Origin of the sequence: Caballeronia sp. GAFFF2 (assembly GCF_023631485.1) — a bacterium.
Taxonomy (GTDB): Bacteria; Pseudomonadota; Gammaproteobacteria; order Burkholderiales; family Burkholderiaceae; genus Caballeronia.
In genome coordinates, this window is record NZ_JALQDA010000008.1 from 1 (window position 1) to 55691 (window position 55691).

Annotated in this window: 60 protein-coding genes, 1 tRNA gene and 1 pseudogene (1 of these 62 running past the window's edge); 39 read left to right on the plus strand and 23 right to left on the minus strand. The window is 57.6% G+C overall.

The window, feature by feature from the left end:
* Positions 1 to 225 precede the first annotated feature (225 nt).
* From NCT04_RS04785 to NCT04_RS04795, 3 genes are all read right to left on the minus strand, one after another.
* Positions 226 to 405, minus strand: a complete 180-nt coding sequence (locus NCT04_RS04785) for a hypothetical protein (RefSeq protein WP_250464033.1) — start codon at positions 403 to 405, stop codon at positions 226 to 228.
* 238 nt (positions 406 to 643) lie between these two features.
* A complete protein-coding gene (locus NCT04_RS04790) occupies positions 644 to 859 on the minus strand; it encodes a hypothetical protein (RefSeq protein ID WP_250464035.1) in 216 nt (71 codons plus the stop codon).
* 351 nt (positions 860 to 1210) lie between these two features.
* Positions 1211 to 1438: a hypothetical protein gene (locus NCT04_RS04795; protein WP_250464037.1), complete on the minus strand. Its 228-nt coding sequence runs from the start codon at positions 1436 to 1438 to the stop codon at positions 1211 to 1213.
* A 222-nt stretch (positions 1439 to 1660) separates the two neighbouring features.
* Here NCT04_RS04795 and NCT04_RS04800 point away from each other — a divergent pair, with 222 nt between their 5' ends.
* On the plus strand, positions 1661 to 2008 hold the full coding sequence (locus NCT04_RS04800; RefSeq protein ID WP_250464039.1) for a hypothetical protein: 348 nt from the start codon (positions 1661 to 1663) through the stop codon (positions 2006 to 2008).
* A 293-nt stretch (positions 2009 to 2301) separates the two neighbouring features.
* Entirely contained in the window at positions 2302 to 3165 is an 864-nt protein-coding gene (locus NCT04_RS34665) for a DUF535 family protein (RefSeq protein ID WP_350030000.1), read from the plus strand.
* Positions 3166 to 3964: 799 nt separating this feature from the next.
* Here the strand turns inward: NCT04_RS34665 and NCT04_RS04805 are convergent.
* The 3 genes from NCT04_RS04805 to NCT04_RS04815 all read right to left on the minus strand — a co-directional run bounded on the left by NCT04_RS04805 (position 3965) and on the right by NCT04_RS04815 (position 6119).
* The gene (locus tag NCT04_RS04805; RefSeq protein WP_250464040.1) at positions 3965 to 4198 is read right to left on the minus strand and encodes a hypothetical protein; all 234 of its coding nucleotides are present in this window, start codon (positions 4196 to 4198) and stop codon (positions 3965 to 3967) included.
* 26 nt (positions 4199 to 4224) lie between these two features.
* Positions 4225 to 5064 carry a hypothetical protein gene (locus NCT04_RS04810; protein WP_250464042.1) on the minus strand — a complete coding sequence of 280 codons (840 nt, stop codon included), beginning with the start codon at positions 5062 to 5064 and terminating at the stop codon, positions 4225 to 4227.
* 344 nt (positions 5065 to 5408) lie between these two features.
* Entirely contained in the window at positions 5409 to 6119 is a 711-nt protein-coding gene (locus tag NCT04_RS04815; RefSeq protein ID WP_250464044.1) for a LexA family transcriptional regulator, read from the minus strand.
* A gap of 94 nt (positions 6120 to 6213) precedes the next feature.
* Here NCT04_RS04815 and NCT04_RS34850 point away from each other — a divergent pair, with 94 nt between their 5' ends.
* Together NCT04_RS34850 and NCT04_RS04820 are read left to right on the plus strand one after the other, a co-directional pair.
* Positions 6214 to 6627: a carph-isopro domain-containing protein gene (locus NCT04_RS34850; protein WP_502800348.1), complete on the plus strand. Its 414-nt coding sequence runs from the start codon at positions 6214 to 6216 to the stop codon at positions 6625 to 6627.
* Positions 6628 to 7184: 557 nt separating this feature from the next.
* A complete protein-coding gene (locus NCT04_RS04820; RefSeq protein ID WP_250464046.1) occupies positions 7185 to 7988 on the plus strand; it encodes a ParB/RepB/Spo0J family partition protein in 804 nt (267 codons plus the stop codon).
* A gap of 293 nt (positions 7989 to 8281) precedes the next feature.
* Here NCT04_RS04820 and NCT04_RS04825 read toward each other — a convergent pair whose 3' ends face one another.
* The 8 genes and pseudogenes from NCT04_RS04825 to NCT04_RS04860 form a co-directional block, all read right to left on the minus strand.
* Positions 8282 to 8572 (minus strand): addiction module antidote protein, encoded by a 291-nt coding sequence (locus NCT04_RS04825; protein WP_250464048.1) that lies wholly within the window; start codon positions 8570 to 8572, stop codon positions 8282 to 8284.
* Between the two features lie 135 nt (positions 8573 to 8707).
* Positions 8708 to 9013, minus strand: coding sequence for a helix-turn-helix domain-containing protein (locus NCT04_RS04830; protein ID WP_250464201.1), 306 nt, complete (start codon positions 9011 to 9013; stop codon positions 8708 to 8710).
* A gap of 80 nt (positions 9014 to 9093) precedes the next feature.
* Positions 9094 to 9405, minus strand: a complete 312-nt coding sequence (locus tag NCT04_RS04835; protein WP_250464050.1) for a helix-turn-helix domain-containing protein — start codon at positions 9403 to 9405, stop codon at positions 9094 to 9096.
* Positions 9406 to 9513: 108 nt separating this feature from the next.
* Positions 9514 to 9735, minus strand: a complete 222-nt coding sequence (locus NCT04_RS04840) for a HigA family addiction module antitoxin (protein ID WP_350029998.1) — start codon at positions 9733 to 9735, stop codon at positions 9514 to 9516.
* 79 nt (positions 9736 to 9814) lie between these two features.
* Positions 9815 to 10123 (minus strand): HigA family addiction module antitoxin, encoded by a 309-nt coding sequence (locus NCT04_RS04845; protein ID WP_250464206.1) that lies wholly within the window; start codon positions 10121 to 10123, stop codon positions 9815 to 9817.
* 12 nt (positions 10124 to 10135) lie between these two features.
* A pseudogene (locus NCT04_RS04850) lies at positions 10136 to 10432 on the minus strand (addiction module antidote protein); the annotation flags it as partial.
* 83 nt (positions 10433 to 10515) lie between these two features.
* Positions 10516 to 10803, minus strand: coding sequence for a helix-turn-helix domain-containing protein (locus tag NCT04_RS04855; protein WP_250464052.1), 288 nt, complete (start codon positions 10801 to 10803; stop codon positions 10516 to 10518).
* On the minus strand, positions 10790 to 11122 hold the full coding sequence (locus NCT04_RS04860) for a type II toxin-antitoxin system RelE/ParE family toxin (RefSeq protein ID WP_250464054.1): 333 nt from the start codon (positions 11120 to 11122) through the stop codon (positions 10790 to 10792). Before NCT04_RS04860 ends, NCT04_RS04855 begins: the two co-directional genes overlap by 14 nt.
* Positions 11123 to 11446: 324 nt before the next feature.
* On the opposite strand from NCT04_RS04860, the gene NCT04_RS04865 reads away from it, so the two are divergent.
* The 31 genes from NCT04_RS04865 to NCT04_RS05010 all read left to right on the plus strand — a co-directional run bounded on the left by NCT04_RS04865 (position 11447) and on the right by NCT04_RS05010 (position 37078).
* The gene (locus NCT04_RS04865) at positions 11447 to 12070 is read left to right on the plus strand and encodes a BRO-N domain-containing protein (protein WP_250464208.1); all 624 of its coding nucleotides are present in this window, start codon (positions 11447 to 11449) and stop codon (positions 12068 to 12070) included.
* Between the two features lie 130 nt (positions 12071 to 12200).
* Entirely contained in the window at positions 12201 to 13319 is a 1119-nt protein-coding gene (locus NCT04_RS04870; protein ID WP_250464056.1) for a hypothetical protein, read from the plus strand.
* A gap of 148 nt (positions 13320 to 13467) precedes the next feature.
* Complete coding sequence (locus NCT04_RS04875) at positions 13468 to 13797, plus strand: hypothetical protein (RefSeq protein WP_250464058.1); 330 nt, start codon at positions 13468 to 13470, stop codon at positions 13795 to 13797.
* Positions 13791 to 14378 (plus strand): hypothetical protein, encoded by a 588-nt coding sequence (locus NCT04_RS04880; RefSeq protein ID WP_250464060.1) that lies wholly within the window; start codon positions 13791 to 13793, stop codon positions 14376 to 14378. The genes NCT04_RS04875 and NCT04_RS04880 overlap by 7 nt, the downstream gene beginning before the upstream one ends.
* 489 nt (positions 14379 to 14867) lie before the next feature.
* Entirely contained in the window at positions 14868 to 15143 is a 276-nt protein-coding gene (locus NCT04_RS04885) for a hypothetical protein (RefSeq protein ID WP_250464062.1), read from the plus strand.
* Positions 15140 to 15382: a hypothetical protein gene (locus NCT04_RS04890; protein ID WP_250464064.1), complete on the plus strand. Its 243-nt coding sequence runs from the start codon at positions 15140 to 15142 to the stop codon at positions 15380 to 15382. The genes NCT04_RS04885 and NCT04_RS04890 overlap by 4 nt, the downstream gene beginning before the upstream one ends.
* On the plus strand, positions 15379 to 15609 hold the full coding sequence (locus NCT04_RS04895; protein WP_250464066.1) for a hypothetical protein: 231 nt from the start codon (positions 15379 to 15381) through the stop codon (positions 15607 to 15609). Before NCT04_RS04890 ends, NCT04_RS04895 begins: the two co-directional genes overlap by 4 nt.
* Positions 15610 to 15628: 19 nt before the next feature.
* On the plus strand, positions 15629 to 16084 hold the full coding sequence (locus tag NCT04_RS04900; RefSeq protein WP_250464068.1) for a hypothetical protein: 456 nt from the start codon (positions 15629 to 15631) through the stop codon (positions 16082 to 16084).
* Between the two features lie 267 nt (positions 16085 to 16351).
* Complete coding sequence (locus tag NCT04_RS04905) at positions 16352 to 16558, plus strand: HNH endonuclease (RefSeq protein WP_250464070.1); 207 nt, start codon at positions 16352 to 16354, stop codon at positions 16556 to 16558.
* Between the two features lie 240 nt (positions 16559 to 16798).
* Complete coding sequence (locus NCT04_RS04910; RefSeq protein ID WP_250464071.1) at positions 16799 to 17275, plus strand: terminase small subunit; 477 nt, start codon at positions 16799 to 16801, stop codon at positions 17273 to 17275.
* Between the two features lie 2 nt (positions 17276 to 17277).
* Entirely contained in the window at positions 17278 to 18990 is a 1713-nt protein-coding gene (locus NCT04_RS04915; RefSeq protein ID WP_250464073.1) for a terminase large subunit, read from the plus strand.
* 185 nt (positions 18991 to 19175) lie between these two features.
* On the plus strand, positions 19176 to 20435 hold the full coding sequence (locus tag NCT04_RS04920; RefSeq protein WP_250464075.1) for a phage portal protein: 1260 nt from the start codon (positions 19176 to 19178) through the stop codon (positions 20433 to 20435).
* Positions 20432 to 21403, plus strand: coding sequence for a S49 family peptidase (locus NCT04_RS04925; protein WP_250464077.1), 972 nt, complete (start codon positions 20432 to 20434; stop codon positions 21401 to 21403). The genes NCT04_RS04920 and NCT04_RS04925 overlap by 4 nt, the downstream gene beginning before the upstream one ends.
* Positions 21404 to 21486: 83 nt before the next feature.
* The gene (locus NCT04_RS04930; RefSeq protein WP_250464079.1) at positions 21487 to 22812 is read left to right on the plus strand and encodes a phage major capsid protein; all 1326 of its coding nucleotides are present in this window, start codon (positions 21487 to 21489) and stop codon (positions 22810 to 22812) included.
* Between the two features lie 23 nt (positions 22813 to 22835).
* Complete coding sequence (locus NCT04_RS04935; protein WP_250464081.1) at positions 22836 to 23402, plus strand: head-tail connector protein; 567 nt, start codon at positions 22836 to 22838, stop codon at positions 23400 to 23402.
* Positions 23402 to 23740 carry a phage head closure protein gene (locus tag NCT04_RS04940; protein ID WP_250464083.1) on the plus strand — a complete coding sequence of 113 codons (339 nt, stop codon included), beginning with the start codon at positions 23402 to 23404 and terminating at the stop codon, positions 23738 to 23740. The genes NCT04_RS04935 and NCT04_RS04940 overlap by 1 nt, the downstream gene beginning before the upstream one ends.
* A complete protein-coding gene (gene gp17 / locus NCT04_RS04945) occupies positions 23715 to 24068 on the plus strand; it encodes a tail completion protein gp17 (RefSeq protein WP_250464085.1) in 354 nt (117 codons plus the stop codon). Before NCT04_RS04940 ends, gp17 begins: the two co-directional genes overlap by 26 nt.
* Positions 24069 to 24122: 54 nt before the next feature.
* On the plus strand, positions 24123 to 24620 hold the full coding sequence (locus tag NCT04_RS04950) for a phage tail tube protein (RefSeq protein ID WP_250464087.1): 498 nt from the start codon (positions 24123 to 24125) through the stop codon (positions 24618 to 24620).
* Between the two features lie 56 nt (positions 24621 to 24676).
* A complete protein-coding gene (locus NCT04_RS04955; protein ID WP_250464089.1) occupies positions 24677 to 25012 on the plus strand; it encodes a hypothetical protein in 336 nt (111 codons plus the stop codon).
* Between the two features lie 20 nt (positions 25013 to 25032).
* Complete coding sequence (locus NCT04_RS04960; RefSeq protein WP_250464091.1) at positions 25033 to 25401, plus strand: phage tail assembly protein T; 369 nt, start codon at positions 25033 to 25035, stop codon at positions 25399 to 25401.
* The gene (locus NCT04_RS04965) at positions 25394 to 25894 is read left to right on the plus strand and encodes an HK97-gp10 family putative phage morphogenesis protein (RefSeq protein WP_250464093.1); all 501 of its coding nucleotides are present in this window, start codon (positions 25394 to 25396) and stop codon (positions 25892 to 25894) included. Before NCT04_RS04960 ends, NCT04_RS04965 begins: the two co-directional genes overlap by 8 nt.
* Positions 25887 to 28649 (plus strand): phage tail length tape measure family protein, encoded by a 2763-nt coding sequence (locus NCT04_RS04970; RefSeq protein WP_250464095.1) that lies wholly within the window; start codon positions 25887 to 25889, stop codon positions 28647 to 28649. Before NCT04_RS04965 ends, NCT04_RS04970 begins: the two co-directional genes overlap by 8 nt.
* A gap of 11 nt (positions 28650 to 28660) precedes the next feature.
* Positions 28661 to 29005 (plus strand): phage tail protein, encoded by a 345-nt coding sequence (locus NCT04_RS04975; protein ID WP_250464097.1) that lies wholly within the window; start codon positions 28661 to 28663, stop codon positions 29003 to 29005.
* A complete protein-coding gene (locus tag NCT04_RS04980) occupies positions 29002 to 29700 on the plus strand; it encodes a phage minor tail protein L (RefSeq protein ID WP_250464100.1) in 699 nt (232 codons plus the stop codon). Before NCT04_RS04975 ends, NCT04_RS04980 begins: the two co-directional genes overlap by 4 nt.
* Positions 29701 to 29703: 3 nt before the next feature.
* Complete coding sequence (locus tag NCT04_RS04985; RefSeq protein WP_250464101.1) at positions 29704 to 30468, plus strand: C40 family peptidase; 765 nt, start codon at positions 29704 to 29706, stop codon at positions 30466 to 30468.
* Positions 30456 to 33575, plus strand: coding sequence for a phage tail protein (locus NCT04_RS04990; RefSeq protein ID WP_250464103.1), 3120 nt, complete (start codon positions 30456 to 30458; stop codon positions 33573 to 33575). Before NCT04_RS04985 ends, NCT04_RS04990 begins: the two co-directional genes overlap by 13 nt.
* Before the next feature lie 5 nt (positions 33576 to 33580).
* Positions 33581 to 34555: a pentapeptide repeat-containing protein gene (locus NCT04_RS04995; RefSeq protein WP_250464105.1), complete on the plus strand. Its 975-nt coding sequence runs from the start codon at positions 33581 to 33583 to the stop codon at positions 34553 to 34555.
* 356 nt (positions 34556 to 34911) lie between these two features.
* Positions 34912 to 35112, plus strand: a complete 201-nt coding sequence (locus NCT04_RS05000) for a hypothetical protein (protein WP_250464107.1) — start codon at positions 34912 to 34914, stop codon at positions 35110 to 35112.
* 71 nt (positions 35113 to 35183) lie between these two features.
* Entirely contained in the window at positions 35184 to 35681 is a 498-nt protein-coding gene (locus NCT04_RS05005) for a lysozyme (RefSeq protein WP_250464109.1), read from the plus strand.
* Positions 35682 to 35804: 123 nt separating this feature from the next.
* Positions 35805 to 36332: a DUF7338 family protein gene (locus NCT04_RS34855; RefSeq protein WP_502800352.1), complete on the plus strand. Its 528-nt coding sequence runs from the start codon at positions 35805 to 35807 to the stop codon at positions 36330 to 36332.
* Positions 36333 to 36487: 155 nt separating this feature from the next.
* A complete protein-coding gene (locus NCT04_RS05010; RefSeq protein WP_250464111.1) occupies positions 36488 to 37078 on the plus strand; it encodes a lysis system i-spanin subunit Rz in 591 nt (196 codons plus the stop codon).
* Between the two features lie 1666 nt (positions 37079 to 38744).
* Here the strand turns inward: NCT04_RS05010 and NCT04_RS05015 are convergent.
* Both NCT04_RS05015 and NCT04_RS05020 read right to left on the minus strand, forming a co-directional pair.
* Entirely contained in the window at positions 38745 to 40796 is a 2052-nt protein-coding gene (locus NCT04_RS05015) for a prolyl oligopeptidase family serine peptidase (protein ID WP_350029999.1), read from the minus strand.
* A 234-nt stretch (positions 40797 to 41030) separates the two neighbouring features.
* Positions 41031 to 41831: a hypothetical protein gene (locus NCT04_RS05020; protein WP_250464114.1), complete on the minus strand. Its 801-nt coding sequence runs from the start codon at positions 41829 to 41831 to the stop codon at positions 41031 to 41033.
* A 298-nt stretch (positions 41832 to 42129) separates the two neighbouring features.
* Here NCT04_RS05020 and NCT04_RS05025 point away from each other — a divergent pair, with 298 nt between their 5' ends.
* Entirely contained in the window at positions 42130 to 42828 is a 699-nt protein-coding gene (locus tag NCT04_RS05025; protein WP_250464116.1) for a LuxR C-terminal-related transcriptional regulator, read from the plus strand.
* A 605-nt stretch (positions 42829 to 43433) separates the two neighbouring features.
* On the opposite strand, the gene NCT04_RS05030 is transcribed toward NCT04_RS05025, so the two are convergent.
* The gene (locus tag NCT04_RS05030; protein WP_250464118.1) at positions 43434 to 44531 is read right to left on the minus strand and encodes a site-specific integrase; all 1098 of its coding nucleotides are present in this window, start codon (positions 44529 to 44531) and stop codon (positions 43434 to 43436) included.
* A 214-nt stretch (positions 44532 to 44745) separates the two neighbouring features.
* Here NCT04_RS05030 and NCT04_RS05035 point away from each other — a divergent pair.
* A tRNA-Arg gene (locus NCT04_RS05035) sits at positions 44746 to 44820 on the plus strand.
* A gap of 577 nt (positions 44821 to 45397) precedes the next feature.
* On the plus strand, positions 45398 to 48562 hold the full coding sequence (locus NCT04_RS05040) for a PAS domain S-box protein (protein WP_250464119.1): 3165 nt from the start codon (positions 45398 to 45400) through the stop codon (positions 48560 to 48562).
* 9 nt (positions 48563 to 48571) lie between these two features.
* On the opposite strand, the gene NCT04_RS05045 is transcribed toward NCT04_RS05040, so the two are convergent.
* Genes NCT04_RS05045 through NCT04_RS05070 form a run of 6 tightly spaced genes read right to left on the minus strand, consistent with a single transcriptional unit; the run spans position 48572 to position 54949 of the window.
* Entirely contained in the window at positions 48572 to 49894 is a 1323-nt protein-coding gene (locus NCT04_RS05045; protein WP_250464209.1) for a hypothetical protein, read from the minus strand.
* Entirely contained in the window at positions 49894 to 51474 is a 1581-nt protein-coding gene (locus tag NCT04_RS05050; RefSeq protein ID WP_250464121.1) for a vWA domain-containing protein, read from the minus strand. The genes NCT04_RS05045 and NCT04_RS05050 overlap by 1 nt, the downstream gene beginning before the upstream one ends.
* A gap of 1 nt (position 51475) precedes the next feature.
* Complete coding sequence (locus tag NCT04_RS05055) at positions 51476 to 52489, minus strand: vWA domain-containing protein (RefSeq protein WP_250464123.1); 1014 nt, start codon at positions 52487 to 52489, stop codon at positions 51476 to 51478.
* A complete protein-coding gene (locus NCT04_RS05060) occupies positions 52476 to 52991 on the minus strand; it encodes a DUF4381 domain-containing protein (protein WP_250464125.1) in 516 nt (171 codons plus the stop codon). Before NCT04_RS05060 ends, NCT04_RS05055 begins: the two co-directional genes overlap by 14 nt.
* On the minus strand, positions 52988 to 53971 hold the full coding sequence (locus NCT04_RS05065) for a DUF58 domain-containing protein (protein ID WP_250464126.1): 984 nt from the start codon (positions 53969 to 53971) through the stop codon (positions 52988 to 52990). Before NCT04_RS05065 ends, NCT04_RS05060 begins: the two co-directional genes overlap by 4 nt.
* 18 nt (positions 53972 to 53989) lie before the next feature.
* Positions 53990 to 54949 carry an AAA family ATPase gene (locus NCT04_RS05070; RefSeq protein WP_250464128.1) on the minus strand — a complete coding sequence of 320 codons (960 nt, stop codon included), beginning with the start codon at positions 54947 to 54949 and terminating at the stop codon, positions 53990 to 53992.
* A gap of 240 nt (positions 54950 to 55189) precedes the next feature.
* Here NCT04_RS05070 and NCT04_RS05075 point away from each other — a divergent pair, with 240 nt between their 5' ends.
* On the plus strand, positions 55190 to 55691 hold the 5' portion of the coding sequence (locus NCT04_RS05075; protein ID WP_370652093.1) for a formylglycine-generating enzyme family protein. The gene runs 707 nt beyond the window's last position; 502 of the gene's 1209 nt are visible here — the first part of the coding sequence; its start codon is at positions 55190 to 55192; the stop codon falls past the right edge of the window.

Genomic DNA, 55691 nt, shown 5'->3' on the forward strand with positions numbered 1-55691 from the left:
CTGGCGACTGAATCCAACCATAGCCTGACGTATGTCGCATGGCAATGCGCAAGGGACGCCGTCTAATGCGCGCTTACGAAATATCAGCAAGTCCAACTTGGTATGACCGGATCGCCTTAAACATCTGAACCTTCGTCCAGGCGACATCGTCGTCTTTCATATTTCCGCCATTTTGTATAAAAGCGTTGTAAGCAAAACAAAAGCCGAATCATAGCTTCGCGCCAATCACAGGCCCAGGCTTATTTTCGCGGCATGATTTGCCTCAGCCACCGCGCGAATCGTCTCAACGACGAAGACATGCGCCTCAAGATCGAGTCCACGGGAGTTGGCCACTTCGAGCATGGCGTCGGCTTGCTGCGAGATCTCTGACAGTCCGGCCTGAAGCGCCTGGATTGCGTCGAGCATCTGAAGTTTCGTGAACGGTATTATTTCATCGAACATCTCTTTTCCCTGTCGGCCACAAATCGTCGATGACAAAAAAGAGACGCCACAGGTCCCGCCGCGCTACCTCTTTAAGCTCCTACTTACACCCTGGACGAAAATTCGTCAAATTACTGTTGCGTTTCTCTCGTGCGGGGTCCACTGCTCGATAGGGAAAAGGTAGCTCCAATCGATGCCGACTCACCTCGGCTCCAAGCTCGCGTCAGGGCCAAAGGCTGTGAACCGCAGTCATCCGAGCTTTGTTGATTGTCGCTGCGATGCTAAACACAGCATGGCGCGACTCCGCGTTTATCAGATGCTTGCGCCCAGCTAGGGCCAGCACTTCGACGTTATCCGAAACCTCATCCAAAGCGGTTTGAAGTGTCTGAAGTGCCTCGAAGAGCTGCACTTTGGTGAAGGGAACCTCGTCGTCGACCATCTGTCTCTCCAAAAAGCATGGGGCGTTACGAACGTACCACGTGTTCTTTCGCCGTTATCAGCCATCAAGGACGTCACATTTCGGGATGCGCTGCTGCGACGCGGTCGAGCATGTCCGGAGGCCGTCCAGAGCCCAAAGCCGGGCCGACTAAATGCCGCTGATTCCGATGGTTTTACCGTGGCAATGCACAACACATCTCGATAAAGATTGAGATTAGATGACTATTCCGAACCTGACGACTCGGTAAAGGAGCTGTTTTGGCTTCTGTTCGTGCAATCGCCACACCACACGACGTGCTGTGCCAGTCTGGGGCGCTCAGCACTACTAGATTGACCCGGATTTCGGCAACAATCAGCCAGGCGTACGAAAGCCGATCGACGCAACTCTCATTGTCTCCCGCACTTGAATATCGAAATACTCCAATTGAGCGCGCAGGATGATAGCGGCGATGGTCATGGGGCGCTCCACGACCGTCACGCGGACATTGAGAAGCTTCGGCGGAGCAATCAGCGCGCCGGCGCCCAAATGGACGCGGCCGGTGCGCCGGTTTAAGTAAAAGGTCTTTTGAGCACCGTTCACATCATTTCCCATAGCCGACTAAACCGTTCACGTCGATCTCAACGCGCTTCGATATCCTAGACAACGTTATCCCTCTGTCGAATGCGCCAAGCGCTGGCAGGCATCTGAAACGATCTCTCGATTCAACATAATTCGTTCAGACTTTGGCCTCGAACTTTGGTACCCGTCTGATTCCATCGTTAACGAGCCAACGCTACTCTCTCTTTTCTCGCGAACACATGAATGAAGGGGTCGAAATTGAAGGCTATGAAAAAAGTCGGCGAAGTGATGGTCTTGGTGTCTTGCATCGGCGCTGCTTGCTTATCCTACAGCGCGGCAGATGCAGCTGTAGTTTCCAACGTCTCAAATGGACGATCGTATGCGGAACACTTACCGGCAAAGAGCCGGTTGAAGCGAGGCTCCAAAGAGGGTAAGAAAAAACGCAAGCACCATCGCTCTAAGTCATTCGAGCAACAAAGTTGGTTGATGAACCCGAGCAACCGCACGGGGAAGGCCCTTCGCCGTGACAAGACACATGAACACGCTCGCTCCCAGCGTCGCGATGTTGGCGTGGAATTGACCTCCTACTGACTTTGAAGAAACAGCAAGCCTAAATTGATGCCCGCACCTTCACGTGAGGGAATTGTCGCCGCGATTACTAAAGGGATTTTGGGCTTAATCTTCTTTACCGTCTTTCGAAGCGAGGCTCATGCGAACGGTCGACATTAATTCAGGGGTGTCGCCAAGTCTCACCCGAGTGCACGTTCTAAACAAAGAAATTGAAAGAATATAAACAGAAATGGATCACGAAGCTAGCATCGATAAATCGAACTCGTTCGCGGTTTGTTGCGGAGTGCGCCTTGCATGTGTATCCGGGCAAGACCATGTACGCGCGCTGGCGTAGATTCCGATTTGTTACCCGAACTCTAATTTGCTACAAGACGACTATTTGTTGGTTAGACGCTTGCTTATCGGCAAAAACTCCAGGGCTAGTGAGCCGAGCGCCGCAATGCTTTGAGCGTATTCACCGTCCGTTCCTGCACAATGCGCTCCAGCCAGACGACATTCTCCGAGTGAGTTTGGAGCATCAACTTTTCGCATGCAAACTGCTTCCTTCGATAGCAGGCGAAATTGCTAAGTCAGGCGTCGCGGTTGTCGCAACCTTCTCAGTAGGTGAAGAAAGCTGGCAGGTCGCAATTGAAGTGCTAGAGCAATTTAAGAGGGAGGGAGATTGGACGCTATCCATCAAAGACGCAGAAGGCTATTCCGTCGTTTCATGCTCGTTTTCAATAGCCAGCTTAGGAGGACGAATTTTTCGTCCAAGGCTGATGATAGGAGGTGTGCAAGGTCCGGCACAGGGGAGGAACGGGCGAGAACTATTCCGGTCGTTGACTCACAAATGGCATGGATGGCGACCGAAGCAACTAGCTGTTCGCCTTGTTCAGGAGATTGCTCGTGAGATTAACGCGCGTAACGTTTTGATTGTATCAAATGATTCCCACGTTTATGCGAGCTGGCGTTATCCGTCGTTCAGGTATCGCATCGCTGCGGACTATCAAACCTTAGCGATCGAATGCGGTGCGAAGCGACAGTGGCGAGGATGGCTCATCTTGGGTTGCGCAAAAACGCCGAGAAAAGGGCGAGACGATGAGGAATTCGTCACGCGCCGGGGCCGACGCACGACATTTTTGAGGCAACTGACAGAGCAGATTCGATGCTCAATCGGCTTGACGGAATCCAGCAACTGATTGGTACCGCCTGGCTAAGGTTTGCACCGGAGGAGCGGACTGCAACCACATTATAAGTGGCAAGTTGGCTGCAATGTCCCTGAAGCGTGGGCAGGACGCCTTCGCCTTCATGCTCTGTAATCGATATTTTCCTGCAGCCGGAGAGGGCGGAAAGTTTGCTGATGTTCAACTCGCTTTATCAAATGTCCCAACGAATATTCGCTGGACCCTTTATACGAACGGCCATCATGCTCGCGATATTGTCGGTTAGCGTTGCAACGGCAGTAGGTATATCGCTGAATGATAGATTAGCGAGGCATCGGGCAGTCATGTTTGTCGTGTCCATTGCTCTCAGTGACTTCCGTGAAACACGGCACGGCGCCGTTCGCGTTTTCAATTATGCACCAAACGAAACGGAGCAGACTCTGTCTTCCTCCATTCAAAGATGGCTGAATGAAGGCGATAAGACTAACCTACGACTTGTGTATCCGGACCAGGAGACCATCTTCGCGGCTTACTGGGCAGCGACGCAAATGTCAGCGACTTCCCCGTGCTTCTCTAGAATTGAAAGCGAGGGTTGTCAAAAGGAACTGGGGTATTGGCTCGCGCGTGTACGGACCGGAGATCCTAGGTTTATCGCAGCTTACGAGCAATCTTATGTCCGACTCGGCTTGCCACCTTTAGTGCGGCAAAGCGACTGAAATCTTTTATAGGCGCCGATAAGGTAGATAGGGAGGTGGAAGCGGTACGCCTCGTTCGAATGCGGCGAGCGATCGTCTGCATCGCGCCATGGATTGGTTCAGATTCGCCAGGCGTCATATCATGCCGCAGCTCGCGCACGCGCCTTCTTTGACATGGAATCCAAATAGTCCGCAACAGCCTCGTACGATGCAAACCGCTTAGAGCCCTCCGTGTAAGTTGCGATCGGGAAGGTTTCAGCGCTGACTTGGTTGCGGATAGTGCCCTCCGACATCGCGAGTAGCGTTGCCAACTGATTCATCGTGAGGCGAACACCGTATTTTTCCAAAATGAAGGCGCGGGTTAGAAGAGTCATCGTTTCGTCTCTGTTGTTCAGGAAGGTTAAACCTTGATGAAACGATTATCATCGCTCAGTGTGTAGATGGTGTATGGGTCTAAGCCGTCCTCTCCAATGTATCCGACCTTCATGAGGTAACGCCTTTCCATGAAATCCCAATACCAAATGCTGATTTGACCAAGCTTGCCAGCGCTTGCTTTGCCTTGAAAGCCGGTGATCGCAGTTCCATGATCGTCTACAGCAGCGACTCCACCATCGCCAGCGACAGCTGTTCCGCAGCGACCCGCCACGGACGTGCCGAGAAAGCCGGTGGTTGCTACTCCGCGAGCTCCAACTAACGCAACGCCACGATTTCCCGCGACAGCGGTTCCGTTATCTCCAGCGGATGCTGTGCCAAGCGCGCCAACGATAGCGGACTTGCCATTGCCGACGGTGCGATGCTCACCAATCACGGGAAGCTCGCGAGCGCGGGGCTCATGCGTAATGAGATATTCAGCAGCCTTCTTGCGCGGGCCAATAAAAAGCACCTTACCGCGCGGAAACTTGCAGATACCGTCGAATTCGATGATGTCGCTCGTATCCGCCTCGACAACGAGCCACTTCGCTGTCGGCTCGATACATCCGCCAAGGGCATACTCGCCATGACCGTAGAGCCAACCACGAAGACCGCCAAAGCGAAGGTTCGGCTCCCAGATGGGAGCTTCTGCCGTTTCGCCAACACTCGGCCATGTGTAGCCATATTCGGTCGACATGTCAGCGCGAGATGTGCAAAGCAAGAGCGATTTGTCCGAATGAAACGGTTTTGGTGGATCATCTTTGAACGGAAAGCCAAGGGGCGTAGCGGCTTTGGGGAACGACAATAGTGCGAAGGCTGTCTCAATCATATGGATTCCACTTAGTAGACCTAGGGTTTTTGCAAGTTTAGACATTTAAGGGCACCGCGTTCGATCAATTGGTCCTGCGTCGCCCATGCGATGTCCGCTACGCATATCAACGTCGGTGACCTAAACCTGATGGGTATGCGCGATACCTTTCCCGTAAGCTGTTTGATCAATTGCGGTTGAGCTGCTAGCCGAGCACACGCTGGTGATACGTATGAAGATATTAGGAGAGGCTAATTGGAAAGTCAATAGCTTTGAAAGCGCCGTGACGTTACTTTCGAGGAGGGAGACGACTAATTGCCGATTCGGTAGGCAAAGGTAATGCGGAGCGCACTACCTTGGTGCGGCTACAAGAAGTTGTCGTTCCAAAGCGCGCGGCCAACGAGCATTGTCCGATCGTCAGGCGGAAGAATTTTGTCTGGATGTGCAGCCTTGTCAGGATTGTCGCTGCGCATAATCCAAGTCTGTGCGCCTATTGCGGCGTGGTAATCCCAAATCAACCGCTTTAGAACAAGCCCCCCTTCGGGTGTGCACATGGCAAAGACTTTTCCGTCTTTAGGCGTTACATCAGCCGTGTTGATTAAGACTGAGCAACCGTCATGCAAAGTCGGCCACATGCTGCATCCGACAGCACTGATTATTCGTGCCGTTTCCTCGGTGACGCCGAGGGCTCTCAAAGTTGAGCGCCTGAAAACGAAATTGCCCTGCACCTCGGCATGCTCATTGAGCCGCCCATCTCCGCAGGCTGCGGAAATATCTAGTTGCGCAATTAGCACGAAATCATCGTGCGGCAGATGATCGTGAGGTAGGAGTTGCGTGTTCGAATCGGCCTGTATGCGTACGGGCTGGCCCTTCATCGGCCCCTTGCCAGTAGCCAGCCACTCTTGCGAAACCTTCAGCGCGCGTGCTGCTGAGAGCAGGTTTTCGCCACGAAGAAATTTTGACTTGCCACTAAGCCATCCGTGGACGCTGGGCGGCCGAACGCCACAGGCACGCGCAAGCTCTGCTTGGCTGATGCCTTCAGCCTTCATCGCAAGAAGTAGTCGTTCGGAGAGCATTAGTTAATCCTAACATTTTAACAGAAAGGAGACGCTATTGACAATCCGTTTAGCTAGTCCTAACATGACGAAGTTTAAGACTGGATTTAGACCTATGAGACCTTCCGCACTCATCGACGCTCTAGGCGGCACAACAGCTGTCGCGCGGCTGTTGGGAATAACCGCGCCGTCCGTTCACGCGTGGCGCAAAGGGGGCATTCCAGATGACAAATTGATTCGTCTTGCACCCTTGGCGGAGAAACGCGGGGTTTGTTGCCGCCGCGATCTACGACCGGCTGACTGGCATCTGATCTGGCCGGAACTCGCTGAAGAGCAGGGCGCATTTGTACGAGCACGATTTCCGTATCGGCGAGGAAAATTGAGCGCCAGGGATCGGCCGTGCCCAACGCGTCCGAGACAATCCGCAGCGATTCGACAAAATGCAAGCGTCTCGCCTTCACTTGCGAGCTCCGGCCCCCTCTTTTCACAACGTCACATCCGGCGAAACAAAAATAGCCGTGGTGTTTGAAGCATTCGGCACGACCCGACAGTCACGGCTTTGGACTTATGCGGACTATCACTGGGGAAGAGGTTTCCGGCATTTCACGAGCGGCGGCCGTTGGTTCGGTCAATCAAGTGGATGAAGCCGGAAGGCGCCATGTTATGCGTACCATGAGGAGAAGCAAGAATGCTTACTGAGCGGCACCAGCGAATGCTTAGAAACGCTACCAGCGAAACACTCGAGGCAATTGTCGAGCAAGTAAAAACGGAATGTCCTGAAGCCTTTCATGTTGAGACCGGCGAGAACGAGACACTCTCACAGCGGCGCTTTGTCTATGAGCCTGTGATGCCATTGCCAATGGCAGCTTTCACCGTCGCGCGGAACGAACGGGCAGACGCCATACCGTCAGCTCCGCAAGAAGCCCCGCAGCAGCAGACGAATCAGTAACACAAAAGGCGCGATTAACGGGCGCCCGTTGTGCGGTTAGTACGACTACGAAAGATGCGATACGCCGGATTGCATTACGGCAGCAAACCCCCTGCGCTCATGGATCAATTGAGACGCGAAATTGATGGGCATGAACTATGGCAAAGAACTCAATTGACGCTTATGGCGCATCGGGAAAGACGAACCTGCTCTTCTTCGATCCTGACAAGTTGGTGTTGGTGACGGACCCGAATTCGTCGCTTTATGATCCACGCGCTGACCTCCCGGTCAACGAGGATCTTGCTCGAAACATCGACTTTCAAGGTGTCTTGCAACCGATCTCGGTTGTGAAAAACACCGAGACCGGAGAGACCGAGGTTGCGGTGGGTCGGCAACGTATCAAAGCGGCCCGATTGGTCAACGAGTGGCGGCGAGCACGTGGCGAGACGCCTATTCAAGTCCCGGCGCAGGTGTATCGAGGCGACAGACGCACGACGCTGACTGCAATCATCGGCGAGAACGAACTTCGTGAGGCGGACATGCCGCTCGGCCGTGCTGAGAAGATGAGGCGCGTAATGGCGCTCGGCTACAGTGAAGCCGAAGTCGGCACGATCTTCGGATGTGGATTAGGCACTGTTCGCGCCACCGTCGCGCTGCTCGACTGCTGTGCCGATGTCCGCAAGGCGGTAGAAAGCTTACGCATCAATGTCACGCACGCGCGCCAACTTTCGAAGCTTCCGCCGGATGATCAGCGAAAGAAGGTCCAGGAACTAATCGCAGCGGGGCAGCATGTCGTTGGCCATGCACGAGCTCGCGCGCAGCGTGCAGTAATCGGCGACGCGAAGCCGAAGCTGCGTAGCCGCAAGCAGATCACGCGCGAGCTCGAAGTGTCATCGGGCGACCGCGCGGAAGCGCTGCGCTGGGTGCTGGGCATGGAGCACGATGGTGAGGGCAGGGCATGACGGGCTCGTTTTTCTTGCCCATAGCTTCTTGGCATTCACGCCCTCCTGTTCTTTTAGCGAAGCGCGTCTTCACGCGCAAGGCGCAGCTCAAGTCGGTTGGGCAGTTGATTTTGCGCGGACGCTGGTTACTACATCCCGCTGATTCTGCCCCGGAACTCTCTCGTGGCAGCGTCAAGTCGATCCGCTTGCACGAGGCTGCCAGCAGCGCTTCACTAGCCGGCTTGAAAACCTTCGCACCCGCGTTTGTCAGTTCAAGGACTTCGCCAGGTGTGTCTAAAAACGCTGCTAAGCGCTTAATGAGCGTGACGCGGGCTGACGCTCATTTGAACGCCAAGCGCGCGCAACAGCTTTTGAATCGTCTCGTAGCGTGGATGCGCACCTGGTGCTATTGCTTTGTAAAGGCTTTCGCGGCCGAGTCCCGCTTCAGCAGCGATTCTATCTACGCCTCGTGCTCGGGTTACCGCGCCGAGAGCGGACAAGAAGACGTCGGGGTTCGGGTCTTCCATCGCAGCAGCGAGGAATTCCGCAATCGCTTCCTCACTATCGAGGTAATCAGCAGCATCGAACGTGGCAAACGTAGTCATTGCTTATTCCTTCAATTCGCGCGCCTATCGGATGACGCGTTCGATGGACGGCGAGGGCGGAGCATGCCGTCAACGCACTTATCGTTGTTCCATGCACCACTTGTACTTGCTGTTCCCGAACAGAAGCGCGCTCGCTCAACTAGATTCGAGCTCCATGCGAGGCTGCAGACCAGCCCGCGCAGCCAACTTGACAAGCAAGTCGAGACCGAACTTATTGATCTTTCCTCGCTTGATGTCAGACACACGCGCCTGCGTCGTGCCAAGCACTTTTGCGGCTGCGGCTTGCGTCATCTTCTGGTTGTGCAACCAGATCGTGAGCCCCTGAAGCAAGATTGCGCGCATTTCGAGCTCTGCCGCTTCGCTTTCGTCGAACAGGTTATAGAAAACGCTTTTCCCGTGCGACGTGTGTCTGGTGATAAGCCGCATAACAAGCTTGTTCACATTGAGCAAAGTTTGTCTCCGGCTCGCTTCTCGCGATTGAAGTCAGTCGTCGTCAAGCGCCGCAGCAAAGCTTGGTCCAGTCAACTGCTTTGCAGATCGCGAAGCGCTTCCGGGTGCAGCGCTGCCACGCGCAGCAAAGTTTGGGCAGCGCCCGTCGGCTTGCGCCGGCCTTGCTCCCACGCTTGCAACGTGCGCAGTGAGACGCCGATAAGCTTGGCGAATTCACTTTGTGACAGACCGCTCTTATCGCGAGCGATAGATGCTGTGGACGGCACCACGTGTGTGACGCGGGCTGCACGGCCTTCCTTCATTTCGCGGACCGCCTGCAGCAACTCGCCAGAAAGACTTCGCTTCGCTTCCTTTGCGGCAAGATTTGATTTTGTGAGTGTCATCGTAAAAATAAAAGATATCGATGGCCATGCGGGCGCACCAAATCAAGCAGCGTGTCTTTCCAATGGTTTGATGTCTGGCCTTGGTTGCTGCTGCGCTTGCCAAAGATCCTACTGGGCTTGCATGCCCATCCATAGGTCGGGACTAGTCCCAAGCCAAGCTGCTAAGCGCAAAGCAATATTGGCCGTTGCGCTTGCCTTGCCATTTAAAAGCTTCGACAACGTCACACGTTTTATCTGTAGCGCCTCGGCTGCCTGCGATACGGTGATTGCTTCTGCAATCCATTCCCTGAGGACCTCGCCAGGGTGGAGCGAATTATGCATTCGGCTCATGTGGTCTTCACGACAATTTGCATACTCAGCCGCGCCCACGTCGTTGTGGCGATATCGGGACCAGCGCACAAATCGTTTTTTAACAATGGGCCGCTTCGCGAAGCGAATTCTCTCGCTCAATATCGCGAGCAAGGTCACGCTCGGCAATCTTCATTTCGTACATGAGTTGACGGTTCATCCAGGTTTGGGCGTCGCCGCCGAAGTAACGCGCAAGTCGCATCGGTGTGTCAGGGGTAATGCCGCGCCGCTCACGCACGATGTCATTGATACACCCGGCCGTGACATGCAGGGCGCTCGCCAAAGCGTTTGCGCTCATCCCAAGCGGCGCGAGGTAGTCCTCTCGCAGAACTTCACCTGGGTGCACCGGGCGCATTCCGCTTTTGGGCATTTCGATCGCGTAAGCGTGCGCTGCCGCTGCGTGCAAATCCAGGCCGAGGGCGCGAATGACTTTGAGGATAGTTGCAAAGCTCGGGTTACCGTCTTCCGACAACGCTTTGTAGAGACCGTCCCGCGTCAGGCCAGTATTGCGGGCGACTTGCGACATGCCGCGTGCGCGAGCAATCACACCCAATGCGTGAGCGATGAAATCGGGATCGTCCCCCGCTTCCTGGAAGCACGCCTCCAGATAACCCGCCATGCCTTCTTCGGTCTTCAGATATTCGACCGAATCCCTTGCCTTCGTTCTTACATTTTCCAAGGCTCATTCCTCGTCGAGGTTGTCAGCCAGTCGATGCGCTTTCGGGACATCGATTTGCTAGGCCAACTTATTATTTCGTCATTTCAAACGAGATGGATCTCAACGCGTTTTCCAAGTGCAGCAGCGTATTTCTTCAGCGTATCAATCGATGGGGAGTGTTTGCCGGACGCAAGTGCCCCCTCCAATCTCGCGACCGCAGGAGCCTTCGTGCCCATGCGTTCGGCAACATCAGCTTGGCTGAGACCGGCTTCTCGGCGGGCAGCTAGCATCTCATCGAGCAGCGCGTACTCTTCGCGATTAAGCCTGTCGTACTCGGCGCGCACATCTGAATCAGATAAGGCGCGCTCGCGCATTTCTTTATACGTTGCCATTCCGAACCTCCTTCAGGCGCTCACGCGCAATTTCAAGTTCCTTTCCTGGAGTTTTTTTCGTCTTTTTCGCAATGCAGTGAAGCATGAAAACTCGCCTGTCAACGACTGTGCAATAAAACACCCGCGCTATCCCCTCGGCTCCTTTCAGGCGCAGTTCGAAAAGGCCATCGCCCATAGCTTTGGTATGGGGTTCGCCCAAATTCGGACCATGCTGTTCAATCCGGTCTGCCAACGCAAAGAACCGCGCCTGCAAGGTTTTAGGCAGTGCTGCAATGTCTCTCTGGACTCGGTCGTTGTAAAAGTCAATTCGGAATGCCATGCCTTTGATAGTAACAAATTTGTTATGTCACTGCAACTGTTCATCGCCTTGACTGCCCGCCGCGCCGCTGCATATACTCCAAGCATCGCTGAAACAACAGCGATCGGGATTGGCGTTCCGGATCAAAGAAGGCGGACGAGCCGCCGCGAAAGCGGCTATTTTTTCGTCCGCGCGCCTTTGCGTGCCTTCAATGGGCGGGCCTTGGCGGGGGAGCCCTCGGGCTCGCCGGTTTCCTTCTTTGCCGGTACGCCAACTCCGTCATGTGCTCGTCCACCTCAATTGGCGTTGAGGAGCGGGTCGTCGAACCCAAAGAAGGAGGCCGCCATGCGTGCCAATGCCCTCGCTCGTCCTGAGCAAACACGATCTCTTCGTTTTCAGACTCACTGCTTCGACGTTATCGACCATTCCGGTCAGCCTTGGTTACAGGCGCAGCAGATTGCTGACGCCCTTGGCTACAAAAATCGTCGGCGGGCGATCAACGACCTATTCGAGCGCAACGCTGCCAAATTCAGCAACGGCATGACCAGCGTTGTGACGCTGCCTGCAAGAGGTGGCGATGAGCAAGTCCGCATTTTCTCTCTACGAGGCGCGCACTTGCTCGGCACGCTTGCGCGTACGTCGAAGGCGGCCGCATTTCGGTGTTGGATAGCGGAGTTGCTCGAATGCGAAGCGACGGGCTGGATCGCGATCAGGCAAGACGAAGCCCAGCACTTGGGCGCGCTCTTAATTCACCTCAAGATCGCACAAGCTGCCTGGCGCAAAGCACTGCCTGCGCTGCAAGCGCTTGAGTCCCCGCTCACGCGGCATCAAGACGCGTTCGCACACGTCTCCTTCTATGCGTCCACCATCTCCGCGATTCTTGCGAGACACGCTGCATCGAGCGCGGGCACGTCTGATCGTCAACCGTGGGATAAGGCTTCCCGCAAAACTCCGGAGGCACGCTCATGAGCGGCTACGTTTTTAGACTGGTCGAGCGCCACTACCTCGACGGCCTCGCATTCACAACTTATCAGCATTCAGCCGTTCTCTTGTGCTCGCGCGCTATTTCCGACGCTCAAAGTGACCGCGGAGGTGGCGCATGAGGGTATCTGACGTACTTCGCGATATTGGGCGTCCAGTCGCCTATTACCCTGGCCTTGCGCGACATCTCGGCGGCGTGAAAGCGACGGTCTTTTTCTGTCAAATCTTCTATTGGCAAAGCCGTGCCACAAGCGAGCTAGGAGTGCACAAAACGGCCGACGAACTACGTGACGAAACGGGCCTTACTTACGAAGAGCAACGGGCGGCGCGCCGCACGTTGAAGAAGTCTGGTGTGTTGATCGAGACCGAGAAGCGCCTCGAGCACAAGATCTACTATCAGATCGACGGAGACGCGCTTGAACGAGTCGTTGAAGGCGGTAACGACGCACGGGAGAATGACCAGTCGCCCGAATGGGAAAACCCCATCTCCCGAAATGGGGAAAGTCCATTTCGGGAGATGGAGTTTCCCCAGTCCGCCAACCGGTCGAACCCTTGCCCGGGAAGCGGTGAAACCCTTGTCCGGGGAGAAGGGTTTGGCCAAGTCGTTAACGGTGTTAAGACTACAGCAGAGATTACAGCAGAGAGCAGCAGCAACGCGCGCGCGCGCGACCCTGTGAATAACTTCGATGCTGCCGCTGCTGCTTGTCTAAAACCCCGGATTCCAAACTTCGAGCACGAGCTCACCGAGCTACTAATCGCTTTGGAGGCGGCGCGTCGCAAACGTTGTCTTGTCAATCGTAGTCCCGACCGAGCGCATGTGCTCGCATGGGTGCGCCGTGGGATCACGGCCGATCAGCTTCGCGAGGCGCATCGTCGAGCGGTGGCAGCGCGCGAGCGGGACATTGACAGCCGTGCCGTGAACGTCGGCTTCCTGGCTCGCTTCGTTGACGAGGTACTTGCCGAAGCGCCCGGCGCTCGCTCGGGTGCGCGCCGCGATGAATGGTGGCTCGGCGGCGAAGCCGATGTCTGCCGCGAGGCTGCGCGACTCGGTGTGCGCCCTAAGGACCCTGACGAATCGTTGCCCGAATACCGCGTGCTGGTCGCGAAGGCCGCAGGCAAAGGGCCATGGATAGACCACGTGCTGAAAGACGCCCAGCGCAGTGGGTCCGAGCGCTTTTATCGAAGCGTGCTCGACATATTCGGCGATGCACTGTTGCCGGCAGATTTTCACGCCTGAGCCGTGGGAACACATACGCGTCGTGGAAGCCCCGGCCGCAAAGCAGTGTTTCGTCCGGGCTTTCGCAACTGCGCATTTTGCCCGACTGGCATTACGTGTTGGGACAGTCGACGTGTCTTATCGACATTTTTTGCTGGAGCTAAAAATCATGAATCTTCAAAAGCTTGTACGTGCCATCTTCTTCGACATTTTGCTGATTATCTGCCTGTATCTGTGGATCGAGTGCGGCTATGAACACGCGCGAGAAATCGCCATTGCCTACCTCTGCATCGTTGCCGAAATCACGTGGATCGCGGCGCTGTTGGTGCGTGCAAGGGACTACGAGCATGGTTATCCGGTGAACGCGTTCTACGATTTCGTGAGCACGATGGCAATCATCGGCATTCTCGTGTGGCAGCGCGAATCCTACATTGCGCTATTCCTGGGCATCCCTTATTTCCTCACGCTGGTTAAACGAGAGGTAGCGCAAGCATGGTGAAACGCTGCTTAACCTGGCCCGTGTACGTGCCTGCAGGTACGAAGAACGTCGGCACGGCGCGCGTACGCGAGGACATGACTGTCGGTCGAGATTCGCAGCAGCGCGCACTTGCGCAGCAGTACGGCACACAGCCAAACAGCGAAGTCGACGAGATCATGTCCGGTTTCGATCTGGATGTGTCTCAAGCAACTGCGGCGCGCGGCACGGCGACATCAGGCGAGGCCGCAAGAAAGGCACTCCAGGCGCTGGGCCGGCTTCGCGACGGCGAGCAGAACGCAACCGAGCGCCGTTACGAGGCGCATCTCGAACAGCAACGGCGCTCAGGCGAAATCCAGTGGTACATGTTTGAGGGCATCAAGCTAAAACTCGCGCCGAGGACCTTTCTGACTGTGGATTACGTGGTGTTGCCTGCGTCAGGGGTGTTGGAGATGCACGACGTGAAGGGTGCTCGTGCCATCTTCAGCGATGACGCCAAGGTCAAGATGAAGGTCGCTGCATGGATCTTCCCCCTCGTTTTCAAGGTGGTGTATCCGAGAAAGGCGCGCGACGGCGGCGGTTGGGATGTGGAGGAGATTCGGTGATCAACTCGCGACTTAAGCCGTCGCCTTTGAGAAAGACGGCAGACCGGTTGACCACCCTGCGGCGCACGGCGATAAAGCGGCGCATCAAGAAGCCGACGGTGGCCGAAGGTTCCAAGTATCTCGCTGCATGCTGCGGCGAATCATGCTGGATTCGGCTTGCAGGAGTCTGCCTTGGCGCGTCAGCGTCGGTCGTGCCCTGCCACTCAAACCAACGCAAGCACGGCAAGGGAATGGGGCTCAAGGCGAAGCACGAGTTCACTGTGCCAAGCGCCACGCCTGTCGTGCGTGGATTGATCAAGGGTCGGCGGCGCGCGAGGTCAAGTTTGCAACGTTGGACCGTGCATTCGCGCGATGGAAGCGTGTGCGCGCTGTAAAGATGGGTTTGAGAGAGGAAAGCGCATGAGGACGATGCAGCCGATAGTATTGACCGTACAGATCCCCGTAGTTGGTCTCGTAACTGAGAGAGGAATGCGCGGACGATACACCTATATGACGAACAAGACGCCATTAGAAACGATGGTGCATGGCTTGCGCCGTGTGCGGCATCTTGATCACAGCGGTGAGGAATACAAGGTGAAGGCGCTGGCTTTTATCCCTGTGGGATACCGCGGCTCGATCCAAAGATCTGATTGGGTTAATCACGAATACGCATGGGTCGATTGCCTTTATGCGAGTAATTGGAAGTCGCTTGAGGCGTTTCGCGATAGCGGCGATCACACATGGATGGCGCCGGACGCGCCAAGATCGAAAGGGGCCACCGTATGATTAACATCCACACCGGACGTACAAACACGGAAACCCACCGCGCGGTACTGCATGCAGAGCAGATCAAGCACATCCTTGCGGACCATGTGTGTAACGCCGCAGGCGTCGTTCACGCGAGTGATGGCACGAGCGTTGTTGTCCAACTTAGCCGTCGAATGGGAAGCTACGGAACAGAGTACGAGGCCGTCGTCACCATCACGATCGATTTCGAGAAGCTGCCGCGTGCGAGCCGAGAATGAGCGCGTTCACCTACATACAGATGGCTGCCATCCCGGGGCCAATATTGCTGATGGCCGTCCGACGCGTTGATTGCGGGCAAAGTTGGATTTCATTTCCGGGTTGTCCTTTCGCAGGGATCGAAGAGGAAGGCGAGGTCCAGCTGCCGTATCCCCGCAATCGCGAATTGCGCGAGCAATTGGTTGCTTGGCTAGATCACTGGAACATTTCTTACGGCGTTGAGCAATAGCGAAATCAGTGGAGAGGCTATGAGTGAACAAGGTTTGAATGAAGGTGCGCGAAACGCCGCTGACGACAAGAGCCATCGGTGGGTCGCGTGGTGCCTGACGCGACGCATTTTCGCGCCGTATGTGAAGTCCAACGTGCTTGCACGTCTTCAACCTACGCGGCGGGCAGTGGCGCAGGAGCCGGACTCGTTCTTAGATCCCGAGATGCCGTTCTTCAATATGGCGATTCATGCACTATGCGAACAAGGCGATTACGCTCACGACGCTGAGTGCTTCCTTGGAATCTATTGGTATAACGCGAACATTAAGGCTTTGGCACGCGAGCAAAACTGTGCGCGTGGCACGATCTACAACCGCGCGCGGCGGTTTGCGGCACGCGCCGAATCGCTAAGCAAATCGATCCGCCGTGCAAGTGAGAGCTTCATGTCCGAAAAGTGTTCAAGAATTATTGAACAAAATAGTTCTACTGCTGATTGAACACTTTGATATAAAATCAGCCCTTAATCGATAGGCTGTATCACTGTCTTCAAAGCCCGCATGGCTCAAACCATGTGGGCTCTTTGCATTGGTGCGCGTCTTGCGCGATAGCCTCCTTCGAGGCTAGTTCATTCATCTCTGTGTTGCAACCTGCGAATGGCGAGACTGAGGACCCTTAAGCCTCGACTGAGTAACGTGAAGGCCAATAGGCTCTCGTTGTTGGACGTGAAAGCTGGATCCACGGTGCGCATTCGCGGGCGCAGATGGATGACGACGCGCATGCGCATCGCCGCGCGTGACAGCTTTTGCTGCGCGCGTTGCGGCCGATTGTGGAACGAGCATATCGATCACGTCGATCATCGTGTGCCACTTGAAGCCGGTGGCAGCAACGACGACGCCAATCTGCAGTTGCTCTGCGTTGACTGCCATGCGCGCAAGACGGCGGCAGAAGCCGCAGGGCGGTATGGACGTTAAGTGAGGGCTCGAGGGGTGGGGGGTATTGAATGTCTGGGATCTTTGTGTCCGGACACCGAGCGTTCTCTCACGCGCAGAAAAAATTGCCCTTCAACGAAAAATGTTAAAGGCTTTAACAAGCGCTGAAATCGCGAAGCTTCCCGACTGACGGGCCTTCCAGCGAATTCGAGGGATGTTAAAGCGATGTTAAAACGATGTTAAAGATGTTAAAGCTGGCCTGATGGTCTGGGGAGGTGATTTGTGGCGCTGACGGGCAAAAAGCGGCTGTTCGCCGATGCCGTGTTGGCGGGCAGGTCGAATAAGGACGCGGCGGTAGCCGCGGGCTACAGCGCGAGAACGGCATCCGCCGCTGGGGCGCGACTTGTCAAAGACAAAGATGTTGCGCTGTATCTGGCGGCAGCCCGCGTAGAGGATGGGGCGAAGCAGAGCGGCGGCGAGCCGGCGAAGCAGGCGGATAAGCCGCGGACGGATTGCGAAATCGCCAAGTTGATGAGATTTCGTGATCCCAAAGCTTTCTTGATGGCAGCAATGAACGATGGTGAAACCGAGTTCAAATTGCGCGTGGACGCGGCGAAGGCACTCATGCCTTTTGTGCACCACAAGCTCGGCGAGGGTGGCAAGAAGGAGCAGCGTGACGAAGCAGCTAAAAAGGTAGCAAGCAAGTTTGCACCTGCAGCGCCGCCGAAGCTGGTCGCGGCGGGCGGCAAGAAGGTGTGAGCATGGAGTGGACGACAGCCTATCCCGATTGGGAAGCTCGTTTGATCGACGGGCGGTCGATCATTCCGGCTCCGATCTTTCCTGATGAAGCAGAGCAGGCGCTGGCGATCTTCAAAGAGCTGCGCGTTGTCGATCTGCCGGGCAAACCGACGTTCGGCGAATGTAGTGAGCAGTGGGTGTTCGACTTTGTCTCTGCCATTTTCGGAGCCTACGACGCGCAGAGCGGTGCGCAGTTAATCCGCGAGTTCTTTCTGCTTATCAGCAAAAAGAACACGAAGTCGACGATCGCTGCCGGGATCATGTTGACGGCCGTTATTCGCTGCTGGCGTGAAGAGGAAGAGCATCTGATCCTGGCGCCCACGAAGGAAGTCGCTGACAACAGCTTTAAACCGGCCGCGGGCATGGTTCGAGCCGATGATGAATTGTCGGCCTTGTTTCACGTGCAAGACCATGTTCGAACCATCACACATCGCGTGACGCGTGCGTCGTTGAAGGTCGTCGCTGCCGATACTGACACGGTTTCCGGCAAGAAATCGGGGCGCATCCTCATCGACGAGCACTGGTTGTTCGGCAAGAAGTCGAACGCTGAAAGCATGTTTATGGAGGCGACGGGCGGTCAGATCTCGCGCGACGAGGGATGGGTCGTCATCCTGACCACGCAGAGCGACGAGCCGCCGGCGGGTGTGTTTCGCGAAAAGCTCAACTATTACCGCGACGTGCGCGACGGAAAGATAGTTGATCGCAAGTCGTTGGGCGTGCTTTATGAGTTTCCCGCAAAACTGATTGCATCGAAAGGCTATCTCGACCCGGCGAACTTCTATGTCACGAACCCCAACATTGGGCGCTCAGTCAGCGCCGAGTGGCTCAAGGACCAGCTACGCAAGATCCAGCACAAGACGGACGGCAGCTTTCAGCAGTTCGTTGCGAAGCATCTGAACGTCGAGATAGGCCTGAACTTGCGCTCCGATCGATGGGCGGGCGCGGATTTCTGGGAAAACGCTGCGCGCGCGCCTGGCATCACGCTTGAAGAGGTGATCGAGCGAAGCGAGGTGATCGACGTCGGAATTGACGGCGGCGGACTAGATGACTTATTGGGGCTTGCTGTGATCGGGCGCGAAAGACAAACGCGCAACTGGCTTGCCTGGACGCACGCGTGGGCGCATCCGTCCGTCCTCGATCGTCGAAAGGAGATCGCGCCGCGGCTGCACGATTTCGAGGCTGCGGGTGACTTGACGATGGTCTCGCAGATTGGCGATGACGTGCGAGATGTTGCCGACATCGTTTCCACGATCTATCAGGCCGGGCTGCTCGACAAGGTCGGCGCTGACCCGGCCGGTGTAGGCAGCGTGCTTGATGCACTCGCCGAGCTCGGTATTCCCGAAGACAAGGTGATTGGTATCTCGCAGGGCTGGAAGCTCTCCGGCGCGATCAAAACCGCTGAGCGGCGCCTCGCTGTTGCGGGAAACACCAGAGTGAGCGCAGATGACGTTGTGCCTGACGGCGTGCTGATGCATGGCGGTCAGCCGTTAATGGCGTGGTGTGTAGGTAACGCGCGCGTCGTACCGGTCGGGAACGCTGTCAATATAACGAAGCAAGCCAGCGGATCAGCAAAGATCGATCCGTTGATGGCGCTGTTTAACGCCGTGACGCTGATGGCACTTAATCCCCCAGCGTTGTACGGTGGTTCCGTTTACGACCAAGGGGTAGGCGTTTGAGTGTGATTGGACTTGCTGGCTGGATCGCTGGATTGGTCGGCTTCGGACTGCTTGTTATCGGTGTGGCACTCTTAAGCGTGCCAGCGGGATTTATCGTGGCGGGACTGCTCCTTTTGTTCTGGGCATACCTTGCCGACCGTGCCGCGGCTCGCATCGGGCAGGCGGCGCAGGCAAAGGAGTAGGTAGTGTTTTTTAGCAAGCATCTATTGCCTAGCGCTGGTCTCTCGCAGACAGGGTTAGGCGGATGGATCTCGTCGCTTCTGGGTAGCGTGCGCTCCGAGTCGGGCCAGACCGTTACCAAGCAAAGCGCGCTATCACTCACGGTGCTGCAGGCCTGCGTCACCTTGTTGGCCGAAAGCATTGCGCAGTTGCCGATCGAGCTGTATGAGCGATCTGGCGATGATAGGAAGCCGGCCGTTAATCATCCGTTGTATTCAATACTGAAGTACGAACCGAACCCGTGGCAAACCCCGTTCGAGTACCAAGAGCAGTCGCAGCTTGCCGTCGGACTTTGCGGCAATAGTTATAGCTTTATTGATCGCGACTGCGATGGGGTCGTTCGGGGGCTCTATCCGATGCCAAGCGAATCGGTGGTAGTTAAGCGCGGTGGGGATCTCAAGCCTTTTTACATCGCCTTTGGCGGGGAGCCGATGCCCCAGCGCCTGATCCATCATGTTCGCTGGATCACGCTCGATAGTTATACAGGGCAGTCCCCAATCATGCTCCATGCGAATGCGATTGGGCATTCTCAGGCGATACAGCAGTATGCGGGAAGGTCGTTTCTGAATGGCACGGTGCTCTCCGGCGTGATTGAGCGACCGAGTGCAAGCCCGCCCATTAAGGATCAGGCAGGTGTCGATCGCATTACCGACAGTTGGAACGCGAAGTTCGCAGGCTCAGGCAATGCCAAGAAGGTCGCGCTCCTGCAGGAGGGCATGACCTTTAAGCCGCTGTCGATGACTAACGTTGACGCGGCTTTGATCGATGCGTTGCGGCTTTCCGCGCTCGACATCGCGCGGATCTATAAGATTCCGGCGCACATGGTGAACGAACTTGAGCGGGCCACGTTCAGTAACATCGAGCATCAGGAGATTCAGTTTGTGATCTATACCTTGTTGCCATGGGTCAAGCGGCACGAGCAGGCGAAAACGCGTGATTTGCTGCTGCCGTCCGAGCGCAAGCGGTACTTCATCGAATACAACCTGGCAGGGCTGCTACGGGGTGATCAGGCGTCGCGGTACGCAGCTTATGCGGTCGGGCGTCAATGGGGCTGGCTGTCAAGCAACGACATCCGGCGCTTGGAGAACATGCCGCCAGTGGACGGGGGAGATACCTATTTGAGCCCGCTCAATATGGTGGACGCATCCAAGCCGCTGCCCATGCCACCGAGCCAAGCTAAGCCCACTAAAGCGCAAGTTGCAGACGTCGAAAGGATTCTGTCTTGAAGCCACATCTCAAACTCGCGAGCCTAATTTTCAATCAGCCGCAACTCGTTAGTGATCACATGATGTCGCTGGCGGTCCAATGGGCTAATCAGGCCCTGCATCTGAATATCGTGAATTTGAGCGTGCACGGTACGCAGCCGAAAGTCACGGAAGACGGCGACTTTGGGGGCGGCGCGCAAATGGCGGCGGCATCCGAGCGCCGACGCGCAGTGGTTGCCGATACTGGTCTGGACATCATTCCGGTCGCCGGCATCCTTGTATCGCGCTCGGCGCACATGAACCCCTGTGAGCCGATGACGAGCTATGAAGGACTGCGCGCGTCGCTGAACCAGGCTGTCAGCGATCCCGCGGTCGAGCACATCATTCTTGACATCGACAGCAACGGCGGCAGCGCGACGGGTGCGTTCGAGTTAGCCAACGACGTCCGTGCTGCCACGAGAGTGAAGCCGATCACGTCGATCGTTAATTTCTCCGCGTTCTCGGGCGGCTACCTGATCGCGGCGGCCGCGTCGAACGTGATCGTCAGTCAAAGCTCTGGCGTCGGTTCGATCGGCGTAATCGCCAAGCACTTGGACATGTCCAAGCGCGACGAGCAGCAGGGCATCAAGGTTACCTCGGTGTTCGCTGGCGACCGCAAGAACGATCTCACGCCCCACGAGCCATTGAGTGACCAGTCACTCCAGCATCTAACTAGCGTAGTGCAAACAAACTACGCGCAGTTCGTCGATGCGATCGCGAACTTCCGAGGCCTCGCCACTCAGGCGGTCAAAGACACGCAGGCGGGAATTTTCTTTGGCAAGCAGGGCGTAGAGGCGGGACTGGCCGACAGTATCGAAACGCCTCAGTCTGCTGTGAATCGGATAGCCGCAGAGATACGGGCCTCGCGTGGCGAGCTCAAGGTGAGCACGGCTTCACGGCGAAGTGTTGCCGCGCAGGCCGCTGCGATGAGCATGCGAAGTACCTACTGACACACACGAGTTTTTCACGTCAGCGCGTTCGCGGCTGAACGAGTACCGCCGCCTTCGGGCGGTTTTTTTATTGGAGATCGATTTTGAATATCAACGAACTTCGCCGCGAACGCGCGAACGTTAACCAGCAGGTCCAAGCGCTTGCCGCAATCGAAGCGGGAGGCGTTGCGCTGTCCGCCGAGCAACATGCCGAATTTGATAGTTTAAGTACGAAGTTCAGCGAGATCACCGCCCAGATCGACCGCGCAGAGATGGCCGAGCGCATGGCGGCCGCGGCGGCAGTTGCAATCGATCCGACGCCAGCAGCGGTGGCAAGCGGTGGGGCACCGAGCGTTCCGGCGCAGCCGAAGATGCCAGAGGTGAAAGGCGCGAAGGTGGCGCGTATGGTGCGCGCGTTGGCCGCTGCGCGTGGCGACACACAGTTGGCTTCAAAGTTGGCGGTGGAGCGCGGCTTTGGTGAAGACGTCGCCATGTCGCTTAACACGCTCACGTCGAGCGCAGGCGGCGTTCTCGTGCCAACAAACCTCTCGAGCGAAGTGATCGAGCTGCTGCGTCCGAAGTCCGTCGTTCGTAAGCTCGGAGCACGTACGCTGCCGCTGTCGAACGGCAACATCACGATTCCACGCTTGAAGGGCGGTGCTGTAGTCGGCTATATCGGCGCAGATACGGATATCCCGGCCGCGCAACAGCAGTTTGACGACTTGAAGCTTACGGCGAAGAAGCTTGCCGCGCTGGTGCCGATCGCAAACGATCTGCTCAAGTATGCGGGCGTGAACCCAAACGTCGACCAGATCGTTGTTAGTGACTTGACCAGTGCTATCGGCTCTCGAGAGGATAAAGCATTCATTCTCGACGACGGAAATTCGAACACGCCGAAGGGCCTCCGTCACTGGGCAGTTCAGACAAACAAGATCGCCGCAAGTGACGGGTCGTCCGTGCAGAAAGTCGACATCGACTTGAATAAGGTAATTCTGGCACTCGAGGGTGCGGACGCAAACATGATCACGCCGGGATGGATCATGGCGCCCCGCGTGTTCCGGTTTCTGACGAGCTTGCGCAACGAAACCGGTAATAAGGTCTATCCGGAGCTCGACAATGGCATGTTAAAGGGTTATCCGGTCGGGCGGACGACGCAAGTTCCGATTAATGGCGATCCTGATGGCAAGTCGGCCGATAAGACCAATGCGTCGGAGATCTACTTTGCTGACTTCGGCGACCTGTTCATCGGCGAAGAAGATTCGCTTGAGATCGACTACAGCAAGGAGGCCACCTACAAAGATTCGGATGGTCAGGTAGTCAGCGCTTTTCAACGTGACCAGACGTTAATCCGAGTGATCGCCAAGAACGACTTTGGTCCGCGCCACGTCGAATCGATTGCCGTGCTCACTGGCGTACGTTGGGGCGTATAAGAGCTCGGCGCTCGATAAATTAAATGACCACCGTGCTGGTTCAATATCTGGACGACGCTGAACCACTGACGTTCGAAGATGTCGCTGCGCAATGCCGAATCGATGACGAGGATGAACGCGATTTCATTGAGCGAATTGTGATCCCAAGCGCGCGGCAGGCAGCAGAGAGTAAGTCCGGCGCTGCGATTCGCCACGCGCGGTACGTCGAGCGTTTTGCTAGCTTTCCGCAGGGCGAATTCCCGTTGTCGATTGGTCAGGTCCTAACCGTCGAAAGCGTGCAATCGCGCATTGCTTCGGAAGAGTTGACAACGCTGGATAGCAATACCTATGAGGTTGTGCAGCTGGGTCGTGAGACGCTTCTCGCGCCCAAGGCCAATCGCGCCTGGCCCGATGCCAGCACGGTCTTGATCACCTACCAAGCGGGCATTGACCTGTCGCGCTATCCATCGGTGCGTTCGTGGATGCTTCTGGCGGCCGCATGGGCATATGACCATCGCGAACTATTTGCACGGGGACAAGCCATCGGCGAGATGCCGGGTGGTTATGCCGACGTGCTGCTCGCGCCGATTTGCGTGCCATCGAGATTCTGATGCCGGCAGGAGTGTTCAATCGGACCGTGCGCATCGAGCGCCGTGTACGAGATCCAAATCGTGAATCGATCGCGTGGGAGCTTGTAATCAAGACGCGCGCGTTTGTGATTATGCAAAGCGGCAAGGAGATCATTGCGGCCGATGCGCCCATCAGCATTACGCGAGCAAGCGTGCGTATTCGGTATAGCCGGATAGCTTGCAAGGCCATCCGGCAGGGCATGCGCTTGACGGTTGATGGCCTCGTCATGCGCATTGAGCAAGTGCAGCCGGATGTTGATCAGCGCGAGTATATCCAACTTATCTGCGTCACCGATGAGCGCCGGGAAAATCGTTCGTAATGCGCTCGCGCGTCTGGCCGACGGGCGTGTGTTCGAAGACGTTGTGGATGACGATGTTAGCCCTCCGTGGATCGTTTATCAGGTGGCCGGCGGACGTTTTCCCGTCGGTCTGAGCGGCAAACCTTTGGGCGTTGTCCGTGCGCGAGTGCAGATATCCGTGTGGGATACCACGTCCGATGGTCGCACGAAGCTGATGCATCAAGTCGTGTGGGCCATCGTCAACCCTACGGTTGGCGCGGTGCCTCTAGGCGCACCTGAGGATGTCTTTGAGCGCGAGACCCGGCTTTTTGGAAGTCATCTTGATGTGAGTATCTGGAGCAAGTTTTAGTAGAACGTGATGGTAGGACCGCCGCGACGATTTTTGAATAACGGAGTAAAAGCAATGGCAGAGAAAACCACGCCGGAAGATATTTTTGGCGCAGATAACGACTCGAATAAGCAGCAGTCGACCGCAGTTCCATCGCAAGGCACCAAGCTGGAGTACAAGGACCCGAGCGGTGACAACGCTTCGTTTGCCGAAGTAGCAAACTTCACCGACATCTCAAGCTTCACGGGTTCGGCAAACCTGGTTGACGTTACGCGTTTGAATAGCACCGGTCGAGAGAAGAAGCGCGGTATGCAGGATTGGGGGCAAGTGACGCTCGCGCTTCACGTGAATATGACCGAGAAGTCGCATCAGGCATTGTTCAACGCAAGGAAAAACGGAACGCTGCTTGAGTTTAAGCTCACTTTGTCGGAAGGAACGGAAATCAAGTTTAATGCGCATGTGAAGGATTTCCCGATCGCGGCGAAGGTCGATCAGATGCTGACCAGCTCCGTCAACCTGGAGGTGAGCGGCGAGATCGAGATTACGTTCGGTAAAAAGCCGAATTCACGGTAAGGCTCTATCTAACGTCAGTTTATCTCATTCGCAGAACCAATCTAAAGAGGCCTGACATGCAACGAGAACAAATTTTATCGGCTCTTCAGCCCAATATCGTCGATGAGAACGTCGTGGCACTCGGAGGTGAGCGAGTACGCTTTCGCGAGCTCACGGGCGCGGCGCGCGACGCGCTTTACGACAGCGTTAAAGATCGCGCTGGAAACAGCGCATTTGAAGCGACGCTGATCGCCGCCACCGTGGTTGATGAAGGAGGTGAGCCGCTGTTCAGCGGAGACGACATTGAAGCGCTTCGTGCGGGGCGCAAGCCGCTCCTCGAAGAACTCGCGCAGATCGCGATGCGGCTGAACGGTCTCGGTAACCGCGCCCAGGAGGAAGCCACAAAAAACTGAAAGCCAGCCCGCGGAAACTGATGTGGATGCGCATTGCTATGGCATTGGGCATGTCGGTGCGGCGCGCCAAGCTCGAGGTGTTCAGTGCCGAATATTCGGATTGGGTGGCGCTGTTCGAACTCGAACCATGGGGCGGCCACATTGAAGATCTGCGGGCCGGCACACTTATGAGTCTGTTGTACAACATCCATCGTGGCAAGGAAGCACCGCTCGCGTCGGCGGCGGAGTTTACGCCTTGGTCTGGTTGGAGCCGCGAGCATTCAAAGCCTAGTGGGCGCAGCGCCGAGGAGATTGTGGCCGACACGTTTGGTGTCAATCTGGACGCAGCCAAACGCTCTGGCGCAAAGCGCCTCGTCGTGCGCAACGGGGAGGTGCTCGAGGGTGAGTAAAAACTATCGTGTTGAGAATCTTGAGGCGTTGACTGACATGTTCGCTAAGCTCGATGACGCGGTAAGTGAAAGCACGCTCCGCCAGGCGGCGGTGTGCGGCGCTCGCGTGATTCATGAAGAAGCGAAACGGCGCGCGCCAGTAGGCGATCGCATCGGCAAGCGTTTCGGCCGACCCCATTCGCCTGGATTCCTGCGAGACCATCTTCTTATTGCATACGATCAAGAGGAATCAGTGCCCGGCAAGCTTGCCTCCTACATCGTCACCTGGAGCGCGGACGCCTTTTATGGGCGTTTTGTGGAACTGGGCAAGCGAAACGCAGTGCCGTTGACGAAGCGCACAGTCGCGCGCGGCATTCACGACATCGAGTTTGGTAGTTCGCGAACGCCTGCGCAGCCGTTCATGCGTCCCGCGTTCGACGCCAAGAAGTCAGAGGCGGCTCGAAAGATGGCGGAGGTCGTTGAGCAGAAGTTGAAGGAGGCAGGCTGTGGCTAATGAGGTCGTCACTCGTATCAGCGCCGATGCGTCTGGTTTCGAAGCAGGCATGGAGCGAGTGAAACGCGCGAGCAAGGGTTTCGTCGCTGATCAACAAGCAAGCGCGCGAACCTTCGAGGCTTGTCAGAAAGACATGGCCGTGAGCAGCTCGGTGGTTGCGCGTGCGTTAGAAGAGGCGGCCAGTAACGGCGCTGCGGCGAGCGTGCGTCAGGTCAACGCTGCGGTGAAGGGCTTTCAAAAGGTGGCCGAGACCGCGGGCAAGACGCGTTTCGATTTAATGCGATTGAAGGCAGCAAACCTTGGCATTGCTGCGTCTGCGGAGCCATTGATTGCGAAGGCTGAAGCTGCCTCGCGCGCCATGCATCATCTGGGAGCCGGGTCGGCCGCCGCTCGGCGCGAATTGTTTGTGCTTGGGCACGAAGCCATGCAAGGCACTTGGAAGAATTTCATGGGCTCGCTCATGGTGCTCGGCGAGCGCATCGATGTCTTGCCGATGCTGTGTGGGCCGGCTGGCATCGCCTTAGGCGCCCTGGGTGCAAGCGCGTACGTTGCCTATCATGCCATTCACGCACTGAGCGAGCAGCAAGAGAAGCTCGATCATGCGATGGTTCTTTCTGGCAACTATGCAGCGCTCACCCAGGGCAAGTTACTGGTCTACTCCGACACCCTCTCGAGTCGTGTAGGTGTTTCGACGAACGACGCGCGCCAGGCGTTGATGAGTCTCGCGCAATCCGGGCGCGTCGCTGCGGCAGATCTCTTGCAAGTTGCCGAGGGTGTGGCGGCCTATGCAAAGGTCTCGGGGCACTCGACAGAGGACGTAGTGCGTCAATTCGAGCAGTCGTATGGACATGCTGCTCAAGCCGCGCGGAATTGGGCTGACACGCACCACGACCTGAGCCAGGCGCAGATCGAGCAGATCCGTACAGTCGAACAATCCGGCGACAAAGCGGGCGCATGGGCGCAGTTCGTACAAGCGGCGAGCCAACGCGCGCGAGAAGCCGTCGTGTCCGACAACAAGGCAATGACGGATAGCTACGAGACGCTTGGCCAACGGTGGGAGCGTTTTTGGCGGGGCGTCACAGGCAAGGTAGATGAGCTCGCGAAGTTGCAGGATGCGATTGCTTCCCAGCGAGGCATGCTGTATGACGCCGACGCTAATCCGTTCGGGACGAACACGGAGGCGATCGAAAGGGAGATCGCGGCGCTTGAGCGCCGCAAACATGCTCTGCTTGACCAAGCATCTAAAGCAGACTCGCACAAGAAGAGTGTCGACACGTTGGCATCCATGATGGCGCATCACGACGAAGTGATGAAGTCAGTGCGCTCGTGGAAGGAAAAGCTTGACGATGCGAACGCCAGCGCACGCGCAGCCAAAGATGCGATCCTGGGCGTCGCCAGAGCGGCCGGCAAGAGTCATCAGGAGCTTCGCGAGCTTGGGGCACGGCTCGATGCAGATCTGAAGAAGACGATTGCTCACAATGAGTCGCTCTACCATGCGCCAAAGGCCCAGGTCCGGGCGTCGCACACAGATGATGCCGCAAGGCGTTATCTCGACCGGCTTCGTGAGCAGGCTGCTGCGCTTCGGGCGCAGATGTCGACGACCGACAAGCTTAGCGACGCGCAAAAGGAGCTGGCGCGATTCAACGAGAAGATGGCCGCATTAAAGACGCACGCCGCGAATAGGGAAGAACAAAGTCTCGGGCACGCCCAATCAGCGATTCGATTACAGCTCGAGCGGAATATCGGCATGGAGAAAGAATTGAAGCTGCGCGAGGCGACAGCGAAGATCGCCGTGCAGGCGCTGCATGCGCGTGAGAGCCTGCGCGAGTACGGTGAGGAGCAAGCTGGCCGTTACGCGCGCGCGCTCATCGGGCGCGACGCGGATCCATTGCGCCGAGACGAGCAAGCTGATCTGAACGAAATCACGCGCAAGCACCAACGCGAGCTTGATGAGTTGCGAATGAGCGCAAGCTCAGAGGTATTAAACAGCGATGGGTATAGACGAGCGGTGGCTGATGTTCAAGCGAGTCTCGTCGAATCGATCGCGAACCATGACCGGTATTACGCGGAGCTCAGGGGTCGCCAAACCGATTGGCTCGAAGGTGCAAGCCGCGGCATGGCGGAGTTCTTCAAGGACACGCAAGCTCACGCGGAAACTGCACGCCACGCGGTGGTCAACGTCATGAGCCGGATGGAAGACGCGGTGACGAAGTTCGTGACAACGGGCAAGCTCGGTGTGAGAGAGTTTGTCGCCAGTGCGCTCGCCGATCTCTCGAAGCTTGCATTGCACCAGGCAATGGGTGGAATTATTGCAAGTCTCATAGATCGGTCACCGACCACAGAGGTGATTGCGCAGCTTCTGAAGCTACTGCCCCACCGCGCACAGGGCGGATCCATCTCCGGGCCGGGCACGGGCACAAGCGACAGCATTCCTGCGATGTTGTCCGACGGAGAGTACGTGGTGAACGCCGCCTCGGCACGTCAGCATCATGCGCTGCTCGAGGCAATCAATTCCAATCACTTGGCGCATTTCTCCTCGGGCGGCCTCGCGGGTGGGTCGAGCGCGGTCGCGGCACGATCGGAGGGCGCACAGGTTCACCTGGCTGTTCACCATCATGGAGGCTCGAGTCTAAGCGATCACGACCTTCGTGCGCTGCAGGAATGGGTGGGGGTGTTCTTCGACCAGAAGCTTGCGCGCAAGATGGGCGGCCAGGGCGGAGTCGGTTATTTGATGTCGCAGGGGTTGCTCGCGTGAGAGTCTCAGCTATGCATCGCACCTTTACCTGGTCACCTTCTGTTGATGCGGAGGGAACCACGCACTTTCGAGTGCGCACGGTGCAGTTCGGCGACGGCTACAGCCAGGCGGTGGCCGACGGCGTGCGTAACGTCACGGAGTCGTGGCCGCTTCGGTTTGTTGGTGACGGGCAAGAAATCGGCGCAATCCGCGCGTTTCTCAATGCCACGCGCGGTACCGAAGCCTTTTACTGGACACCGCCATTAAGCACGCGTGGTCTGTTCAGGGTCGACGCTCAGCAGGGCGTGCAAACGCGCGCGCTCGCCGGCGATCTTTACGCATTGAGCGTGACATTCAAGGAGGTCTTTGACGCATGAGTGAAGTGATCAATGCGGCACGTGCGGACGTGCAGCGGCTGGAGCCGGGTGCGCTAATCAATTTATTCGAGCTCGATCTGACAAGCCGAGGCGGTGAAGTTCTGCGGTTTCACGCGCATCAGCACGGTGGCCTAATTAAATGGCAAGGGCAGCAGTATCACGCATTTCCCGTGCAGATTATGGGCTTTGGACGAACGGGTGACGCCGCACAACCCACGCCTACGCTGAGCGTCGCCAATCTCGACGGCGCGATTTCCAGACTATGCGAGCGATTTGCCGATCTCGTGGGCGCGCCGGTGCGGCGGCGCAGAACGCTTGCGCAGTATCTTGACGATAGCGCGCAAGCCGACCCGCATGCCGAGATGCCCGTCGAGGTGTGGCTAATTGAGCAAAAGACGCTTGAAACGGCGGCGGTGGTCGAATTCTCTTTGAGTTCACCCTTGGATCTGTCGGGGCGCAAACTGCCTGCACGCCAGATTATCAGTGCGGTGTGCCAATGGCAGTATCGCGGTGCTGAATGCGGGTACACGGGACCACCTTACTTCACGCGCAACAACATCGAGACGAAGAAGCCGGAAGAGGATATGTGCGGTGGGCGATTGTCGTACTGCCGTGCGCGCTTCAAGAAAAACCCGCTGCCTTTTGGTGGCTTTCCGGCTGCAGGCGTGGATGGCGCGCTCACGCGCGGCGGATAAGTGATGCTTGCTGATCGGACGCGTGCGGCGATTCAGGAGCACGCGCTCGCGTGTTATCCGAACGAATCGTGCGGGCTAATCGTGAACGGCGATTACCTGCCGTGCGCCAATGTTTCAAATCTTCCGTCCGAGCACTTCTCCATTTCAGCGGCCGAGTACGCTTGCGCAGAAGACTTGGGATGCGCGCAGGCCATCGTTCATTCGCATCCTGATGCGAGTGCTCTGCCAAGCCTTGATGACCTGTTTGCATGTGGGACGTCAGGCGTTCCGGTGTGGCTCATCCAAAGCGTTGAACGCGGCGAGGGCGGCGCCGCTCAGGCAGGCCGCCTTCACCAATTTACGGCGCAAGCAATCGCTCAAGCGACTGCCACCGCGCCGCTCATCGGTGCGCGCTTCGTGCACGGCACACATGATTGTTATGGCGTCGTGCGACGTTATTACCGCGCAGCGCTCGATCTTGATCTGCCGGACTTCGAACGCTCCGGGAAGTGGTGGATCGATCCCGCCCGCTCGCTGTACCTGGACAACTACGAAGCGGCGGGCTTCGCGAACATTGAGCTCAGTGCAAGCTTGCATACGGGCGACGTCCTACTTATGGCGATTGCGAGCCGATACGGCGTGCCCAACCACGCCGCAGTCTATCTTGGGAACGACGAGATACTGCATCACCTTTGGGGTCAGCTCTCGCGACGTGAGCCGCTGCCCCGTTACCGCAAACACGTGACGCATGTGCTGCGTCACCGGGAGACGATTAATTGGAAGATGTAGTCCGCCCAATCAGGCTCTATGGGAGTCTGGGGGCCAAGTTCGGTCGCGACCACGCCTATGTCGTGCGTTCTCCTCGCGATGCCGTGCGAGCGCTCAGCACGATGGTTCCCGGATTCTGGCAGGAGCTCGTCAAAAGCGGTCAGCGGGGCGTGCGTTATGCGGTGTTCGTGGGCCAGCGCAATGTGGATAAGACGCAGCTCGATTGGCCCTCGGGTGGCGAGCCGATCCGCATCGCTCCGGTGATTGCGGGCAGTAAGGCCGGCGGGATATTCCAGACGATCGCAGGCGTGGCGCTTGCCGCCGCCGGGGCCGCCTCGATGTGGCTCATCCCGAGCAATAAATTCGGCATCGACATGATGCTCATGGGCGGCTCCTTGGCGCTGGGGGGAATTGCGCAGATGCTCTCGCCGCAGACGCCGACTCCGAGCCCGGTAAGTCAACACGGGATGCCAGGCATCCAGAACGTCGTCGCTCAAGGTGGTCCGGTGCCTTTGCTATACGGGCGCATGCGCGTTGGATCAACAGTGATCAGTGCGGACATCCAGGCCATCGATGCTCCGGCGCGTGCGGCCGAGCAGGACATTGCGCCGGTCGCGACGCAGACGTCAGGCGGCATTGAAGGGCAAGAGAAGACGGTTATCAACAGTCGCCTTTGCTGCACCATTGTCGATCTTATTTCGGAAGGAGAGATAGAGGGATTGGCCAACAACGTTGGACCATTTCCCGCTAAAGCTGTTCAGCGTCGCTCTGTGTATCTGGACGGCGTTCGAGTCGAAAATGACGACGGGAGCTTGAATTTCGAAGTTGAAAAATTTGATTTTGTCGAGGGGAAGGCTCAGCAGGACGCCATCAAGTGGGTCACGGCGGCCTCAAGTGAGGTGCAAGTGGGCGTCGAGCTTCAACGTCGTCTGGCCGACGCTTTTAAGGACGGAAAGAAAATCAAGGTCACGCAATTCACGCCCTGTAAGATCGAGGTCGCAGAGCCGGACGTGGATGAGGTGGATGTTACTGTCCAGGTGAATGATCTGTGGTGGGATTCGAATAAGGGGCACACCAACGCGACGATCAAACTTCAGTTTGCACCGTCGTACGATCCGGCACGCAAGAACGTTCCGGCACCCAAAGTTGAGACTAAAGAGATCACGGGGATCTGCCAGAGCTATAGCAAGACATTTACGTTTCCAGTAGAGCTGGTCGGAGGTGCGCGCTTTGTGCTGGAGATCTCGCGTGCGGACGAGATCGATCAAGATAAAAGTGTCGGCAAGAAGCACGGTACGGCACATGTAGTGAGCTACACAAAAAAGCGAACCGGCGAGTTCAAATATCCCGCTAGCGCAGTGGCGGCGATGCGCATCACCTCCGATAAATTCGACCGAATTCCAGTCCGCTCATACGACGTGAAGGGGTTGCTGGTTGAAGTACCGGACAACTACGATCCGGTCGGCCGCAAGTACGGCAAGGAGTGGACCGGGAAGTTTAAGCGCGCGTGGACAGACAATCCGGCATGGATCTTTCGAGATCTCCTTCTCAATGGCCGCTACGGCGCTGGTGCCTGGCTGCGGGATTCCCATGTCGATCGCTTCGCGTTATATGCGATTGCGAAGTACTGCGACGAGGAGGTTCCAAGTAGTGGCGGCGGCACAGAGCCGCGGTTCACCTGCAATTGCTACATCACGACACGTTCGCACGCGTTCGCCTTGTTGCAACAGCTTGCGAGCGTATTTCGCGGCATTGCCTACTGGAGCGCGGGCAGTGTGCTGACGTCGGCCGACATGCCGTGCGATCCGGCATATATTTACAACCCGAGCAATGTCGTGGAAGGGGTGTTCAAGTACACCGGGAGCGCGCTGAAGTCACGTTACACGGCGGTGATGGTCACATGGTGTGACCCGAACAACGGATTTCAGCGGGCCGTTGAAAGCGTCGAGGACCTTGATGGCATCGCTCTATACGGTTACAACACGGCAGAAATCACAGCGTTTGGCTGTACCAGCCGATCGCAGGCGCAACGGGCTGGGCATTGGCTTCTTGAGACCTCGCGCTTGGAGACCGACACCGTGACATTCGGTGTCGGTCTGGATGGAGCGCTTGCGCTTCCAGGACAGGTGATCGAGATTGCCGATCCGTTGCGCTCGCAGCGTTCGATAGGTGGGCGAATTAAGGCTGTGACGGATACAGGCCGTGTGATCCTGGACCGGGAGGTCGAGGCCCTTCCTGGGAGTTACCTTACGTTGATGATGCCGGATGCGAGCATTCATCGCGTGGGGATTGAGAGCGTACACGGTACCGAGGTAATGCCTAGCGGGCCGCTTCCAAAGACGCCTGTTCGGGGTGCGGCTTGGACGATTCAGCCGGCAGCCGAGGTACGGCAGTTGTATCGCGTGGTCGGTGTATCCGAATCGCATGACGGAACGTCTTTCACGATCACGGCGACGCGGCATGCGCCAGAAAAGTTCGCGCTCGTCGACAATGCGGCGGCGACTGACAAGACCGATCAAGCTTATGTGCCGATTGCCGCGCCAAGCGCCCTACGCCTTGAAGCATTCGCGGACTACGGTGCCAGAATGTCGGCCAAGATATCGTGGGGCGCGGTGGCCAGCGCCAAGCAGCATCTGATTGAATGGCATGAGTCGGGTCACGAAGTAAAGAAAGAGCGGCTTGCAAACACGAAGTGCGAGTGGGTCGTGCACGACTTAAAGCCCGGCAACTACACAGCGCGCGTTCAGGCCGAGGTGTGGGACGGTCGCTTGTCGGAGGTGGCTGAGGTGAGCCGGACGCTCAATGGATTGGTCTCAATCAAGGACCTGCGCCTGGGCCGTGATCGTAGAGCGTTGATAATCGACTGCGAGCTCGAAGGCGCAACCAACACACTGCAATGGCGTGTTGAGGTTCGCCTAGGTGAGACGGACAAGTTCGCTGACGCCAGGGGCAACCTATACGGCGAAATTGGCTCCGCACGGATGCGGGTAGCCGAGCGCCGTTCAGGATATTGCTGGGTCCGGGCGATCTATGCGATCCCCTCGCCATCTGGCGACTTCAATAGCCGTCATTCAAGCGCCTGGTTTCCGAGTGAAGCCGGGCCTGGCATGCGATACGAAAAGGATTGACGCGGATGCAAGCGAACGAGACCAAGTGGGGACTTCTACCTTGGAACAAAGGTTTCGACTATAAGAATCGCCGAACGGGCGAACTGGTCCTCACGCAAACCGACGATAAATTCCGAGATTCGCTGCGTGAGGCTGTTTCCAAAAAGCGTGATCTCAGCCATATCGACCTGGGTAAAACAACAATATTTAGTGGCGCTCCGCTATCAGATTCGCAGTTGCGCGCAGCGCGCCTGGCCGACGCAAATCTGGTGGGGGCGAATCTGGAACGAGCTACGATTGAACAAGCCGATATGCGCAGTGCCGATCTAGAGGAGGCAGTGCTCGTTGGCGCGCAATTGAGCGGTGCCGTTCTGTGCGGCGCTAATTTGGTCAATGCCAAGATGGCTGGGGCTGTATTGCGTGGCGCGGATTTGATGGGCGCTAACTTGTACGGAGCTGACTTGAAAGGGGCTGATTTGCGCGATTGCAACCTGAGCGGCGCGATGCTTGAGGGCGCGAACCTCGACGGCGCAATTCGCAGCGACACGTCATGGAAGCGTGGCACTGAGATCAAAAACCGTCATACCGGCGCGGTGATTCTAACCACGCAGAGCGACAACCTTGCTGACGATCTCAGTCAAGCCGCGAACAGGAATTTAAGTCACGCAGATCTTGGCGGCGAGCATCGGGGCAGTGCGCCGCTCGTGAATGTGAAGCTCGCGAACGCCTCGCTTTGCGATGTCGACTTCACTGGAGCAAAGCTCACATGCGCGGACCTGCGTGAGGCTGATTTGCGGGGTGCGATTCTTGTGCGAGCTGCGCTTGAGGGCGCGAATCTGAGTGGAGCATGTCTGCGCAGCGCGGATCTGTCCGATGCTGACTTGCGCGGAGCTGACCTAAGCGGCGCGGACCTGGATGGCGCGTGTCTTTACAAGGCAAATCTTCAGGGTGCCGATCTGGCAGGCACGAATTTGCGTGCTACGTGCTTCAACCGGATTTAGCGATAGCAAAGCTATCGCGTGTGATCGGTCGGCTGTCTGCTGTGTGGCGTGCAAGCTCAGAATTCGTACGCGTCACATTGTTCAAGGAGCACAACACGCTTAAAGTGATAGCGCTCCGCACGTATTGGTAACGGCGTTGCTCGTCCGAATGGACGGGCAATTGCGGAGTAGTTTGTGATCCTCGACCCTGAGGGCCATTTTCAAGCCCTCTTTAAGCCGCCTCGTGCGGCTTTTTTTTCGTCCATTCACGCGCGCCAGGAAGTGGCTAGCGCGATTGAGGAGCAATTAAGCCTCTGCGAAAGGATCGCACATCAAAGCACGCAGACGACACTTATGTGGTGATTAGTGGAGATGCAATGAAAGACGATGTAACCGCAAGCGCGGCAAAAGCGATGCCCGTCATTGGTGGAAACTTTTGGCTGTGGCTGAATAATCACGATATCAATTGGTGGGTAGCGGTGGCGACGCTTGCCTACATTGGCGCTAGTTTCGTGTTCGCCTGGAGAAAAGATCGGCGCGACCAACGCGCGCGCGAACGCGAGTCGGCTCACGCCTGATTCGCATAAATATGAACGGAGCCCCGCTTGCCATCGGCAGTCGGGGCTTTGTTGTTTCTGGAGATCATTGAATGGCAAACCTTGGGAGAGCAGCGCTCGCGGGCATAGCCGGCACCGTGGCCGCGACGACGCTGTATTGCATCGTGCCTCGCTTTGAAGGGGTTGTGCATCGCGGTTACCTCGATCCTGTGGGTATCGCGACGAAATGCAGCGGCGACACGCACAACGTCGTTGTCGGTCAGTCGTACAGTTCGGCCGAGTGCTGGGAGTCGTTGAACCGCCAACTCATGAAGCATGCCGATAATGTGCTTCGGTGTACGCCAGAATTGAAGGACCATCCGAATCAACTCGCAGCCGCGGTCAGCTTTGCCTACAACATAGGCGGCACAGCCTACTGCAAAAGCACAGCCGCGAAACGATTCAATGAGCGTGACTGGAGGGGCGCTTGCCGGGCGATGAATGAATCAGACGACGGGCGCGCTCAATGGGTGAGTTCAAGAGGCCGGGTGCTTCCTGGCCTTGTAAAACGGCGCGCTGAGGAGCGTGCACTTTGTGAAAAGGAACTGTAAATGAGGAGTCTGAATCGAATCCGGTCGATAGTGCGCACGTTGCGGCGAGGCCTTCCAACGTCGAGGATGCCCAGACCTTCCGCCGATCGCTCCGGCGAGGCGCGCAGTATTGCTTTGATGATCATGCGCTGGCTCGGTCTTGCGTTCGTCAGCCTGTGCGTTGTATTAATAGCGTGCCTTATGGCACCCGTGCTACCGTTATTTGCCCTCGGTAGTAATACTTTGCCGCGTTGGTTGCGATGGTTCCAGACACCTGATAATTCCTTAGACGGCGACGAAAATTTTAAGAAAAACCTTGCCCCCTTTCCTGGGCCACAGCGGGGCTGGCGGCAGTATGTTAACCGGGTTGTTTGGCTGTGGCGCAATCCTTCTTACGGGTTCGACCTTGAAGTTCTTGGGTTCACCGCGACAGAAGACGCGACTCTGTCCACGTTCGGCACGCTGCCGATGAACGTTGCTCCGCCGCGTACGGGATGGTACTTCGCGGTGGCGGGAAATCTTGACGGTACAACCGCGTGGCAGTTTTATGCCGTAAAGCGTTGGGGAGCGTGGGCGTCGCGCGTGAACTTTGGCTGGAAGCTGTGGAGCGTACCTGGCAGGTGCCAGTTTGTAGTGACGATACAGCCTTACCTTTCGATATCGACGCAATAGCTGGCGCGTCGTACACAAAAGACGCGTGATGTAACCGCTGATTGCCGCGTCCGATCGGCGGATGCAGCTATCGCTTGAACTTCACTGACGCGAGCTTCTCTGTTGGAGCCCGTCAGTCGATATCGCATTGAAATTCTTAAGCGAGGAAAGGACTCGTGTCCTCAACTTTCAGCGACGTAACTCTCCGTCTGGTCTTTGGCGTCGTAATCGGTGCGACGGCGATGCACGCGTCCGACAACGCTCAACTCGTTCTCGAGCAGGCTGCGCATGCACGCGATAACGAAGCGAATGCGCAAAAGCTCAGTGCGGTATCTGATGTTGCGGCCAAGGCCGCAAGCGAATCGATCGCCGCGCATAACGCAGCGGCCGCGCAAATCGCAGCACTCGACAAACGTTTCTCTAAGGAGCTTGCATCTCATGAAGATGATAACGCCAAAAATCGCGATGCTGTTGCTGACGGCACTCGTCGGTTGCGCATCGCAATCGCGGACGCAGAACGCCGTAGCAGTGCCGCAAATTCAAGCAGTGCCGCCGGCGGCGTGGGCGATGGAACGCGTCGCTACGCCGAGTTATCACCAGCGGTTGGAACGGCTCTTTTCGGAATAGTTGACGATGCGGACAACGACGCACGTAGAAAAGCCGAATACCTCCAGCGATACATCTGCGCGCTTCAGAAACAGGGCGTGATCGCGGGCAGATGTTCCGATCGGAGCCGCGGGCGCGAGCTTCCAACGGGCGCTTCTTGATACGGCGAATATTCGACGTAATGATTTGGCGCGAGAAAATCAACGCATAGGCTTCGACGAACTTTCAGCGTCAGCAAAGCAATTACATGAATTGTTGGGAATACCTTTGTGTCAGACAAGGCTGAAATTCGTACGAGTCCAATTGTCCGCCAAGCAGAATATTCATAAAGTAGTATCCGCTTCGCGTCTGTATCAACAGCATGCCTGATCTGAACGGTCAAGCAATTGCGGAGCAGTTTGTGATCCCCGACCTTGAGGGCGAAGCAAGCCCTCCTTAAGCCGCCTTGGGCGGCTTTTTTTTGACCACTGGTTGAGTTCAAGCAAAGAGCGCGACCGGCGTGGTGGATATCCGACGAAGAACAGGCGAGCGTCGGAAGACCACGATGGATTACTTCTCACGGTAGAAAACTCGACGGTCTGGTGACGCGTTGGGCCACGGAGCGCCCGCTTTGCGAGTAAGCTTTTTGACGCAAGTGTGTGTATCTGCAATTCGAACTGACTTCATAAATCGGCGGCGACAGTTCGCCTAAGAGTTCTCTCAGTCCAAATCTGTGTGCTTTACCGGCATTGCATATTGGGCATGCGGGGGGCCTTTGCGGGTTTCTGGTTGAATAAGAACCAACTCGGTTCGTAAGCCGGCGGTTGTATTTTTTAGGCGCATTGACTCACCCGCATTTATGTAGGGCTTCGGTAGTACAACTATCCGTCTACTTGGAAGTAGCACAATGAATGGAGCCATCCTCACTGGGTAGTCGGTTGGATTCGTAATCGTCAAGGTGCTGCCTAACTCTTGAAATTGCAACTTGGTCCATGGTTCGATGTTTTGCCTCAACTCCGCTGGCCCAGAAAAAATCCTCATTGACGCTATTCCCGCGCTTGACCAGAGTGTGGAACTGATTAAGTTGGATGTTGTTTCGGAAAACCTTGCGCTTTTGCGGGGTGCAGGAGGTATGACGTTCGACGCCAACGCCTTAGCGTGGATAGCAAAAGGGTTAGAGTTACCGCACATGCTGCACTGCTCAAAGGAATGCTCTACATAGCCGGTATTATGGCCGGGCCCATGCCCGAGAATCAGCCACGCCAAGATGGTCGTTATGAGATCGTGGGTTGTCATGCCTATATTGTTGCGAGTTAAAGGAACTAAGCTACGCGATGAAGGCGATAACATCAATCAGACGCTTCTCGGACTTGTCATTGAAATGTCCGAGAGCGCCAATACGTCATCGAGGACTGCAGCCCGTTAATGTCGAACTGTCGGATGGAATGCTGAGAAGGCTTTGTATAGCCCAGCCCCAAGGCCCTAAAATCGTCATATCTCTCAGCGTTGCAGCAGACTTCTTATGGGAGCCGTCGGCCTGCTGTCGGCGTCATTGGCGTTGAAACCGGTGCGCATTCCGGGCTATCACTAGAAGTGGAGCAACTGGTTGCAAAATGGGAAATGACGCCGAGTATAGCGCTCGCGCGACAGTTAGATAGTTGCAACGCTATGTCTGCGCGCTACAGCAGGAACAGAGTATCGTCGGCGACAGCAAAGACTCCTTTCCCTCGAAGTGACGATTGTTCTGCCTTTGCTAGACCACGGTATCTACGTCAAAAGGGACTGTTGGGCAGGAAAGTATTGACTCTCACCAAAACCTGTTTGCGGAGGGCTCCATGCTGCGTGGAATCACCCCTCAAGACGCCCAATCATTTTGCGAAAAAATTCAAAGTTGATCGCTTCACTGCGCGCGATCTGTACAGGTGTCACTCCCGCGCCGTGTCCTCCTTCATCCACTTCTCGATACCAAACGTTGCTGTGCCCTTGCGCCTGCATCTTTGCCACCATCTTACGCGCATGAGCCGGATGCACGCGGTCATCGCTCGTCGATGACGTGAACAGTGCCGGCGGATATATGACATCAGCTTTCACATTTTGATAGGGCGAATAGGACAACAAATTGCTGAGGTCGTCATTTTTATTGGGATCCCCATATTCGTCAATCCACAATGCGCCTTGCAGTAGCAAGTGAAAACGCGCCATGTCGAGTACTGGCATTTCCGACAGCACAGCACCGAAAAGATCGGGTCGCTGCACCATGCATGCCGCCACCAGTAGGCCGCCGTTACTGGCACCGCGAATCGCAAGCTGCTTCGGCGACGTGACATTCGAGTGAATCAGCTCCTGCGCGACCGCAATGAAATCGTCGAATGCCACTTGTCGGTTCTTGCGCAACGCCGCCTGATGCCAGGCTGGTCCAAACTCGCCGCCGCCGCGAATGTTGGCGACCGCATACAAGCCGCCGCGCTCAAGCCACGCGATGCCTGTCGTCGCATCGTACTGCGGATCGAGTGCTATTTCGAAGCCGCCGTAGCCATAAAGCAGGCAAGGGCGGGCAGCGGTGTATGTTTCCACATTGTGGCCGATCAGCCAGTATGGGATGCGTTCGCCGTCCGGCGCAATAGCATGATGGCGCACGGCTGACATTCCGTTCGCGTTGAACTGGGCGGGCGACTGCGCTAGCAGTTGGCAGGGCGCGTTGTTGGCGACGTCGGCATGGTAGAGCGTAGGAGGTGTCAAAAAATGTTCGACTTGAATTAAGACCGTATCGTCCCGCTTGCCGTCGACTGCGCGCACGGACATCTGACCCGCTTCTGGTATGGAAAAATCGCGCCATTCCCACGAAGCGTTGCAGTCGACTGGCGGGCGCATCAACGTTATGTGCGGCCTACCATTGTCCTTTTGGGAGACGACGAGCCAATGTTTTGTATGATCGATTCCGGCGAGCACTCTGCGATCGGACGGTACGAATAGCTCTGTAAAGTCTTGCCCTCCGGCAAGGAAAGTGTCTCGGAGGATGACGAGCAGCGAACCTGCATCATGGCGCTTCCCGTTAACGGTCCATTGTTTGCGCAGCGTGACGATAAGCCAGCGGTTCCAATGATCAATTTCAGCGTGTGCCGGCAGGTCATATTGCCTCCAGCAACCTGTTGTTTCGTCAAGCCAATAGTGCAGCGTTTCGTAGAACGTCAAGTTGCGAAATGCAAAACGCAACTTCGCAGCCGGGTCATAGAAGGCAACCGCAACCATATCGCTTTTTGCGCCCTCAAACGCGACGGGTGCATCGGCGAGACGCGTACCGCGGGTCCAGAGACGCGATTGTCGCGGTAAGCCTGAAGTTGTGACCGCGTCTTCTGCGTCATCGAGGCTGTCATCCCAACTTACGTAGACAGCGTCGCAACTGATCCATGAAATGAAATGTTTCCCGACGTTGGGAATATTGAAGCCGTCATCTATGAAACGATTTGCTTCAACATCGAATTCGCGTACTACGCACGCGTCGGACCCGCCACGAGAGAACTTGATCAAGGCGCGGTTGTGGTCGGGGTGCAATAAAGTGTAGCTAGCCAGCGTCCAATGGATGTCTTCTATATCGGACACGTTCAGGTCAATCGCGCCAACATCCAAAACTGTTTCCCAAACCGGTTCACCAGCAAGCCATGCATGCCAGGCAGTGCGTCTTAAGATACCTAGGGGATACTCATTGTCTTGCCAGGTGTTGTATGCCCAGTCGCCATGACGCGTACACATCACAATCCGGTCCTGCGACGTATATGCCCGTTCGAGGCGCGTCGCGAGTGCGAGGGTGTCTGCTGGCTCGCCGAACGTCACCTCGGTTCGACATGTTTGGGCGTCAACCCAAGCCTGCGCGCAAAGACTATTTAGCGATTCGAGCCCCATGAAAGCGTCGGGATCGTTTGATTTGGGCCAAAGTAGGCCGTCGCAGTGCCGTGATCTATAAGTCATCAACGAGAAAATTAAAAACTGCTCTAGAAAAGAATCGGCGATTCAAACGCAGCTTCAACATAAGAAGGCGTCACAGTGCTCTGGTTATCGCTGCCGCGCGGCTGGTCCGCCTACTTCAACCCCGGTTACGGTAAGGCCCAAAGTTTGTCTTGGATTAACACCACAGGGTTATTCAAATGGTCCATGCCATGAGCGTTCGATTGCAGTCCACGGACGCAGATGCAGATCAAGCGAAGAGGTCGTGATCCCAGTCGGAGTCTCGATGGTGATACCGATTGCGGATGGTGTCATGCCTGACGCCACTCCGCGGCAGAGCTGCCATGACTGTGGCGCGATGTAGCGCTGCGAAAGCACAAACGTTTGGCCGAAAGGGACTAAGGTGACTAGCGGAGAAAGAAAGACGATATGCGCGCTACGATTCTCAATGATTACGTCGCCATATTTGTTTATCGATGCCGAGAGCAACTCGCATGGGTCGTCTTCAAACTTTAGTGCCGTTGGTCGAACAATTAAAGGAATGGATGTCTCTGCTTCCTGCGTGGCAGCGTTGGGATAGGATTGGAACCATTCAAAACGGGCTCGGTACAATTGTTCTGTCTCTGCTTCGCCCGTGAGGAGAACGTAGTCGATAGTTCCACACTCCCCGCTTTCTAAACTCATCATAAGGGGCATTACCATGATCGATGTCGCTTGCGTCTCCGGGAACCGGTGAACTGACGGTAACACTACAATGCGAGACCTGCCTACGTTTTGAACCGCTAGTTTTGTTTGCTTCGCGTCCGTATCGACCGTTATCACACGCGCACCGATGGCTAGCGAATCAAATAGCGAGCTTTTCTCACACTCGTGGTTCAAATCGGTGCTTCTACAAGCTGGCTCTATTCTCACCTTGTCCAGAAGGCGCTTCTTCCCGCGTTGCAATTTCGTGATTATCGATCGTGGTTTGTCGGTGAACGATTGGGTCGGCATCTTATTTTCTCCCTCGTGTGTTTTCCTGTTAAGCATCTGATACCCAGTTTTGCGCGTCTGATTAGTTTGGCCTGAACTTCGGACATAGACAATCGGACCTTTCGTATTCGCATCTCGAATGTGTCCGACCCGAATCGAAGCCTGAGTTCAGTATGGGTGCAGTTTCGCAACGGCGCGTCATCGTGCCGTGCGCCATATTCGTACGAGTCAGATTGAGGGCGGCCGACAGTTCATCTAATCTGACTGCCCTTTGTCCGTCCGGTGATCCGCTATCTTCTGCGGCGTACCTTCACGTTCCATGAGTTGGCTAAAAATGTGTATAAAAGTTATTTCTGCTGAAAGCCACCCGCTAACCGCGCTCGGAGTTAAAACTCTTATCCAGCGTTATGAAGGGATGGATTTGGTGGCAGCCGTTCGAAGAAGCGATGAACTTTCGAATGTGGCGTCAGCGCACGATTTTCACGTCGTGGTAACAGATCAAGAGGCGGCTTGTGAGGCGGCCGGAAAGTCGTTCAGACCGTTGCTAAAAATAATCCTTGAAGACCATCCAGCGGTCGGCGTGGTTCTACATTCTTGTGTCCGCAATCTGGCTTATGTATCGACTTTAGCGCAGCTTGGTGTACATGCGATACTTGATAAAGAAGACATAATCGAGTTTCTACCAGTCGCTATTCTGGCTGCTCACGCGAAGGCTACTTATGTTTCCCCAAAACTTGCAGGTTTTAACATCGCCCAAAGCTCGACTGCTGATGTCAGGCCGTTGTCTCGGTGCGAGATAAATGTGTTGAAATCGGTCTTGGCCGGATTGTCTGTGAAGGAGATATCGTTGACGCTCTACCGGTCAAAGCAAACAGTGAGCACACACAAGAAAAATGCGATGCGAAAGCTTCAAATCAATTCAGACGCCGAGTTATTCCGAGCCTTTTCTGAGCAAGATTTCGCGATTGTTGAGTCCGGGCTTCGTTATATCACTAGTGGTCCGCAATGCAAAGGGTAAGCGGATTGTTTAATGTTAGCCGATATAGGCAATCGATCATCCCAGCTATTTTGTTTTGCGTTGCTTTCGGGCTGTTGGGCTGTACAGATCTGCACGAGCACGGCTATGCAGGCTCTATCCCGAACTCAGATGCATCGCCCACAAATCCTGGGCCAGAGCTGCTTCTTTATCGAGCTGAAGATCTTTCAGGGCGGGTCCAAAGTTTTTTGGCTGACGGCTACGTCGTTGTAGCCGTGGCGGCTTTCGTCACAAGTGACGAAGGTAAGGAAAGGGAGAAAGCAGTACAGTTTGGAACGGACAACAACGCCGACGTTGTGATTACGTGGGACGTGCCTGCCAAGGAGTCCAGCATGAATATACCCTCCGGCCTGCCACCGCGGTTTTGTCGATTCGCGGGCAGCCAATGTGGTTCTATCAGCGTTGTTCGAGCGAACCGCGCGCACGTATATGTCGCAATGGCTAAACGGCCTAATGCCGATACAGCCTAACGAACTGAGTTCCTTAAGTCGGCGGACCGTCAATTGCAAACGATGCCGTGCGGGAATGGCGCGTGTATGACTGAAGCGCAGTGAGAGTATCGGTGGGGGCCTCCGGTCGCCCATCGATTAGGCGGCCGTGTCGATTTTGAGGCGGCCCTTTCTTGCGATGTTGGCGACGCTTAGATTTGTGTACCGCTTCAGGTTACGCCAGTCCTTATGGCCGGTGACTGCCGCAACTTCAGGAATTTCCCAGCCTGCTTCAAAAAGAGCGCTGGTGGCTTCATGTCGCAGATCGTGCAGGCGGAGGTCGACGATTCCTTTTGCATCGCAGGCTTGCTTGAAGTACTTGCTCGCAGTGCCTTTGTTGAAACGAAAAATAAATTCGTTTTTATGCGGCGGTAGGGAAGGATCAGCGGCCTGCTTGCGTGCGTAATCTTCTGGGACCGGATAGCGCGGTTGTCTTGCAATGACTTCGAACGAGTCGCCGATAAGCGGAACCCACTCGTTGTTGCCGACCTTCTGCCTCGGATGCTTTCGGTCTCGAACAAGCGCCAGATGTTTCTCCTCGTCAATGTCGTCCCAGCGTAGCGAGAACAGTTCCCCGCGTCGGAAGGCACACTGCATGGCCACGCGAAGTAGGTCGGGCATTGCCTGCTCACGTTCCGGGTGTTCCGCAAACCAAGCGAAGATCTTTTCAATTTCTTCTTTCGAAGGGCGGCGTTCTCGCTTTTTACCTGGTCCTATTAGATGCATGTGGTGAAGAGCGGGCCGCGCGGTGGCAACTGCATCGGGGAGAACAATGTCCAGCAGTGAAGCAGTGTGGCGCATTACGGTGCCGAGCTTCGATAGATCCATGTCGATCGTGTAGGCGCCAGCGCCGCCCGTTTTGCGCGCTTGGGCAAATTTGACAATACGCTGCGTGTTCAGCTCCGCCGCTAAGCCACCTCCAAACGCATCTTCCAGCCGTTGCAGAATGTAATGTTCATTCGACTTAAGCTTGATTGGGTGGCCGGACGCAGCGCGTGCCTCGCGATATTTGTCAATCAGGTGTCCGACAGTGACGGCGCGAGCGTCGGCGGCGTTTTGTCCCTTGTCGATCGCTGTTTCCTGCTCGCGTGCCCAAGCTTGTGCCGCGCCTTTCGTTTTGAATGTCTTTGTTATACTCTGCCCGCGACGGCGCACCTGGGCGCGCCAGCGGCTACCAACTTGCAAAATAGAAGCCATCTGTGATCTCCATAGTTGTAGCAGTGCCAGATCAGTTGCTAGCCCAAAAAGTGGGTTTTGTAGCAAAATTGTAGCAAAGATGGTTTTAAACGAGGTCTCATTGCGTGTCACGGTGCTTCATTTAGGAAGAAGCTCGAACGGCCGGAAACGCAAGCTGGATAAGGCTTAAGGACTGATTATCTTGAGTCCGAGTCGTCCCCTCGGAATGGTCTCTCTCCCCGTAGTTCAATGGATAGAACGAGTGCCTCCTAAGCGCTAGATGCAGGTTCGATTCCTGCCGGGGGGACCATCCTAGGTGCCGACATCACCTAAGAAAACCCCATCGCCCTCTCGAAAACGCCAATCGGCAGGGCGCGCTCATGAGCGGCAAGCGCCCGTCGAATGGATACGCCTCGGCTCGGGATCTTGCATCCTGGCGCAAAGCGCGGCCACCTCATGGATTCCCCAGTCCTCGTGTGCGGGACGTCAGTCATTGGTTGACGCACCCATTTGAGGTGTCCACTACGGCTTGAGTCGATCAAGTCTGCCGAGACGCTGCGGCACCTACGACGAACCCCAAAGCGCGCTCGCAACCACGCCGGAATCGTTGCAAGCGCCTGGGATCGAGTTCAAGCCGACGCTGTAGCCAGCACGCATATCCAACATTGCCCCTGAGCGTCTTCCGCCATGAGATGCGCCCGTCGACTACGCGTGCCTCAATCAAATCGATCTTCACCGCCTGTTTAATTTTTTCCTTCCAGTGCCGTTAATCCAGAAAGTTCGCGCTTAGGGAAAAGGTTAAGTGATCGTCGAATTCGATCCATGAGACAACTTCGTTCCAACCTGCCATCAGCGCATATCGCCGCAACTTCTACTGGCGGGTGACAATGCATAACAATCCGGTGAAATTCTCCTTTACTCCGGCCGATCAGGAAGCGCTGGAGAGAAGCCTCGGGCGGATCGCCTTCGCGCCGGACGGCAGCATCCTTCGTGTCAACGAGCGCTTCCTGGAGCTCTTCGACTACAAGGGCTGGGAGCTCGTCGGACGCAATCGCAGCATCTTCAGGCCGCTCGCGACAGGCGCCACCGCGCCGGACGAGATCGATACGGTCTTCGCAACCGCCAAAGCCTTCTTCGGCGAGATGCAGCAATTGAAGCGCGATGGCACGTCCTTCTGGACCGAGGTTTCCTGCATACCGGTCGCAGCCGAAGACGGCGCGGTCGGCGAGACCGTCATGCTGGTGCGCGACGTCACTGACCGCATGATGTCGGCCGCCGACGTCGCCGGCCAGATCGCCGCCATCAATACTTCGCAGGCCGTCATCCATTTCGCCATGGACGGCACCATCCTTCATGCCAACGAGAAGTTTCTGGACGCCACCGGCTACCGGCTCGATGAACTCGTCGGCAAGCATCATCGAATGTTCGTCGCCGCCGACGAGGCCAGGGACCCGTCCTATGCCGCCTTCTGGGAACGGTTGCGGCAGGGTTTGCACGCTTCCGGCGAATATCGGCGATTCCGCAAGGACGAAAAGGCCGTCTGGCTTCGGGCAACCTACAATCCGATCCTCGACCTCGAAGGACGTCCGTTCAAAATCGTCAAGTATGCGGTCGACGTCACGTCGGAGAAGAAGCAGAACGCCGATTTCGAAGGCCAGATCGCCGCCATCGACAAGTCGCAGTGCATGGTGACCTTTTCGCCCGACGGCACCATTCTCGACGCCAACCGCAACTTCCTGGAAGCGGTCGGCTACACGATGGAGGAGCTCGAAGGCCGTCATCACCGCATGTTCGTCGATCCCGCGTACGCGCACAGTCTCGACTACGAGATCTTCTGGAGCGATCTGGCCGCCGGCCGTCATCGCAGCGGCGAGTTCCGGCGGATCGGCCGCGACAAGCGCGAAATCTGGCTGCAGGCAATCTACAGCCCGGTGCTCGACCAGGACGGGCGGCCCTTCAAGATCGTCAAATACGCGACGGTGGTCACGCGTGAAAAGCTTCGCCAGGCGGACCACCAAGGCCAGATCGCCGCGATCCACAAGTCGCAGAGTGTCGTCGCCTTCAATGTCGACGGCACGATCCTCGACGCCAACGACAACTTCCTGGACCTGACGGGCTATCGGCTGTCCCAGGTCATCGGTCGCCATCATTCGATGTTCGTCTCGGCCGAGGAGCGCGAAAGCGAAGCTTATGGGAAGTTCTGGCAGACGCTCGCCGCGGGTGAGTATCAAGCAGGCGAGTTCAAGCGGCTCGGCCGCGATGGCCGCGAGATCTGGCTGCAGGCTTCCTATAATCCGATCCTCGACATGAACGGGCGTACCTTCAAGGTCGTCAAGAACGCCGTCGACGTCACCGGGCAAAAGCTGCGGCAAGGTGATTACGAAGGACAGATCGCCGCCATCAACAAGTCGCAAAGCGTCGTCTCGTTCGACATGGACGGCAATGTGCTCGAGGCGAACGACAACTTTCTTACCCTGATGGGCTACGCGCTCCCGGAAGTCGTCGGCCGGCACCATCGCATGTTCGTCGACAAGGAGACCGTCGCGCATGCCGATTACGCACGCTTCTGGAGCGATCTGCGCGCGGGCAAGTTCCTGTCCTCGAAGTTCAAACGCATCGCCGCGAACGGGGCGGAAGTGTGGATTCAGGCGTCCTACAATCCGATCTACGACCTGAACGGCAAGCCCTTCAAGATCGTCAAGATCGCCGCCGACATCACCGCCGACGTCTCGCTCGCCGCCGATCTCTCGCGCGCCCAGAAAGAAGTCCAGCACGACCCGGCGACGGGCCTTCCGAACCGGCTCGGCCTGCGCAAGTTCATGCGTCAAGTGCTTTCGGCGACCGACAGCGAGCTCGCGCTCTTCTATCTCGATCTCGATCACTTCAAGCCGATCAACGACACGTTCGGCCATGAAGTCGGCGATCTCGTCCTGCGCACCGTTGCCGCCCGTCTGACGGGCGAGTTGACGGAAGGGCAGCTCGTCGCGCGAATCGGAGGAGACGAGTTCGTCGTCGCGGCCACGAATCTCACGCGGCCGCAGATCGTCGAACTCGCGGAGCGCCTCATCGAGTCCGTGTCGCAGCCGATCGCTCATGGCGAGCGGTGGCTGGAGGTCGGTCTTTCGATCGGTATCGCGCTGACGCCGCAAGACACGCTGGAGGAAGACGAGCTTTTCCGCTTCGCCGACGTCGCGCTCTATCGTTCCAAGGGCAAGCAGCGTGGCACCTTCACCTTCTACGCCGAGGATGCGGAAACCTCCGCCGAGACCGAGCGGCATCTGGCGCACGACATGCTGATCGCGATCAAGGCGCGTGAGTTCGATCTTGCCTGCAGCGTGCGTGTTTCTGCAAACGACGCAATCGCCGTCGAGATTCAGCCGTGGTGGAACCACCCGACGCTCGGCCGCCTCGGCACCGAAACCTACCTGCGCGTCGCCGAACAAAGCGGTCTCGTCGTTCCTCTCGGCGACTGGATCTTGCGCGAGGCCTGCAAGCTCGCCACGGACTTGCCCGAGATTACCGTTTGCGTGCCGGTCTATCCGAAGCAGCTCCTGACCAGCGACTTCGCCCAGACGCTGACGCTGGCGCTGCGAGAGAGCGGCGTGGACGCGAGCCGCCTCGAACTGCGGCTCGAACGCGGCACGGCGCGCGTCAACACGGAAAGCCTTCGCTCCGATGTCGCAAAGCTCAGGGCGATGGGTCTCGAAGTCGTCGCCGATAGCGTCCTCGCCGGCGAAAACGCGCTTTCGAATCGCGCCTACTGGAGCATGGACCGGGTGATGGTCGACGCGCGCCTCGGCGCCATTCTCAAGAGACAGGGTCATCCGCTCGCAACCGAGATTGCCGAGATCGAAGCTCGCGACGCCAAGGCGAAAATTTCCGGCAAACGTTGCTTCGAGATCGACGCCAAGGCGGCGCTACACAGCTTCGTGGTGCTCGATACGATCAAACCGGCCGAGCTCACGGCCGCGCTTCGCGAGACGAGTAAGAGCGCGGAGGATGCGCAGGCCGAAGACGACGGGATGATCGCGAACAAAGAGAACGTCGCGTGAGAGTCGGTTCTACCGATCTTCGTTGTCGTTGAGCGGAGCCAGCGCCGGGCGCTTCGTTCTCCAACTTCGCCAAAACTTCGTGTGACGGCGCAGACGTGTGGGTGGCGCTTCATCGGCGCGACCCGTGCCCCGATAATGGACGATGGCCGAATCCGCCAGTCGCTTCAAGTCGCTTGGTTCGAACTCGCCGATATTGCGAAGCCGCGCCGGACGCGGATAACGCGGATTGACGTCCATCCATCGGTAGAGCGCCGGAACGATGCGCGACATGCTGCCCGCGCTCGCGGCCTTTCGAAGCGCGTGCCACGCGGCAAACTCGCCTTCCGCGCGTGCTTTGCGCCACGCCGCCCACCGGCGCCAGCCGCGCTCGATCAGTACACGCATGCGCGGATAAAACCAGATCGCGAGCGCCATAGCCGCCAGAGCGACACACGCATACATGACGTCTCTCTCATCGAGGTAGATCACCGTATGCCGCACCAGGCCGCCCGGAATGTCCCAAAGCGGCCGTTCGCTCGCTGCATGCGCGCGAAAGCTGAGCGCCGGAAGATGAATCTTTTCGCGCGCGCGAGTGGTCGTGTTCCACCATTCGATATCGATTGCCGGCAGCGTGTACGTTCCGGGACGCTCGACGAGATACGCGACCGTATCCGTGCGCTCGCCCGCGACGAATCCCGAACGGTCCTGCGTGATATTGCGGGTTACCGGCGGCTTCGAATAACGGCGCAATCCGGCGATGTCCGCAAAAGCGAGCGGTGGAATAAGCATCGACTCGGTGCCTTCCGCGCTCTCCGTGACGGCACGCGTCAAGGTGCCGCCGACTTCCAGCTTGCCGTCCGAAGGTTCGATCCTTTGCGTCACGGTAAGCTTTGGCGTGGGGAAAAACGACGCCATGTCTTCGGCCCCCGCCGGCACGCTTGCGACCAACTCCAGCCGGGGCGTCGTAAGCGTGACCGGTCCGTCGGCGCCGCCGGGATGCAGCGTGATGGCGAACGGCGGCACATCGAAAGTGCCCGCCGCGCGCGGCACGATTCGATAGACGCGCCGGACCCCGAACCAGCGCACACCGTCCATGGTCTCCGAAAGATTCTGCGCACTCTCGTCAGGCAACGTGACGAACGCATCGTGCACGTCGAACAGCGGCCAGTCCGGCGCGGCCGTGAACCATGTGGTCGTGAGCGCATCGACGACGAGTTGCGCCGCGCTGCCCGCCACCACCTTGCCAGCCGGTTCGAGATGCGCGCGCAACATGGTTCGGGGCGCATCGTCCGCGTGAGCGATCGAAAACACGTTCGAGAGAATGACGAACCCTATCGCGAGGAGCAATCGCATCACGGGCTCGCTCCTGCTTCCTGTTCGAAGCGCTGATGTAAAAACGCCGCGGGCGATGTATTCAGATTACGCATCCACGTTTCCTCCGATGGACGCTGTTGCTCGACCAGCACGCGCTGGCCGCCTTTGATCTTCTTCTTGTCCGTCTCGACCTGATCGGGCTTCTGCGTGGTCGATTCGTCACTCTGCTCGTCGTCCTCGATGAGCATCTGTACCAGCTTCCGATTTGCACGCGCCTCCGCGAACCCCGCGCGATGCGCAATCGCGGCGTCGTAAGCCTTCATCGCGCCCGCGTAATCTTTCATCCGCGCGAGCGTGTTGCCGACATAGAACAACGCGTCCGGCGTGTCGAGTCGGGTGAACGTATCGAGTGCGCCGGCAAAGTCGCCGGCAAGATACTGTGCGCGGCCTTTCCACATGGGATCGTCGAAACGCGCGGCGGCACGCTTGTAGTCGCCATGTTCGAAGCTGTAGCGACCCTGCTGATCATGCGTTGCGAAGAGATCGAGCCACTCGAACGACGCGGCTTGCGCCTGCCTGGGAAAGTAAGCCATTGAAAGCGCAACTAGTATGATCGGCAGCCACTTCACCGTCCAGCCGCGCCTGAAGCAATACAAGGCGATGACGAGAATCGGCGCGAGCAGCCAGTAGCCCGATTCCTTCCAGCGCGGCACGATCTTCGAATCCTGCGCCGCTTCGAGATACACCTGCGCACGGTGCTGCACCCATTGCACGTCGTCATCGTCCGCGCGCATGCTTGCAAGTGGAATCGAAGCCGCTTGCGTGACTTTGCGGATGGCGGCTGCATCGAACGTGCCGGTGAGAGGGCGGCCCGCTTCGTCAGTCGCGATTTCGCCGTGCGCTCCACGGATCGCGCCGCCGCGTTCCGTGCCGACCGCGAGCCAAAGCAACTGGTGGCGCGATTCTTTCGCCATCCGAACGAAATCATCCGTATGGCTTTCATCGAAACCGTCGCTCATGAAGACGATCGTGCCCGCTGCGTCGTCGGCCTTCTGCAAGACACGCTCCGCAAGCGCCAGGCCGGCAGCGGCGTTCTTGCCGTCATGCGGCATCAATTCGGGCGCGAGCGCAGGCACATAAAGCCCGAGCAAGGCGGGATCTTCCGTGGGCGGCACGACGAGATGCGCGCTCGCCGCGAACACCAGCAGCCCGGTGCGCGCGCCTTTGCGCGCTGCCGCGAGATCGAGCACCTTTTGCCTTGCCCGTTCGATACGGCTTGGCGCGACATCGGTTGCATCCATCGAACGCGCGAGTTCGAGGACGATCATGAGCGGCGCCTTGTCCCGATCGAAGGGCGGACGTTCCTGTTGCCACGTCGGCCCCGCCACGGCAATGGCGGATAAGGCGATCAGCGCGGCCAACGAATGGATCGGCTGCAAACCACGCTTCGCACGCTCGCCGACGATCAGATGCTCCAGCAAATGCGGCGCGATGATGTTGCGCCAGCGTGAACGCACATCGTTACGACGCAACCACGCAAACGGTAATAGCACGGCTGGAATGAGCAGCAAGAGCCATAACGGGCGGAGGAAGTGAAAAGCCGTCAGATCGATAGCCATATCAAGCTCCGATCTCCCCGGGCACGCGACGCGGCGCGCGCAAGAGCGCAACGAGACAGGCAATGCCGTGATACAGCGTGAAGAGCGACACCGCGAGCGCGAGCGCCAGCCAGTAGAACTCCCGGCGCGGCCTGTACACCTCGCGCGTGATCTTTTCCGGTGTCATCTTGTCGATCTGCGCGTACACGGACGCGATGTCTTCCGCGCGGCCCATCGCATGGAACGACGTCCCGCCAGTCGTCCGGGCAATGCGGGTCAGCGCGTCGAGATCGACCTTGTCCTCGCCTTCGGTCTGCGGATCGCCGATACCGATGGTGTGCACCACGATGCCGTGATGCTTCGCAATCTGCGCGGCCTGCGTGGGCGCGATGGCGCTTGCGGTGTCGTTGCCATCGGTGAGCAGAATCAGCACCTTTTCCTGCGCGGGCGTGTTTTCCATGAGTCTGACCGCCAGCCCGATCGCGTCGCCGATAGCCGTGCGCGGTCCCGCCATGCCAATGCGCATGGCGTCGAGCAGCATCAGCACGCTGTCGTGATCGAGCGTGAGCGGCGCTTGCGGATAAGCACCGTCGCCGAACACGATCAGGCCGATGCGGTCGCCCTTGCGCTTCGCAATGAAATCGGCGACTACGCGCTTGACCGCGCTCAGGCGATCGAGCCGTTCGCCGGTCGCGCCATCGATGAAATCGCGCTCGCTCATCGATTGCGACAGGTCGATCGCAAGCAGCAAGTCACGCGCGGGCAACTCGTGCGCGACGGGCGGTTCGAGGAACACCGGCCGCGCCGCCGCAACCAGCAGCAAAATCCAGAGCACGGGCATGAGCAAGCGCTGCAGCCAGTTGCGGCGCAGACGCACGCCGCCGGGCGCGGGTTTCTCGCCGGCAGCATGGGCCATTTCCTGAAAGAACGGCATGCGCACGGCCGTCGATGTCGTGCGATACGCGGGCGCGAGCCACCACACGAAGAGGGGCAAGGGCAGCAGCGCGAACATCCACACGTACTCAAACTTCCACATGATGATGCTCGATCCAGTCGCGCGCCGCGTGAACGAGACGGTCGGCGTCCTGTCGCGTGATGGCGGCGAGTCGCGCTTGCGGCGCATATGTCGCGGTGAAAAGCAGCGCGCCGCTCGCATCGTCGAAGTGACCGTGCGTGGCGCGCAGAAATGCAAGCCAGGTTGCGCCGGTGAGCGCGGCCACTTGCCCGCGCGGCGCGGCGGCAAGCGCGGTACGTTTGATGAGCGGCGCGATCTCGGCAAGCGCGGCCGCACGGCTTGCTTCGTCGGCAAGCTTCGCTTCGATGCGCGCCAGTTCGGCAAGCGCCTCGCGCCGGTAGCGGCTCCTTTCATGCCGACGCCAGGCGAACCATCCGGCGAGCGCCGCCAACGCCGCGAGCAAGACAAGCACGAAAAGCCAGCCGATGGTCCGTGGCATATACGACACGGGCTCGGGCAACGGTAACTCGCGCAGCGCCTGCAACGCGGCGGGCGTGTCGGCGGGCATGAGCGGCGTGGTCACAGGCCGCCTTGCGCCGCGCGACGCACGCGCTCGCCGAATAAGCGCCGCACCTGATCGACGACCGGTTCGGCGGTCGATAACGCCATCAACGGCACGCCGCTCGTGCGCAATAGTTCCGCAATCGCTGCCGCGCGGCCCTTGAAGAGGCTGGCGAGCGGCGCACGCACGCGTTCCTTTTCCATGCGCAGCTCCACTTGCAAGCGTCCTTCGCTCACCACCAGCGCGCGATGCTCGGGCATGCCTTGCCAGAGCGGATCGAAGACGAGCGCCGCGATCACGTCGTTATGCGCCGCAATCTGCCGGAGCAGCCGGCGCGTGCGTTCATCGGCGCCTGCAAAGTCGCTCATGATGCACACCAGAAAGTCGTGCGATGCGATCTGCAACACGCCTTCGAGCGCAGCATTAAGTTGCGCGTAATTCGTTCGCGCGAGACTCTCGGCATGCAACGACGCGTTCATCCGCGCGATGGCGCCGAACAGCAAGTCGATGCGCGCGCGACTTCGCAACGGACGCACGCGGACCACTTCTTCGTCGCCGAACACGACGCCGCCCACGCGATCCCCAGCGGCAAACGCCATCCACACGGCGAGCGCCGCCGCTTCGGCCGCGACCACGGACTTGAGCGCACGGCTCGATCCGAAGAACATGTTCATGCGCTGATCGACGATGACCAGAAGCGGCCGATCGCGCTCCTCGGTATAGACCCGCACATGCGGCTTGCCCGTGCGCAGGCTCACGCGCCAGTCGAGATGGCGTATGTCGTCGCCGGGCAAATAGCCGCGCAGTTCCTCGAAATTCAGGCCGCGTCCGCGCATGCGCGACGCTTGCCGTCCCGACAAGATGCTCGTTACGGGCGCGGGCGCGATGAAGCTCAAACCCCGCGCGCGGCCTTCGAGCCCGGCGAGATGCGCGGCATCGACATAAACGCTGCCGATGGCCGAAGCGGGCGGGCCATGAACGTCTGCTGCGTCGTGCGGCATCGCGGGTTTCCTCCAGGCTCAAGCTGGCACGGCCACTTTCTCCACTAGCCGGTCTATCACTTGGTCGGCGCCGACCTTGTCGGCGGTCGCATCGTAGGACAGCAGCAAACGATGCCGCAGCACCGGATGGATGACCGCGCGCACGTCGTCTGGCGTGACGAAATCGCGCTCGTCGAGCCATGCATGCACGCGGCTCGCCCGATCCAGTCCGATCGCGCCGCGCGGGCTCGCTCCGACTTCGATCCATTTGCCGAGGTCGGCATCGAGCGCGCCGCCATGACGCGTCGCGTTGACAATCGATACGATGTATTCGTCGATGGCCGGCGCCACCGCGACGCGCCGGACGGCCTCGCGCGCGGCGAACACATCTTCCTGCGTCAGCGTTTCCATGGCGGCCGGCGCGCCCTCGCTTTCGCGACGCAGCAAGCGCAGCATGTCCGCCTCGCTCCGGGGCGACGCATAACCGATCAGCACCTTCATGAGAAAACGGTCCATCTGCGCTTCCGGCAGGGGATAAGTGCCTTCCTGTTCGATGGGATTCTGCGTCGCCATCACGAGGAAGAGTTCGGGCAGCGGGTACGTCTTGCCGGAGATTGAAATTTGCCGCTCTTCCATGGCTTCGAGCAGCGCGGATTGAACCTTGGCGGGCGCGCGGTTGATTTCGTCCGCGAGAATCAGATTGCCGAAGATGGGACCCGGCTGGAACGAGAGCGTGCGTTCGTTGCCCGATTGCAGAAGCGTCTCGCCGCCCGTGATATCCGAGGGCAGCAGATCGGGCGTGAACTGGATGCGCTTCATCGTGGCGGCCAGACGCGCCGCGATGGCCTTGACGGTACGTGTCTTTGCGAGACCCGGAAGGCTCTCGAGCAGCACGTGCCCATCCGCGAAAAGCGCAATGAGAATCTGGCGCACGACGGCCTCCTGGCCGATCACCGCTTGCCCGATGCTCGTCTCGAATCGCCGGATGAGGTCTTGCATGGCTCGCTCGCTAAGAGTGCAACGCGCACGCGTTGCTGATGCGATGATCCCGAAGCTGTCTGAACACGTGCTGCACAAGTTACTAAAGCAAGGCGGTTTCGTCAAAGCCGTGTCGGCCCTTTCGCAAGGATGCCTACCGTTTGCGGCATCGCTCGAAAAAAAGATTGCTAACATTTATTCGTTCGTATATTGGTGGCTCCATTGTGTTGGCTCCCATGCGACACGGTCGGGGTGACGGCAATGGCGAACATACCGGTGAATCACAACGCGGCCGGGCGAAGCTCGGAATTCAACGCAAGGCGCATGGCGCTCTGGGCCGTGCTCGTGCTGCTATGTCCGGCGCTCGTCGGATTCGCGGTGAGCCGCGCGCTGCGCGAGCCCGCCAGGCCGATGGTTCATGCCGTCCTCGGCGACGGCGTGAGCGGCCCGAAAGGCATGGCGTGGATACCTGGCGGCGAATTCCAGATGGGCAGCGACAGCAAGCTCGCGCAAGCCAACGAACGTCCGGCGCATACGGTGCGCGTTCACGGTTTCTGGATGGACGAGCATCACGTGACGAACGCCGAATTCGGCGCGTTCGTGGCGGCCACGCACTACATCACCACCGCTGAAAAGAAACCCGACTGGGAGACGCTCCGGGTGCAGTTGCCACCCGGCACGGCGCGTCCGCCGGACAGTGCGCTCACGCCGGGCGCAATGGTGTTCGTCGGCACACGGGAACAGGTGTCTCTGCAAGACTATT

Excerpts from the sequence above, each read along its gene's own strand:
- NCT04_RS04815 (WP_250464044.1), bottom strand. The coding sequence starts at position 6,119 with ATGCTCTCCGAACGACTACTTCTTGCGATGAAGGCTGAAGGCATCAGC.
- NCT04_RS04935 (WP_250464081.1), top strand. The coding sequence starts at position 22,836 with ATGACCACCGTGCTGGTTCAATATCTGGACGACGCTGAACCACTGACG.
- NCT04_RS05040 (WP_250464119.1), top strand. The coding sequence starts at position 45,398 with ATGCATAACAATCCGGTGAAATTCTCCTTTACTCCGGCCGATCAGGAA.
- NCT04_RS04885 (WP_250464062.1), top strand. The coding sequence starts at position 14,868 with ATGACGAACAAGACGCCATTAGAAACGATGGTGCATGGCTTGCGCCGT.
- NCT04_RS34665 (WP_350030000.1), top strand. The coding sequence starts at position 2,302 with ATGTACGCGCGCTGGCGTAGATTCCGATTTGTTACCCGAACTCTAATT.
- NCT04_RS05025 (WP_250464116.1), top strand. The coding sequence starts at position 42,130 with ATGAGTTGGCTAAAAATGTGTATAAAAGTTATTTCTGCTGAAAGCCAC.
- NCT04_RS04900 (WP_250464068.1), top strand. The coding sequence starts at position 15,629 with ATGAGTGAACAAGGTTTGAATGAAGGTGCGCGAAACGCCGCTGACGAC.
- NCT04_RS04975 (WP_250464097.1), top strand. The coding sequence starts at position 28,661 with ATGCATCGCACCTTTACCTGGTCACCTTCTGTTGATGCGGAGGGAACC.
- NCT04_RS05005 (WP_250464109.1), top strand. The coding sequence starts at position 35,184 with ATGGCAAACCTTGGGAGAGCAGCGCTCGCGGGCATAGCCGGCACCGTG.
- gp17 (WP_250464085.1), top strand. The coding sequence starts at position 23,715 with ATGAGCGCCGGGAAAATCGTTCGTAATGCGCTCGCGCGTCTGGCCGAC.
- NCT04_RS05015 (WP_350029999.1), bottom strand. The coding sequence starts at position 40,796 with ATGGGGCTCGAATCGCTAAATAGTCTTTGCGCGCAGGCTTGGGTTGAC.
- NCT04_RS04790 (WP_250464035.1), bottom strand. The coding sequence starts at position 859 with ATGGTCGACGACGAGGTTCCCTTCACCAAAGTGCAGCTCTTCGAGGCA.
- NCT04_RS04960 (WP_250464091.1), top strand. The coding sequence starts at position 25,033 with ATGTGGATGCGCATTGCTATGGCATTGGGCATGTCGGTGCGGCGCGCC.
- NCT04_RS04955 (WP_250464089.1), top strand. The coding sequence starts at position 24,677 with ATGCAACGAGAACAAATTTTATCGGCTCTTCAGCCCAATATCGTCGAT.
- NCT04_RS05055 (WP_250464123.1), bottom strand. The coding sequence starts at position 52,489 with ATGTGGAAGTTTGAGTACGTGTGGATGTTCGCGCTGCTGCCCTTGCCC.
- NCT04_RS04895 (WP_250464066.1), top strand. The coding sequence starts at position 15,379 with ATGAGCGCGTTCACCTACATACAGATGGCTGCCATCCCGGGGCCAATA.
- NCT04_RS05020 (WP_250464114.1), bottom strand. The coding sequence starts at position 41,831 with ATGCCGACCCAATCGTTCACCGACAAACCACGATCGATAATCACGAAA.
- NCT04_RS04985 (WP_250464101.1), top strand. The coding sequence starts at position 29,704 with ATGCTTGCTGATCGGACGCGTGCGGCGATTCAGGAGCACGCGCTCGCG.
- NCT04_RS04940 (WP_250464083.1), top strand. The coding sequence starts at position 23,402 with ATGCCGGCAGGAGTGTTCAATCGGACCGTGCGCATCGAGCGCCGTGTA.
- NCT04_RS05045 (WP_250464209.1), bottom strand. The coding sequence starts at position 49,894 with ATGCGATTGCTCCTCGCGATAGGGTTCGTCATTCTCTCGAACGTGTTT.
- NCT04_RS04860 (WP_250464054.1), bottom strand. The coding sequence starts at position 11,122 with ATGGCATTCCGAATTGACTTTTACAACGACCGAGTCCAGAGAGACATT.
- NCT04_RS04905 (WP_250464070.1), top strand. The coding sequence starts at position 16,352 with ATGACGACGCGCATGCGCATCGCCGCGCGTGACAGCTTTTGCTGCGCG.
- NCT04_RS04805 (WP_250464040.1), bottom strand. The coding sequence starts at position 4,198 with ATGACTCTTCTAACCCGCGCCTTCATTTTGGAAAAATACGGTGTTCGC.
- NCT04_RS05050 (WP_250464121.1), bottom strand. The coding sequence starts at position 51,474 with ATGGCTATCGATCTGACGGCTTTTCACTTCCTCCGCCCGTTATGGCTC.
- NCT04_RS04855 (WP_250464052.1), bottom strand. The coding sequence starts at position 10,803 with ATGGCAACGTATAAAGAAATGCGCGAGCGCGCCTTATCTGATTCAGAT.
- NCT04_RS04820 (WP_250464046.1), top strand. The coding sequence starts at position 7,185 with ATGGCAAAGAACTCAATTGACGCTTATGGCGCATCGGGAAAGACGAAC.
- NCT04_RS34850 (WP_502800348.1), top strand. The coding sequence starts at position 6,214 with ATGAGACCTTCCGCACTCATCGACGCTCTAGGCGGCACAACAGCTGTC.
- NCT04_RS05065 (WP_250464126.1), bottom strand. The coding sequence starts at position 53,971 with ATGCCGCACGACGCAGCAGACGTTCATGGCCCGCCCGCTTCGGCCATC.
- NCT04_RS34855 (WP_502800352.1), top strand. The coding sequence starts at position 35,805 with ATGCGCTGGCTCGGTCTTGCGTTCGTCAGCCTGTGCGTTGTATTAATA.
- NCT04_RS05030 (WP_250464118.1), bottom strand. The coding sequence starts at position 44,531 with ATGGCTTCTATTTTGCAAGTTGGTAGCCGCTGGCGCGCCCAGGTGCGC.
- NCT04_RS04890 (WP_250464064.1), top strand. The coding sequence starts at position 15,140 with ATGATTAACATCCACACCGGACGTACAAACACGGAAACCCACCGCGCG.
- NCT04_RS04995 (WP_250464105.1), top strand. The coding sequence starts at position 33,581 with ATGCAAGCGAACGAGACCAAGTGGGGACTTCTACCTTGGAACAAAGGT.
- NCT04_RS04950 (WP_250464087.1), top strand. The coding sequence starts at position 24,123 with ATGGCAGAGAAAACCACGCCGGAAGATATTTTTGGCGCAGATAACGAC.
- NCT04_RS04835 (WP_250464050.1), bottom strand. The coding sequence starts at position 9,405 with ATGACACTCACAAAATCAAATCTTGCCGCAAAGGAAGCGAAGCGAAGT.
- NCT04_RS04800 (WP_250464039.1), top strand. The coding sequence starts at position 1,661 with ATGAAGGGGTCGAAATTGAAGGCTATGAAAAAAGTCGGCGAAGTGATG.
- NCT04_RS04840 (WP_350029998.1), bottom strand. The coding sequence starts at position 9,735 with ATGAGCCGAATGCATAATTCGCTCCACCCTGGCGAGGTCCTCAGGGAA.
- NCT04_RS04825 (WP_250464048.1), bottom strand. The coding sequence starts at position 8,572 with ATGACTACGTTTGCCACGTTCGATGCTGCTGATTACCTCGATAGTGAG.
- NCT04_RS04880 (WP_250464060.1), top strand. The coding sequence starts at position 13,791 with ATGGTGAAACGCTGCTTAACCTGGCCCGTGTACGTGCCTGCAGGTACG.
- NCT04_RS04785 (WP_250464033.1), bottom strand. The coding sequence starts at position 405 with ATGCTCGACGCAATCCAGGCGCTTCAGGCCGGACTGTCAGAGATCTCG.
- NCT04_RS05070 (WP_250464128.1), bottom strand. The coding sequence starts at position 54,949 with ATGCAAGACCTCATCCGGCGATTCGAGACGAGCATCGGGCAAGCGGTG.
- NCT04_RS04915 (WP_250464073.1), top strand. The coding sequence starts at position 17,278 with ATGGAGTGGACGACAGCCTATCCCGATTGGGAAGCTCGTTTGATCGAC.
- NCT04_RS04810 (WP_250464042.1), bottom strand. The coding sequence starts at position 5,064 with ATGATTGAGACAGCCTTCGCACTATTGTCGTTCCCCAAAGCCGCTACG.
- NCT04_RS05000 (WP_250464107.1), top strand. The coding sequence starts at position 34,912 with ATGAAAGACGATGTAACCGCAAGCGCGGCAAAAGCGATGCCCGTCATT.
- NCT04_RS04875 (WP_250464058.1), top strand. The coding sequence starts at position 13,468 with ATGAATCTTCAAAAGCTTGTACGTGCCATCTTCTTCGACATTTTGCTG.
- NCT04_RS04980 (WP_250464100.1), top strand. The coding sequence starts at position 29,002 with ATGAGTGAAGTGATCAATGCGGCACGTGCGGACGTGCAGCGGCTGGAG.
- NCT04_RS04870 (WP_250464056.1), top strand. The coding sequence starts at position 12,201 with ATGAGGGTATCTGACGTACTTCGCGATATTGGGCGTCCAGTCGCCTAT.
- NCT04_RS04845 (WP_250464206.1), bottom strand. The coding sequence starts at position 10,123 with ATGCCCAAAAGCGGAATGCGCCCGGTGCACCCAGGTGAAGTTCTGCGA.
- NCT04_RS04865 (WP_250464208.1), top strand. The coding sequence starts at position 11,447 with ATGCGTGCCAATGCCCTCGCTCGTCCTGAGCAAACACGATCTCTTCGT.